Source organism: Pseudomonas gingeri, from assembly GCF_013385425.1.
GTDB lineage: Bacteria > Pseudomonadota > Gammaproteobacteria > Pseudomonadales > Pseudomonadaceae > Aquipseudomonas > Aquipseudomonas gingeri_D.
This window is the reverse complement of record NZ_JACAQA010000005.1, coordinates 564014-618706: the sequence shown is the minus strand read 5'-3', so window position 1 is coordinate 618706 and position 54693 is coordinate 564014. Positions and strand designations below refer to the sequence as shown.

General features: G+C 62.3%; 61 protein-coding genes (2 of these 61 only partly in view). 32 read left to right on the top strand and 29 right to left on the bottom strand.

Annotated features, from left to right (window positions below):
- A protein-coding gene (locus HX830_RS10685; RefSeq protein WP_103496528.1) for a sigma-54-dependent transcriptional regulator crosses the window boundary here: on the bottom strand, positions 1-990 show its 5' portion. It extends 570 nt beyond the left edge of the window; only the first 990 of its 1560 coding nucleotides appear in the window; it begins with the start codon at positions 988-990; its stop codon lies beyond the left edge, outside the window.
- A 292-nt stretch (positions 991-1282) separates the two neighbouring features.
- On the opposite strand from HX830_RS10685, the gene phhA reads away from it, so the two are divergent.
- The 3 genes from phhA (at position 1283) to HX830_RS10670 (ending at position 3723) form a co-directional block, all read left to right on the top strand.
- Positions 1283-2068 carry a phenylalanine 4-monooxygenase gene (gene phhA, locus HX830_RS10680; RefSeq protein WP_152738441.1) on the top strand — a complete coding sequence of 262 codons (786 nt, stop codon included), beginning with the start codon at positions 1283-1285 and terminating at the stop codon, positions 2066-2068.
- Positions 2069-2170: 102 nt separating this feature from the next.
- Positions 2171-2527: a 4a-hydroxytetrahydrobiopterin dehydratase gene (locus HX830_RS10675; RefSeq protein WP_100938979.1), complete on the top strand. Its 357-nt coding sequence runs from the start codon at positions 2171-2173 to the stop codon at positions 2525-2527.
- Positions 2527-3723 carry an amino acid aminotransferase gene (locus HX830_RS10670; protein WP_218171244.1) on the top strand — a complete coding sequence of 399 codons (1197 nt, stop codon included), beginning with the start codon at positions 2527-2529 and terminating at the stop codon, positions 3721-3723. The genes HX830_RS10675 and HX830_RS10670 overlap by 1 nt, the downstream gene beginning before the upstream one ends.
- 130 nt (positions 3724-3853) lie before the next feature.
- On the opposite strand, the gene HX830_RS10665 is transcribed toward HX830_RS10670, so the two are convergent.
- On the bottom strand, positions 3854-4621 hold the full coding sequence (locus HX830_RS10665) for an anti-sigma factor family protein (protein WP_177100076.1): 768 nt from the start codon (positions 4619-4621) through the stop codon (positions 3854-3856).
- Positions 4614-5126: a sigma-70 family RNA polymerase sigma factor gene (locus tag HX830_RS10660; protein WP_103496524.1), complete on the bottom strand. Its 513-nt coding sequence runs from the start codon at positions 5124-5126 to the stop codon at positions 4614-4616. Before HX830_RS10660 ends, HX830_RS10665 begins: the two co-directional genes overlap by 8 nt.
- A 147-nt stretch (positions 5127-5273) precedes the next feature.
- Here HX830_RS10660 and HX830_RS10655 point away from each other — a divergent pair, with 147 nt between their 5' ends.
- The 4 genes from HX830_RS10655 to HX830_RS10645 all read left to right on the top strand — a co-directional run bounded on the left by HX830_RS10655 (position 5274) and on the right by HX830_RS10645 (position 8236).
- Positions 5274-6245 carry a metallophosphoesterase family protein gene (locus tag HX830_RS10655; protein WP_152738432.1) on the top strand — a complete coding sequence of 324 codons (972 nt, stop codon included), beginning with the start codon at positions 5274-5276 and terminating at the stop codon, positions 6243-6245.
- 12 nt (positions 6246-6257) lie between these two features.
- On the top strand, positions 6258-6572 hold the full coding sequence (locus tag HX830_RS10650) for a cupredoxin domain-containing protein (protein ID WP_103496522.1): 315 nt from the start codon (positions 6258-6260) through the stop codon (positions 6570-6572).
- Positions 6573-6737: 165 nt separating this feature from the next.
- Positions 6738-6869, top strand: a complete 132-nt coding sequence (locus HX830_RS32080; RefSeq protein WP_256350442.1) for a hypothetical protein — start codon at positions 6738-6740, stop codon at positions 6867-6869.
- Between the two features lie 167 nt (positions 6870-7036).
- Positions 7037-8236, top strand: a complete 1200-nt coding sequence (locus HX830_RS10645; protein WP_103496521.1) for an MFS transporter — start codon at positions 7037-7039, stop codon at positions 8234-8236.
- A gap of 4 nt (positions 8237-8240) precedes the next feature.
- Here the strand turns inward: HX830_RS10645 and arfB are convergent, their stop codons facing one another.
- Both arfB and HX830_RS10635 read right to left on the bottom strand, forming a co-directional pair.
- Entirely contained in the window at positions 8241-8654 is a 414-nt protein-coding gene (gene arfB / locus HX830_RS10640; RefSeq protein WP_152738606.1) for an alternative ribosome rescue aminoacyl-tRNA hydrolase ArfB, read from the bottom strand.
- A 133-nt stretch (positions 8655-8787) separates the two neighbouring features.
- Complete coding sequence (locus HX830_RS10635; protein WP_177100074.1) at positions 8788-10200, bottom strand: amino acid permease; 1413 nt, start codon at positions 10198-10200, stop codon at positions 8788-8790.
- 667 nt (positions 10201-10867) lie between these two features.
- On the opposite strand from HX830_RS10635, the gene HX830_RS10630 reads away from it, so the two are divergent.
- Both HX830_RS10630 and HX830_RS10625 read left to right on the top strand, forming a co-directional pair.
- Positions 10868-11005, top strand: a complete 138-nt coding sequence (locus HX830_RS10630; RefSeq protein ID WP_177100072.1) for a hypothetical protein — start codon at positions 10868-10870, stop codon at positions 11003-11005.
- 58 nt (positions 11006-11063) lie between these two features.
- Entirely contained in the window at positions 11064-12029 is a 966-nt protein-coding gene (locus HX830_RS10625) for a leucyl aminopeptidase (protein ID WP_177100070.1), read from the top strand.
- A 78-nt stretch (positions 12030-12107) separates the two neighbouring features.
- On the opposite strand, the gene rluB is transcribed toward HX830_RS10625, so the two are convergent.
- From rluB to HX830_RS10600, 5 genes are all read right to left on the bottom strand, one after another.
- Positions 12108-13313, bottom strand: coding sequence for a 23S rRNA pseudouridine(2605) synthase RluB (gene rluB / locus HX830_RS10620; protein WP_103496517.1), 1206 nt, complete (start codon positions 13311-13313; stop codon positions 12108-12110).
- A 125-nt stretch (positions 13314-13438) separates the two neighbouring features.
- Entirely contained in the window at positions 13439-14482 is a 1044-nt protein-coding gene (scpB, locus tag HX830_RS10615; RefSeq protein ID WP_103496516.1) for an SMC-Scp complex subunit ScpB, read from the bottom strand.
- Positions 14483-14494: 12 nt separating this feature from the next.
- Entirely contained in the window at positions 14495-15193 is a 699-nt protein-coding gene (locus tag HX830_RS10610) for a segregation and condensation protein A (RefSeq protein ID WP_177093350.1), read from the bottom strand.
- A gap of 120 nt (positions 15194-15313) precedes the next feature.
- On the bottom strand, positions 15314-15943 hold the full coding sequence (locus HX830_RS10605; RefSeq protein WP_103496514.1) for an L-threonylcarbamoyladenylate synthase: 630 nt from the start codon (positions 15941-15943) through the stop codon (positions 15314-15316).
- Between the two features lie 13 nt (positions 15944-15956).
- The gene (locus HX830_RS10600; RefSeq protein WP_103496513.1) at positions 15957-16820 is read right to left on the bottom strand and encodes a PHP domain-containing protein; all 864 of its coding nucleotides are present in this window, start codon (positions 16818-16820) and stop codon (positions 15957-15959) included.
- A gap of 84 nt (positions 16821-16904) precedes the next feature.
- Here HX830_RS10600 and HX830_RS10595 point away from each other — a divergent pair, with 84 nt between their 5' ends.
- The 6 genes from HX830_RS10595 to HX830_RS10570 all read left to right on the top strand — a co-directional run bounded on the left by HX830_RS10595 (position 16905) and on the right by HX830_RS10570 (position 21105).
- Entirely contained in the window at positions 16905-17501 is a 597-nt protein-coding gene (locus HX830_RS10595) for a septation protein A (protein WP_177100068.1), read from the top strand.
- Position 17502: 1 nt separating this feature from the next.
- A complete protein-coding gene (locus HX830_RS10590; protein ID WP_152738403.1) occupies positions 17503-17802 on the top strand; it encodes a YciI family protein in 300 nt (99 codons plus the stop codon).
- A 109-nt stretch (positions 17803-17911) separates the two neighbouring features.
- Positions 17912-18322 (top strand): translation initiation factor 2, encoded by a 411-nt coding sequence (locus tag HX830_RS10585; protein WP_152738399.1) that lies wholly within the window; start codon positions 17912-17914, stop codon positions 18320-18322.
- Positions 18323-18354: 32 nt separating this feature from the next.
- Positions 18355-19032 (top strand): response regulator transcription factor, encoded by a 678-nt coding sequence (locus HX830_RS10580; protein WP_177100066.1) that lies wholly within the window; start codon positions 18355-18357, stop codon positions 19030-19032.
- A gap of 232 nt (positions 19033-19264) precedes the next feature.
- Positions 19265-19696: a Spy/CpxP family protein refolding chaperone gene (locus HX830_RS10575; RefSeq protein WP_103496508.1), complete on the top strand. Its 432-nt coding sequence runs from the start codon at positions 19265-19267 to the stop codon at positions 19694-19696.
- 74 nt (positions 19697-19770) lie between these two features.
- Positions 19771-21105: an ATP-binding protein gene (locus tag HX830_RS10570; protein ID WP_177100064.1), complete on the top strand. Its 1335-nt coding sequence runs from the start codon at positions 19771-19773 to the stop codon at positions 21103-21105.
- Between the two features lie 7 nt (positions 21106-21112).
- On the opposite strand, the gene HX830_RS10565 is transcribed toward HX830_RS10570, so the two are convergent.
- The 3 genes from HX830_RS10565 to HX830_RS10555 all read right to left on the bottom strand — a co-directional run bounded on the left by HX830_RS10565 (position 21113) and on the right by HX830_RS10555 (position 22203).
- The gene (locus tag HX830_RS10565; RefSeq protein ID WP_152738397.1) at positions 21113-21382 is read right to left on the bottom strand and encodes a type II toxin-antitoxin system RelE/ParE family toxin; all 270 of its coding nucleotides are present in this window, start codon (positions 21380-21382) and stop codon (positions 21113-21115) included.
- Positions 21372-21563 (bottom strand): type II toxin-antitoxin system RelB family antitoxin, encoded by a 192-nt coding sequence (gene relB, locus HX830_RS10560; protein ID WP_103496505.1) that lies wholly within the window; start codon positions 21561-21563, stop codon positions 21372-21374. Before relB ends, HX830_RS10565 begins: the two co-directional genes overlap by 11 nt.
- Positions 21564-21642: 79 nt before the next feature.
- Positions 21643-22203, bottom strand: a complete 561-nt coding sequence (locus HX830_RS10555) for a nitroreductase family protein (protein ID WP_152738395.1) — start codon at positions 22201-22203, stop codon at positions 21643-21645.
- 120 nt (positions 22204-22323) lie between these two features.
- On the opposite strand from HX830_RS10555, the gene HX830_RS10550 reads away from it, so the two are divergent.
- Entirely contained in the window at positions 22324-23778 is a 1455-nt protein-coding gene (locus tag HX830_RS10550; RefSeq protein ID WP_177100062.1) for a TrkH family potassium uptake protein, read from the top strand.
- Here the strand turns inward: HX830_RS10550 and HX830_RS10545 are convergent.
- Complete coding sequence (locus tag HX830_RS10545; protein WP_152738392.1) at positions 23735-24796, bottom strand: AraC family transcriptional regulator; 1062 nt, start codon at positions 24794-24796, stop codon at positions 23735-23737. The genes HX830_RS10550 and HX830_RS10545 overlap by 44 nt on opposite strands.
- A gap of 159 nt (positions 24797-24955) precedes the next feature.
- On the opposite strand from HX830_RS10545, the gene HX830_RS10540 reads away from it, so the two are divergent.
- Both HX830_RS10540 and HX830_RS10535 read left to right on the top strand, forming a co-directional pair.
- Positions 24956-25267, top strand: coding sequence for a DUF962 domain-containing protein (locus HX830_RS10540; RefSeq protein ID WP_103496501.1), 312 nt, complete (start codon positions 24956-24958; stop codon positions 25265-25267).
- Positions 25268-25366: 99 nt separating this feature from the next.
- The gene (locus tag HX830_RS10535) at positions 25367-25957 is read left to right on the top strand and encodes an HD domain-containing protein (protein ID WP_152738389.1); all 591 of its coding nucleotides are present in this window, start codon (positions 25367-25369) and stop codon (positions 25955-25957) included.
- A gap of 6 nt (positions 25958-25963) precedes the next feature.
- Here HX830_RS10535 and HX830_RS10530 read toward each other — a convergent pair whose 3' ends face one another.
- Positions 25964-26785, bottom strand: a complete 822-nt coding sequence (locus HX830_RS10530) for a UDP-2,3-diacylglucosamine diphosphatase (protein ID WP_177100060.1) — start codon at positions 26783-26785, stop codon at positions 25964-25966.
- A gap of 129 nt (positions 26786-26914) precedes the next feature.
- On the opposite strand from HX830_RS10530, the gene HX830_RS10525 reads away from it, so the two are divergent.
- From HX830_RS10525 to HX830_RS10515, 3 genes are all read left to right on the top strand, one after another.
- Entirely contained in the window at positions 26915-27664 is a 750-nt protein-coding gene (locus tag HX830_RS10525; RefSeq protein WP_177100058.1) for an AraC family transcriptional regulator, read from the top strand.
- Positions 27665-27751: 87 nt separating this feature from the next.
- Positions 27752-28645 (top strand): DMT family transporter, encoded by an 894-nt coding sequence (locus tag HX830_RS10520; RefSeq protein ID WP_177100056.1) that lies wholly within the window; start codon positions 27752-27754, stop codon positions 28643-28645.
- Between the two features lie 152 nt (positions 28646-28797).
- Positions 28798-29091, top strand: a complete 294-nt coding sequence (locus HX830_RS10515) for a hypothetical protein (protein WP_152738378.1) — start codon at positions 28798-28800, stop codon at positions 29089-29091.
- Between the two features lie 8 nt (positions 29092-29099).
- Here the strand turns inward: HX830_RS10515 and HX830_RS10510 are convergent, their stop codons facing one another.
- Entirely contained in the window at positions 29100-29387 is a 288-nt protein-coding gene (locus HX830_RS10510) for a SelT/SelW/SelH family protein (RefSeq protein ID WP_152738375.1), read from the bottom strand.
- A gap of 73 nt (positions 29388-29460) precedes the next feature.
- Between HX830_RS10510 and HX830_RS10505 the strand changes: the two genes are divergently transcribed.
- Positions 29461-31650 carry a patatin-like phospholipase family protein gene (locus HX830_RS10505; RefSeq protein ID WP_177100236.1) on the top strand — a complete coding sequence of 730 codons (2190 nt, stop codon included), beginning with the start codon at positions 29461-29463 and terminating at the stop codon, positions 31648-31650.
- A gap of 21 nt (positions 31651-31671) precedes the next feature.
- Here the strand turns inward: HX830_RS10505 and HX830_RS10500 are convergent, their stop codons facing one another.
- The 3 genes from HX830_RS10500 to recQ all read right to left on the bottom strand — a co-directional run bounded on the left by HX830_RS10500 (position 31672) and on the right by recQ (position 36785).
- On the bottom strand, positions 31672-33918 hold the full coding sequence (locus tag HX830_RS10500) for a FimV/HubP family polar landmark protein (RefSeq protein ID WP_177100054.1): 2247 nt from the start codon (positions 33916-33918) through the stop codon (positions 31672-31674).
- 162 nt (positions 33919-34080) lie between these two features.
- Positions 34081-34515 carry a MarR family transcriptional regulator gene (locus HX830_RS10495; protein ID WP_103496492.1) on the bottom strand — a complete coding sequence of 145 codons (435 nt, stop codon included), beginning with the start codon at positions 34513-34515 and terminating at the stop codon, positions 34081-34083.
- 140 nt (positions 34516-34655) lie between these two features.
- On the bottom strand, positions 34656-36785 hold the full coding sequence (recQ, locus tag HX830_RS10490) for a DNA helicase RecQ (RefSeq protein ID WP_152738366.1): 2130 nt from the start codon (positions 36783-36785) through the stop codon (positions 34656-34658).
- Between the two features lie 252 nt (positions 36786-37037).
- On the opposite strand from recQ, the gene HX830_RS10485 reads away from it, so the two are divergent.
- Positions 37038-37625: a UPF0149 family protein gene (locus HX830_RS10485; protein ID WP_103496490.1), complete on the top strand. Its 588-nt coding sequence runs from the start codon at positions 37038-37040 to the stop codon at positions 37623-37625.
- A gap of 19 nt (positions 37626-37644) precedes the next feature.
- Here the strand turns inward: HX830_RS10485 and HX830_RS10480 are convergent, their stop codons facing one another.
- On the bottom strand, positions 37645-38268 hold the full coding sequence (locus HX830_RS10480) for a tRNA-uridine aminocarboxypropyltransferase (RefSeq protein WP_177100052.1): 624 nt from the start codon (positions 38266-38268) through the stop codon (positions 37645-37647).
- A gap of 13 nt (positions 38269-38281) precedes the next feature.
- Entirely contained in the window at positions 38282-39175 is an 894-nt protein-coding gene (locus HX830_RS10475; RefSeq protein ID WP_040065200.1) for a LysR family transcriptional regulator, read from the bottom strand.
- Positions 39176-39341: 166 nt separating this feature from the next.
- Between HX830_RS10475 and speB the strand changes: the two genes are divergently transcribed.
- From speB to HX830_RS10445, 6 genes are all read left to right on the top strand, one after another.
- Positions 39342-40292, top strand: coding sequence for an agmatinase (gene speB, locus HX830_RS10470; RefSeq protein WP_100938937.1), 951 nt, complete (start codon positions 39342-39344; stop codon positions 40290-40292).
- Between the two features lie 9 nt (positions 40293-40301).
- Complete coding sequence (locus HX830_RS10465) at positions 40302-40712, top strand: nuclear transport factor 2 family protein (RefSeq protein WP_103496487.1); 411 nt, start codon at positions 40302-40304, stop codon at positions 40710-40712.
- Positions 40713-40766: 54 nt separating this feature from the next.
- Positions 40767-42275: a purine-cytosine permease family protein gene (locus HX830_RS10460; RefSeq protein ID WP_103496486.1), complete on the top strand. Its 1509-nt coding sequence runs from the start codon at positions 40767-40769 to the stop codon at positions 42273-42275.
- A gap of 83 nt (positions 42276-42358) precedes the next feature.
- The gene (locus tag HX830_RS10455; RefSeq protein WP_177100050.1) at positions 42359-43738 is read left to right on the top strand and encodes a sodium:solute symporter; all 1380 of its coding nucleotides are present in this window, start codon (positions 42359-42361) and stop codon (positions 43736-43738) included.
- A gap of 259 nt (positions 43739-43997) precedes the next feature.
- On the top strand, positions 43998-44312 hold the full coding sequence (locus tag HX830_RS10450) for an acyl carrier protein (protein ID WP_177100048.1): 315 nt from the start codon (positions 43998-44000) through the stop codon (positions 44310-44312).
- A complete protein-coding gene (locus HX830_RS10445; protein ID WP_152738354.1) occupies positions 44309-44560 on the top strand; it encodes an acyl carrier protein in 252 nt (83 codons plus the stop codon). Before HX830_RS10450 ends, HX830_RS10445 begins: the two co-directional genes overlap by 4 nt.
- A 57-nt stretch (positions 44561-44617) precedes the next feature.
- Here the strand turns inward: HX830_RS10445 and HX830_RS32075 are convergent, their stop codons facing one another.
- Both HX830_RS32075 and ptrR read right to left on the bottom strand, forming a co-directional pair.
- Positions 44618-44743: a PA1414 family protein gene (locus tag HX830_RS32075; RefSeq protein WP_017903325.1), complete on the bottom strand. Its 126-nt coding sequence runs from the start codon at positions 44741-44743 to the stop codon at positions 44618-44620.
- Between the two features lie 126 nt (positions 44744-44869).
- Positions 44870-45772, bottom strand: coding sequence for a putrescine utilization regulator PtrR (gene ptrR / locus HX830_RS10440; RefSeq protein ID WP_103496482.1), 903 nt, complete (start codon positions 45770-45772; stop codon positions 44870-44872).
- A 103-nt stretch (positions 45773-45875) separates the two neighbouring features.
- On the opposite strand from ptrR, the gene HX830_RS10435 reads away from it, so the two are divergent.
- Positions 45876-47054, top strand: coding sequence for an MFS transporter (locus HX830_RS10435; protein WP_177100046.1), 1179 nt, complete (start codon positions 45876-45878; stop codon positions 47052-47054).
- A 137-nt stretch (positions 47055-47191) separates the two neighbouring features.
- Here HX830_RS10435 and HX830_RS10430 read toward each other — a convergent pair whose 3' ends face one another.
- A complete protein-coding gene (locus HX830_RS10430) occupies positions 47192-48028 on the bottom strand; it encodes a CvfB family protein (RefSeq protein WP_100938929.1) in 837 nt (278 codons plus the stop codon).
- Positions 48029-48375: 347 nt separating this feature from the next.
- Between HX830_RS10430 and HX830_RS10425 the strand changes: the two genes are divergently transcribed.
- Both HX830_RS10425 and HX830_RS10420 read left to right on the top strand, forming a co-directional pair.
- Positions 48376-48564 (top strand): hypothetical protein, encoded by a 189-nt coding sequence (locus tag HX830_RS10425; RefSeq protein WP_176987101.1) that lies wholly within the window; start codon positions 48376-48378, stop codon positions 48562-48564.
- Positions 48565-48783: 219 nt separating this feature from the next.
- Positions 48784-49653 (top strand): DUF6279 family lipoprotein, encoded by an 870-nt coding sequence (locus HX830_RS10420; RefSeq protein ID WP_177100044.1) that lies wholly within the window; start codon positions 48784-48786, stop codon positions 49651-49653.
- 29 nt (positions 49654-49682) lie between these two features.
- On the opposite strand, the gene HX830_RS10415 is transcribed toward HX830_RS10420, so the two are convergent.
- From HX830_RS10415 to HX830_RS10395, 5 genes are all read right to left on the bottom strand, one after another.
- Positions 49683-50075 carry a transcriptional regulator gene (locus tag HX830_RS10415; RefSeq protein WP_177100042.1) on the bottom strand — a complete coding sequence of 131 codons (393 nt, stop codon included), beginning with the start codon at positions 50073-50075 and terminating at the stop codon, positions 49683-49685.
- A 196-nt stretch (positions 50076-50271) separates the two neighbouring features.
- The gene (locus tag HX830_RS10410; RefSeq protein WP_177100039.1) at positions 50272-51636 is read right to left on the bottom strand and encodes a hypothetical protein; all 1365 of its coding nucleotides are present in this window, start codon (positions 51634-51636) and stop codon (positions 50272-50274) included.
- Positions 51636-52883, bottom strand: coding sequence for a DUF6384 family protein (locus tag HX830_RS32475; RefSeq protein WP_177100037.1), 1248 nt, complete (start codon positions 52881-52883; stop codon positions 51636-51638). The genes HX830_RS10410 and HX830_RS32475 overlap by 1 nt, the downstream gene beginning before the upstream one ends.
- Before the next feature lies 1 nt (position 52884).
- The gene (locus HX830_RS10400) at positions 52885-54012 is read right to left on the bottom strand and encodes a merozoite surface protein 3b (RefSeq protein WP_177100035.1); all 1128 of its coding nucleotides are present in this window, start codon (positions 54010-54012) and stop codon (positions 52885-52887) included.
- 250 nt (positions 54013-54262) lie between these two features.
- On the bottom strand, positions 54263-54693 hold the final stretch of the coding sequence (locus HX830_RS10395; RefSeq protein ID WP_177100033.1) for a DEAD/DEAH box helicase. 916 nt of this gene lie beyond the right edge of the window; only the last 431 of its 1347 coding nucleotides appear in the window; the start codon falls outside the window, past its right edge; it ends in the stop codon at positions 54263-54265.

The following is a 54693-nucleotide window of genomic DNA, read 5'->3' as shown; positions in this document are numbered from 1 at the left end:
ACGGAACCCGCCATCCTGGAGAAAGCGCAATAACTTGACCTGCAGGCGCGGACTCATCTCCCCCACCCCGTCGAGGAACAAGGTGCCGCCGGCGGTCAGTTCCAGCAGCCCGAGCTTGCCCTCGGCCCGCGCGCCCTCGAACGCGCCGGGACCATAGCCGAACAGCTCGGTTTCAGCCATGGACTCCGGCAAGCCGGCGCAGTTGAGGGCCATCAACGGCGCCTGTCCCCGCGGGCTGGCCAGGTGGCAGGCCCGCGCCAGCAATTCCTTGCCGGTCCCGGTCTCGCCTTCGATCAGCAGCGGTGCATCCAGCGGTGCCATGCGCCGGGCCTCGCGAACCACCGCGGCCATGACTTTCGAGCTCTGGAAAATACTGTCAAAGCCGCGCAACTCCTGCTTGCGCACGTTGTAGATGCGCTCGCCGACCTGGTCGGCGCGATGCAAGGTCAGCACCGCGCCGGCCATCGCCTCGCTGTCATCGTGTTCAGACTGCAACGGCGCGATATCCGCCAGGAAAACGTCACCCTTGATCTTGACCCGCAGGCCATTGATCCGCGACTGGTTGGCGCGCACCAACTCCGGCAGGTCGAAATCCGGTGCATAACGCGCCAGCGGGATGCCCGGCACCTCGTCAACCCTGACCCCGAGCAACTGCGCTGCCGCGCGGTTGGCCGCGACAATCGAGCCGCCCATGTCGATGGACAGCACCGGAAACTCCAGGGCCCCGAGCAAGGCGTTGAGCTCCATATGCCGACGTTCGCTGGGCATCAGGCCGACGCGTTTGACGCCGAAAACCCCGGCGATGGTTTCGAACTTCGGCCGCAGGGCCTGGAACTGCAGGTTGATCAGATTCGGGCAGTGCAGGTAGATGGCATTGCCCTGATCACCGCCGACTTCGCCACGGGCGACGTTGATGCCGTAGTCCACCAGCAGATTGAGAATGTCGCGAAGAATGCCGATGCGGTTCTGGCAGTGCACTTTGATACGCATGGAAAGGCTCGAAAAGGGTGATAGCCGGGCCCCATGGGCCCCTGCGGAGCGGGCACTTTTTTCAGTACGCCGCAGTTAGTCGTAAAGATTATGTGACGAAAAGCCGCTTGATCGCCACGTCAAAACGCCTTACGCATCAGCAAAACGCCATTTCGTAACGATTTCTTTACGAAATCTCGGCATGCATCCTACCCCTTCGCGCTTTGCCCTGGATGCGCACGCCCCCTCAACGGGTTAACACTAAGCCCATCGCAGCACATAACAAGAACGAATCCCCCAGCAGGAGAGCGGTATGAAGCAGACGCACTACGTGGCTCGCGAGCCCGATGCGCAAGGTTTTATCGACTACCCGGCCGCCGAGCATGCCGTGTGGAACACCCTGATCACTCGCCAACTGAAAGTGATCGAAGGCCGCGCGTGCCAGGAATACCTGGACGGCATCGAAAAACTGGCCCTGCCCCACGACCGGATTCCGCAACTCGGCGAAATCAACCAGGTCCTCGGCGCCACCACCGGCTGGCAAGTCGCCCGGGTACCGGCGCTGATTCCGTTCCAGACTTTTTTCGAACTGCTGGCCAACAAGCAGTTTCCGGTGGCGACCTTCATTCGCACCGAAGAAGAGCTCGACTACCTGCAAGAGCCGGACATTTTCCACGAGATCTTTGGCCACTGCCCGCTGCTGACCAACCCCTGGTTCGCCGAATTCACCCACACCTACGGCAAGCTCGGCCTGCAAGCCAGCAAGGAGCAACGGGTGTACCTGGCGCGCCTGTACTGGATGACCATCGAATTCGGCCTGGTGGACACCCCGCAAGGTCGGCGCATTTATGGCGGCGGCATTCTCTCCTCGCCGAAGGAGACCGTGTACAGCCTGTCCAACCAGCCCGAGCATCAGCCCTTCGATCCGCTGGAAGCCATGCGCACGCCGTATCGCATCGACATCCTGCAACCGCTGTACTTTGTCCTGCCGAACCTCAAGCGCTTGTTCGACCTGGCCCACGAAGACATCATGGGCATGGTCGAGCGCGGCATGCAGCTGGGTCTGCACGCCCCGAAATTCCCGCCCAAGGCCGCCTGATCCGCGACATTGAGCGCTACGTGCGTCTTTCTCGAACCGACGTTTTCGAATAGCGTATTCGAACGGCGTCCTTGAATAAAAAAACGATTTCAGGAGTCCATCATGAACACCTTGAACCAAGCCCACTGCGAAGCCTGCCGCGCCGATGCCCCCCAGGTCAGCGACGAAGAACTGCCGCTGCTGATCAAACAGATTCCGGACTGGAACATCGAAGTGCGGGACGGCATCATGCAGCTGGAGAAGGTCTTCCTGTTCAAGAACTTCAAGTTCGCCCTGGCCTTCACCAATGCCGTCGGCGAGATTTCCGAAGCCGAAGGCCATCACCCGGGTCTGCTGACCGAGTGGGGCAAAGTCACCGTCACCTGGTGGAGCCATTCGATCAAGGGCCTGCACCGTAACGATTTCATCATGGCGGCACGCACCGACGAGGTCAGCCACGCCGCCGAGGGCCGTAAATAATGCATTTCGACGCCATCGCGCGTGTACCCGGCGACCCGATCCTCGGGTTGCTGGAGGCTTATGCCCAGGACCCCAATCCTCGCAAGTTCGACCTGGGCGTCGGCGTCTACAAGGATGCCCAGGGCCTGACCCCGATCCTGCGGTCGGTCAAGCTGGCTGAACAGCGGCTGGTGGACGAGCAGCGGACCAAGTCCTATATCGGTGGCCACGGCGACCTGCGCTTTGGCAGCCTGCTCAACGAGCTGGTGATGGGTGCGGACTCGCCGCTGATCGCCGCCCAACGTGTCGGCGCGACCCAGACCCCGGGTGGCACCGGCGCCTTGCGCCTGAGTGCCGACTTTATCGCCCACTGCCTGCCGGGTCGCGGCATCTGGCTCAGCGATCCGACCTGGCCGATCCACGAGACCATCTTCGCCGCCGCCGGTTTGAAGATCGGTCACTACCCTTACGTCGACAGCGATAACCGCCTGAACGTCGAGGGCATGCTCGCCGCCCTGGAGCAGGTGCCGCAGGGTGATGTGGTGCTATTGCACGCCTGCTGCCACAACCCGACCGGTTTCGACCTGTCCCACGACGACTGGTACAAGGTGCTGGACATCGTCCGTCGCCGCGAACTGCTGCCGCTGATCGACTTCGCCTACCAGGGCTTTGGCGATGGCGTGGAGCAGGATGCCTGGGCCGCGCGGTTGTTCGCCCGGGAATTGCCGGAAGTGCTGATCACCAGTTCCTGCTCGAAGAATTTCGGCCTGTACCGCGAGCGCACCGGCGCACTGATCGTCTGCACCGGCGATGCTGAAAAACTGCTGGATGTGCGCAGTCAACTGGCGGCGGTGGCCCGTAACCTGTGGTCGAACCCACCGGATCATGGCGCGGCGGTGGTCACCACCATTCTCGGCACCCCAGAGTTGAAGAGCCTGTGGGCCGATGAAGTGGAAGCCATGCGTTTGCGTATTGCGCAACTGCGCAGCGGCCTGGTGGAAGCCCTGCAGCCCCATGGCCTGGCCGAGCGCTTCGCGCATATTGGCGTACAGCGCGGCATGTTCTCCTACACCGGTTTGTCACCGGCCCAGGTCAAACGCCTGCGCGACGAGCACAGCGTGTATATGGTCAGCTCCGGCCGGGCCAACGTGGCGGGGATCGACGCGACGCGCCTGGATGCGCTGGCGCAAGCGATTGCCGCGGTCTGCAAGGACTGACACCGTCCTGTAGGAGCAGGGCTTGCCCGCAAAGCTTTTGGCGGCTGTGAGACCGCCTTCGCGGGCGAGCCCTGCTCCTACAGATTCCGTTGTGTCCTCAAGATCTGACCAGGCTTGATGCCCACCTGACTCACGCCCCCTTCTCGATCAACTGCCCGAACGCCTCGAGCTCGCCCTTCTCCAGGTCCGAAACCAGGATGAAGCGCAGGTGATCACGTCGCCACGACACCACGTTGTACCCCCGCAAAGACAAGCTCTCCCGAGCCCGATCAGCCTCGGCTGTCGGCAGGATAAACAGGTTGATGGTGTGCTTGGCATGCCGATACGCCAGTGCTGCGGCGGTCTGGTGTTGCAGATAATCCAGCCGGCCGCCCAACAACGGGTAACCCTGCGCCGCATAATCGAAGACCGGCGGCGCGAAATCGAGCTTGCCGGTAAACCAGGGTTTCACCGTATGCCGGTCGGACGACACCACATCGTTCAAATGCTCGGCCATCAGCGAACGCACATGACTGGACACCGCCTCATCCAGCCAGGGTTGTTCGGCGGACGGCGTCACCACATAGAGCATGACCGCCAGGCTCAACGCCAGGGTTGAAAACGCCGGCGCCCACCAGCGCCCCGATAGCGACCGCAACCCCTGCATGAAACCCGCCATGGCCGAAGATCGCTCTGGGGCAGCGCCCAACAGCCCCAGGTTCAGGGCCTCGGGCGCGCGGTAATAGGGGGCGCGATTTTTGACGTCGTCGATCAATTGACGGGCCTGCTCATACCGACGTGCGCACTCGGCACAACCCGCCAGGTGCCCGGCCACCCGCGCCGTGGTCGCCGCGTCCAGTTCATGGTCGAGGTAGCCATGGATCAATTCATCACAGGTCTTGCAGTCGAGGTCATTCATAAGGGTGCAACTTCAGCAGTTCGCGCTTGAGCATCGCGCGGGCCCGGGCCAGCCGCGACATGACGGTGCCCAAGGGGATATCGACGATTTTCGCTATGTCCTTGTAGGGCATGTCTTCCAACTCCTTCAGGACGATCACTTCGCGAAACGCCGGCGCCAACGCCAGCAGTGCCAGGCGGACCTGCTCGGCCGCCTGGGCGCGGATGATCTGTGACTCGGGTGTGCACACATCGGCCATTGCCGGGTCGTCCTGCAACCACTCCTCATCAAGGGTCACCCAACGCGATCCCATCGAGGCCTTGAGCCAGTTGTAGCTTTCGTTGCGGACAATGGTCAGGAACCAGGCCTTGGCATTGCCGTCGACAAAACGGTGCTGGAACTTGAAGGCCCTGAAGGCACTTTCCTGGACCACATCCTGCGCGGCGCTCTCACTGTCGGTGAGCCAGCGCGCGAGGTTATAGGCCGCATCCAGATGCGGCGCAAACAGCGCCTCGAATCGCTTCATAGTGGCTCCGATACCTTTGTTCCTATAACGGTGAAAGGTCCTGTTTTATTCCCGAAAGAATTTTTTATTTCCTGGAATAAAGCCCCGCGCCGCCCGGTTTTACAGATGTGAGCTCAATCACTGTAGACCGCCAGCGAGGGCGTTCCCATGGACCTGCACCCAACACCCCACGACAAACGTACCGACGGCCCGCTCGACCCCGACCGCCGGACCCTGCTCAAATGCTCGGCCTGGGCCGGCGCCGGGGTCCTCTGGGCCCTGAGCGGCGGCATCCCGCGGGCCTTTGCCCTGGACCAGAACGGCCAGACCAGCGACCCGGCCGCGCTGGCCGCGAACTTTCACTTCGTGCAAATCAGCGATTCGCATATCGGTTTCAACAAGGAGGCCAATCCCGAACCGGTGAAGACCCTGCAAGTGGCCATCGACAAGGTCATCGCCCTGCCCAAGCGGCCGGCGCTGATTCTCCACACCGGGGATATCACCCACCTCAGCAAGCCGGAGGAATTCGACACCGCCGCACAATTGCTCAAGGCCCTGCCCGCCACCGTTCACTATGTGCCAGGCGAGCACGACACCCTTGACGAAGGCGGCGGCCAGCTCTACCTGCAGCGGTACGGCAAGGGCACCAAGGGCAACGGCTGGTACAGCTTCGACGACCACGGCGTGCATTTCATCGCGCTGGTCAACGTCTTCAACTTCCAGGCCGGCCATGAAGCCAACCTCGGCGCCGAGCAGATCGCCTGGCTGGCCGATGACCTGCGGGCGGTGTCGACGAGCACACCGATCGTGGTGTTTACCCATATTCCGCTGTGGACCATTTACCAACCCTGGGGCTGGGGCACGGAGGACGGCGACCAGGCCATTGCCCTGCTGCGCAAATACGGTTCGGTGACCGTGCTCAACGGCCATATCCATCAGGTGATCCAGAAGGTCGAAGGCAATATCACCTTTCACACCGCGCGCGGCACGGCCTACCCGCAACCAGCACCAGGGGCGGCACCGTCACCGGGGCCGATGACCGTGGCCGCCGATCAGCTACGCAATTACCTGGGGATTACCGATGTCCGCGCGACACAAGGCGATCACCCATTGGCACTGATTGATTCGACACTGATTTAGGAGAACATTCGAATGAAAAGACTTTTGCACGGACTGGCGCTGATTTGCCTGACGGTCTCGATCCCGGTGTGGGCGCAAGATGTGAAGATCGATATCAAGGAATTCATGTTCGGGCCCAAGGACCTGACCGTTGCGCTCGGTACCAAGGTGACCTGGGTCAACGATGACCAGATCCCCCATACAGTGGCCGAAACCCACAAGCTGTTCCGCTCGGGCGCGCTGGACACCAATGACAGCTTTTCCTATGAGTTCAAGACTGCGGGCACCTACGAGTATTTCTGTGCCCTGCATCCACAGATGATCGGGAAAATCATCGTCACTCCCTGAACCGAGGGGGCCGGCTTGCCGGCTCCCACAGAACTGACGAATGGCTGTCGAAGCCGGGGCGAAAAAATCTTTCTGTCATTTCCCCTGCTGTATCCTGCCCAGGCTTTTTAAAAGCGCGGATCTACCCAGCGATTTAAAAAACAGACCTTGCGAGGAGCGACGACGATGCATGAGATACCCAACTTCCCCTTCCCAAGCCTGCACGAGACTGAGCAGAAAAACCCGTCACAAGCCGCTGCCCAGCAGCCGGTAAACAACGAGGCCGCAGAAAGCCTCAAGGCCGACAGCGAAGACTGAACGCTTGCTCAACCGGTCGCGTGAAAAGCCCGTTCCCTGGTGTTTTTCACGCAACCGGATACAGGCGCCCGCCAAGCTTTTTTCGATTTAACTCCCCTGCAACCCGCTTCGCACCGTTATCATAAGCCTCCTATCTTTTTTCTCCGCGGCAACGGTGGTTCTTGTCCATGTCTGATACCCAGCGCCCCCTGGCGGTCACGCTGCAAGTCGTTTCCATTGTCCTGTTTACCTTTATCGGTTACCTGAACATCGGCATTCCCCTGGCCGTGCTGCCCGGCTATGTCCACAGTGACCTGGGCTTCGGCACGGTGATCGCCGGGCTGGTGATCAGCGTCCAGTACCTGGCGACCCTGTTGAGTCGTCCCTATGCCAGCCGGATCATCGATAACCAGGGCAGCAAGCGCGCGGTAATGATCGGCCTGCTCGGCTGCGGCCTGAGCGGTGTGTTCATGCTGGTCTCGAGTGTTCTCCAGGCGATGCCGTTGCTGAGCCTGATCAGCCTGTTTATCGGCCGCCTGGTGCTGGGCAGCGCGGAAAGCCTGGTGGGCTCCGGGTCCATCGGCTGGGGGATCGGCCGGGTCGGTGCGGCGAACACCGCCAAGGTGATTTCCTGGAACGGCATCGCCAGCTACGGCGCGCTGGCCATCGGCGCACCACTGGGCGTGTGGCTGGTCGGTCAGTTGGGCCTGTGGAGCATGGGCGTGAGCATCCTGTTGCTGGCCACGCTGGGGCTGTTGCTGGCCTGGCCGAAACAGGCGGCACCGATTGTCGCCGGCGAGCGCCTGCCCTTCCTTCATGTACTGGGCCGCGTACTGCCCCACGGCACCGGCCTGGCCCTGGGCTCCATCGGTTTCGGCACCATCGCGACCTTTATCACCCTGTATTACGCCACCCAGCACTGGGCCAACGCGGTGCTCTGCCTGAGCCTGTTCGGCGCCAGCTTTATCGGTGCGCGGCTGCTGTTCGGCAACCTGATCAATCGCCTCGGTGGCTTTCGCGTGGCGATCGCCTGCCTGTCGGTGGAAACCCTCGGCCTGCTGCTGTTGTGGCTGGCACCGGATGCCCATTGGGCACTGGCGGGGGCGGCATTGAGCGGGTTCGGTTTCTCGCTGGTGTTCCCGGCACTGGGAGTGGAGGCGGTGAACCTGGTGCCGGCCTCCAGTCGCGGCGCGGCGGTGGGTGCCTACTCGTTGTTTATCGACCTGTCGCTGGGCATCACCGGGCCCTTGGCCGGGGCCATTGCCGCGGGCCTGGGCTTTGCCTCGATCTTCCTGTTCGCCGCCCTGGCGTCGTTTTCCGGGTTACTGCTGAGCCTTTATCTCTACCGGCAGGCACCGAAGCAGCGAGCGTTGCGGGAAAAAACCTGAAGGCCTAGAAATCGATCTTGCCGCGCCCGGCCTTTATCGCACCACGCTGGGACTTGCCTTCCAGGCGGCGCTTCTTCGAGCCGAGGGTCGGCTTGGTCGGGCGGCGTTTCTTCTCCACCTTGGTGGCAGTGAGGATCAGTTCGACCAGGCGTTCCAGGGCATCGCTGCGGTTCTGCTCCTGGGTCCGGTATTGCTGGGCCTTGATCACAATCACCCCTTCGCTGGTGATGCGACTGTCGCGCAGGGCCAGCAGGCGTTCCTTGTAGAACGGCGGCAGGGACGAAGCCGGAATATCGAAACGCAGGTGCACCGCGCTGGAGACCTTGTTGACGTTCTGCCCGCCCGCGCCCTGGGCACGAATGGCCGTCCATTCGATCTCGGCATCCGGCAGATGCACATTGTTGGAAATCACCAGCATTTGAAAAGCGTCCGACATCAGGGCGTTCAGGATACCTGATCTGTACCACGGCGAGCCGGTTCGCCCGTGTCCCGACCGTGCAGAAACGACAAACCCGGCGGCCGCCGGGTTTGTGCTTGCAACGGATAAAAGCCTACTTCACCGCCAGCAATGCCTGTTGGGCACTGCGCCGATTCTTGATGCCGTAGCAGACCCACATGAACGCCACCCAGACCGGAATCGCGTACACCGAGACCTGGATCCCCGGAATCATCAACATGACGCCAAGGATGAACACCACAAACGCCAGGCACACATAGTTGCCATAGGGGTACCACAGGGCCTTGAACAGCGGGCTCTGTTGGGTGCTATTCATGTGCTGGCGGAACTTGAAGTGCGAGTAGCTGATCATCGCCCAGTTGATCACCAGGGTCGCCACCACCAGGGACATCAGCAATTCCAGGGCCTGTTGCGGCATCAGGTAGTTCATCACCACCGCGATGAAGGTCACCAGCGCCGAGGCCAGGATCGAGCGCACCGGCACGCCGCGCTTGTCGATCTTGGCCAGCGCCTTCGGCGCATCACCCTGCTCGGCCATGCCCAGCAGCATGCGGCTGTTGCAGTAGGTGCCGCTGTTGTAAACCGACAGCGCCGCCGTCAGCACCACGAAGTTGAGGATATGCGCCGCCGTGTTGCTACCCAGCATCGAGAACACCTGGACGAACGGGCTGCCGCTATAGGAGTCGCCGGAAGCGTTCAGCGTGCTCAGCAGGCTGTCCCAGGGTGTCAGCGACAGCAGGATCACCAGGGCACCGATATAGAAAATCAGGATCCGGTAGATGACCTGGTTGATGGCCTTGGGAATCACGGTTTTCGGCTGGTCGGCTTCAGCGGCGGTGAAACCGAGCATTTCCAGGCCGCCGAAGGAAAACATGATGATCGCCATGGCCATCACCAGGCCGCTGACGCCATTGGGGAAGAACCCACCGTGTTCCCACAGGTTGCTCACCGAGGCCTGCGGACCGCCGTGGCCGCTGACCAGCAGGTAGCTGCCCAGGGCAATCATGCCGACGATCGCCACCACCTTGATAATCGCGAACCAGAACTCCGCCTCGCCGAAAACCTTGACGTTGGCCAGGTTGATCGCGTTGATCAGGACGAAGAAGGCTGCTGCCGAGACCCAGGTCGGGACATCGGGCCACCAGTAGTGGATGTACTTGCCGACGGCGGTCAGCTCCGACATGCCCACCAGGATGTAGAGGATCCAGCAATTCCAGCCCGACAGAAAGCCGGCGAAACCGCCCCAGTACTTGTGGGCAAAGTGGCTGAACGAACCGGCGACCGGCTCCTCGACGATCATCTCGCCCAACTGGCGCATGATCATGAAGGCGATAAAACCGCAGATGGCGTAGCCGAGGATCATCGACGGACCGGCGGACTTGAGCACCCCGGCCGAACCGAGGAACAGGCCGGTACCGATGGCGCCACCGAGGGCGATCAATTGGATATGACGATTTTTCAGGCCGCGTTTAAGCTCGCCCGAAGCAAGGGGTGTATCAGGGGTCATGCGTCACCTGTTTGTTTTTATCTGTGACGAAATCGAACCCATCACGCTTATGACGCGATGGAGTGAACAAGGCGGGTAGCCTTGAGTGCACGGGCTTTCGGAGCATCGCAAGGTCGCCGTCGAAAGCCACAAAAATGCGCGGGTACGCAGTTGAGTCACAGGTAAAACGCCGCGCATTGTACACCGCCAGACCACCACTGGCAGGCATCCGCGCATCTCACCGCCCCCAGCGCGGGAGGACAAGGGGCCTTTTCGCCATAAAGAAAAATCCTACAGAGCCCCTCGGCAACTATTCCTTACGCCAATCCGAACCTCTTATTTTCAGGCGCTTTTACTGTCCAGATCGTCAGGTTTTCCTGACAAAGTGTCACGTTTTCTTGCCAACAAAGCCGTATACGGCCCCCGTTCGAAAATTGACAGACAGACTGTTTAGCGCGGGCTTTAGCGGGTGAATCGCTGTTTTTCCAGAAGAAGTTTTTTGCTCTGCAAGGCTGCAAAAAAAATTTGAAAATATTTTTTTGCGCCTATCGAGATACTGCACTAGGTTTTCAGCCACTTGCCGAAGCCTACAGTCGGCAAGCCGGAGAATCGGTTTTTATGCATAGGAATTTTCCTAGCAAAAAGCCTTTTCGACCGTCCAGCAATAACATTCCCAAGGAGATTCACCATGCAAGTCTCGGATCAGGACGTGAGCACTGAACTGCAACTGGACGATTGGTTTGAAGCCCCGACCCACGACGCGGCCGTGGAAATGATGCAAGCCGATGCTGTCGTGCCCTTTGGCACTGCGATGTGGCCTTTCTAAGGCCTCCAGGTGGGTGCGGTTTACCGCACCTACCCTCTGCTGCCCCAGGAACGACGTCATGGACAAGACCCGCGCCCTCGAACACTTTCTCTACTACCTCGCCCGTCATCCGGCCCTGGAAGGACTCGACCAGCCGAAGGTCCTGCTCGGCCATACCCCGGATTACAGCGAAATCACCGCGGCCATCATCGAGCAGGACGCCGAGCGCCGACAGTTCGACTTCAGCGCGCTACGCCTGGACCTTGAGCCAGCCCCGAGCCTGATCGAGGCCATCAGCGACAGCGACCTGTATATCTTTTTCTACGACTCCTCGATGCTCTCCCCGCCTCGCCCGCAAGGCCCGGAGTTCCTCCACGCATTGCATGGGGTCATGGCCGAGCAATGGCGCAAATCGCTGCTGTTCAAGGATTACGGCGATTACTTCTACGACACCTTCAGTGTCAGCCCGCAACGCATTGCCGACCTCAACGACAGCCTGATCCGCCGCATGTCCCGGGCCACCACCCTGAGCTTCAAGGACCGCCACGGCTCGCACCTGCAGGCGCCGCTGAGCAGTATCCGCAAGTGGACCAATATCAATGGCGTGGGCAACCACGACCTGGCCCCGGCGGAGATCGCCACCCACAGCGACGCCATCAACGGTTGCGTGAAGTTTGTCGGGACCTTTCTCGGCACCATTCCCTTTGCCCGCAAGTACGGAGTGCTGGAGTCGCCACTGGAGCTGTGGATCGAGGACTCGACCATCCGCCGCATTGCCACCGAAGTGCCTGGGCTGGAGGCGGATTTCAACAAGTACCTGAATGCCAATCCATCCAACCGTAGGGTCGAGGAACTGGGGATCGGTACGAATGAGGGGGTCAAGGCCCTGTATGCGCGCAACTCGGGTTTCGAGGAGCGCCATTGCGGCCTGCACCTGGGGTTGGGCGGTGGCGCCAAGGGCAGCCATCACCTGGACCTGATCTTTGCCAGCGGCGTGCTGGCGCTGGATGACAAGCCGGTGTTTGACGGGCAGTTTGCGTTTTGACCTGCCCCAAAAAACAAAACCCCATGACGTTGGCTCGTCATGGGGTTTCGGGTCTCGCGGTGCGCTCAAGCGCCTGCTTTACTCAGGCTTGCGACGCCCGAACCCCGGACGCTGGCCGGAACCGGCCGGGGCGCCACGACGCTTGCCCGACGGCGCGTCCTTGTCCAGGACCAGGCTTGGACGCTTGGTCTTGGGTGCCGGCTTGGCCGGACGCTTGCTGTCCGTCGGACGATCCGCCACTGGCGTACCACGGGTCGACTCACCACGACCGGCCGCCGGACGCGGGGCACGCGGTGCGCGCTCGCCATCCTGACGAGGAGCCGGCTTGCGGGCTGGACGCTCGCCTTCAATCCGCGGCTCGCGCTCACTGCGCTCGGCAGGTGCACCGGCGGCCGGACGCAGGGTCCGCACACGCTCGCCCTTGCCCACCGGACGAGAGGATTTGCGCTGCATACGCTCCAGCTTGTCCTTGCTCTTGGCATTGAGCTGCGGCATCGCTACCGGCGTCAGGCCGACCTCGGCACTGAGGATGTCCACTTCGTACTGGCTCATTTCACGCCAGCGGCCCATCGGCAGGTCGGAGTTGAGGAACACCGGACCGAAACGCACACGCTTCAGACGGCTGACCACCAAACCCTGGGATTCCCACAGACGACGCACTTCGCGGTTACGACCTTCCATCACCACGCAGTGGTACCAGTGGTTGAAACCTTCACCGCCAGGCGCTTCCTGGATATCGGTGAACTTCGCCGGGCCGTCTTCGAGCATCACGCCGGCCTTGAGCCGGGCAATCATCTCTTCGTCCACTTCACCACGGACACGGACCGCGTACTCGCGGTCCATTTCGTAGGACGGGTGCATCAAGCGGTTGGCCAGCTCACCGTCGGTGGTGAACATCAGCAGACCGGTGGTGTTGATGTCCAGGCGGCCGATATTGATCCAGCGGCCTTCTTTCGGACGCGGCAGCTTGTCGAACACGGTCGGACGGCCTTCCGGGTCGTCACGGGTGCAGATCTCGCCGTCGGGTTTGTTGTACATGATCACGCGGCGAACCGATTCGGACGCCTCTTCGCGCTTGATCACCTTGCCATCGATGGTGATGGCGTCATGCATGTCGACGCGCTGGCCGAGGGTGGCGTCTTTGCCGTTGACCTTGATCCGGCCTTTGCTGATCCAGCCTTCCACGTCGCGGCGCGAGCCGACGCCGATACGGGCCAGGACCTTCTGCAGTTTTTCGCCTGCTGGGCCGATTTCCTGGTCGTCTTTCTGCTTGATATCACTCATCTGGGCACCTCCCGGTGTGTCGATTCAGGCCTTGGCCTGAAGAAATTGAATCTGTTGCCTGGGCGAAGGGATCGCCGCGGGGGCGCGAATCATACGCCGATGTTGGCCATTATGCACTCTCGCAATCAATCATCGAGCAAGCGGCGTTCCTGTTCGATCGCCTCGGCCAGGGCCAGGGCTTCGGCTTCTTCATCGGTCAGCTGCGGCCGGCCGGCGGCCTTGTCCAGGGCCGCGACCGCCGCGAGCAATTGTTCCCGGGCCTGCTGGGCACCGACGAGATCCGGCTCCGGTACTTCTGGCACCGCGGGCTCTTCGACTGTTTCCGGCTCTTCTTCGAGCACTTCGTCGGCCTCGACTGCTTCGACTGTCACAGCGGGCTCAACAGGTTCAGCTCTTTCAAGCCCAGATTCCTGCAGCGGCAACTCGCCCGTCGGCACCATCGCGCCGTCACGCAGCAAATCGTCAAAGTCGGTCTTGATCCCCTCCTCCATGGAGTCCAGCTCCAGCAACAGGGTATGGAAGCTGGTTTCCTCCTTCGGCGCCTCGGCACCCTCCGGATCGAGACTGGCATCGGCCAGGGCCTGCAGGCTCGCGGGCACCGGCGCATCCTCGACATCGAACAGCGGCTCGGGCTCCATCTCCCGCAGTTCGGCCAGGGGCGGCAGGTCGTCAAGGTTCTTCAGGTTGAAGTGATCGAGAAACGCCTTGGTGGTGGCGAACATTGCCGGCTTGCCCGGCACCTCGCGGTAACCGACGACCCGAATCCACTCACGCTCCAGCAAGGTCTTGACGATCTGGCTGTTGACCGCCACGCCACGCACATCCTCGATCTCACCCCGGGTGATCGGTTGACGATAGGCGATCAACGCCAGGGTCTCGAGCATCGCCCGGGAATAACGCTGCGGACGTTCTTCCCAGAGCCGCCCGACCCAGGGAGCGAATTTCTCGCGCACCTGCAGACGATAGCCGGAGGCCACCTCCCGCAGCTCGAAGGCCCGCCCTTCGCAGGACTTGGCGAGGATCGTCAGGGCTTTCTTGAAGACCGGCGGCTCGGGCCGTTCGCCCTCCTCGAACAGCTCGAACAGCCGCTCCAGGGATTGCGGCTTTCCCGAGGCCAACAGAAAGGCTTCAAGCAGCGGGGCCAGCTCGCGGGGTTCACTCAGGTTCATGGATTGTGCTCGTTATTCAGCGCGCGCCCGCACATGGATCGCCGTAAAGGGTTCATTCTGCACCAGTTCGACCAGGGATTCCTTGACCAGCTCAAGAATCGCCATAAAGGTCACCACCACCCCCAGCCGTCCTTCCTCGGCGGTAAACAGCTCGACAAAGGGCACGAAGCCGCCGCCCTTGAGGCGTTCCAGTACATCGCTCATGCGCTCGCGAGTCGACAGTTGCTCACGACTGACCTGATGGCTTTCGAACAGGTCGCCACGGCGCAGGACCTCGGCCATGGACATCAACACTTCTTCCAGGCTCACGTCCGGCAACAGCTTGCGCGCCCGGGCCTCGGGGGCATCGAGCTTGGGCACCAGCACATCGCGGCCGACCCGGGGCAAGGTGTCGAGGCCCTCGGCGGCGCTCTTGAAGCGCTCGTACTCCTGCAGGCGACGGATCAGTTCGGCCCGCGGGTCGTCCTCTTCCGCCTCGATTTCGGCCGAACGCGGCAGCAGCATCCGCGATTTGATCTCGGCCAGCATCGCCGCCATCACCAGGTACTCGGCGGCCAGCTCCAGGCGCACCGACTTCATCAACTCGACATAACCCATGTACTGGCGGGTGATTTCCGCCACCGGGATGTCGAGGATATCGATGTTCTGCTTGCGGATCAGGTAGAGCAGCAAGTCCAGCGGGCCTTCGAAGGCTTCGAGAAAGACTTCCAGGGCGTCCGGCGGGATATACAGGTCCAGCGGCATCTCGGTGACCGCCTGGCCATAGACCAGGGCGAACGGCAGTTCCTGCTGGGCATCGGCCTGGCTGTCGACGTTTTCCACGGCGGACATTCAGGCCTCGACCATGAACGGCGCGGGGTCGCCACAGCCCACGCGGATCACTTCCGGCTCGCCGTCCGCCAGGTTGATCACGGTCGAGGCCTTGATCCCGCCGAAACCGCCGTCGATCACCAGGTCGACCTGATGTTCGAGCAACTGGCGGATCTCGTAGGGATCAATCATCGGATCGGTCTCGCCGGGCATGATCAGACTGACGCTCATCAGCGGCTCGCCCAGTTCTTCGAGCAGCGCCAGGGCAATCGGATGGCTGGGGATGCGCAGGCCGATGGTGCGTTTTTTCGGATGCAGCAACAACCGCGGGACTTCCCGGGTGGCATTCAGGATAAAGGTGTAGGGCCCCGGCGTATGGGCCTTGAGCAGGCGAAACAGGCCCGTGTCGACCTTGGCGAACAGCCCCAACTGCGACAGATCGCTGCAGATCAGCGCAAAGTTGTGCTTGTCGTCCAACTGCCGCAAACGGCGCACCCGCTCGACCGCATTCTTGTCGCCGATCTGGCAACCGATGGCATAGGACGAGTCGGTGGGATAGATCACCACCCCGCCCTTGCGAATGATTTCCACCGCCTGTTTGATCAGGCGCGCCTGCGGGTTTTCCGGATGAATCTGGAAAAATTGACTCACGTTTTCTACCTGTTCAGACGACGGCAGTAAGTTGCTCATGTTTGAAGCGACACCAGAGTGGCGGCAGATCTTCAGGAACCGGGCGGTATTCACCGATCTCGGACCAGCCTCCAGGACCATGGAAATCACTGCCGGCACTGACCAGCAGCCCGAACTCACGGGCAAGGATCGCCAGACTGCCTACCTGCTCGGCGGGTTGATGCCCATTGACCACTTCGATAGCGTGGCCACCTGCTTGAATATAGTCGCCAATCAGCTTGCGGCGCTTGCTGCGGGTGAAATCGTAGTGCCAGGGATGGGCCAGACTGACCCAGGCGCCGGACTCGCGCAGGGTGCCGACGGTGTCTTCCAGGGTCGGCCAGTGCAGCTTGACGTCCCCCAGCTTGCCCGCGCCGAGCCACTTGCGAAAGGCTTCGGCACGGTCCTTGACGAAACCGGCACGCACCAGGAAATCGGCGAAATGCGGACGCGCCGGGGCATTGCCGCTATCGCCCAGTTCCTGCTGGATCGCCCGCGCGCCTTCCAGCGCGCCGGGCATGCCCTTGAGCGCCAGCTTGCGGCTGATTTCCTCGGAACGCAGCCAGCGGCCCTCGTGCAAGCGGGCGATGGCCTCGACCAGCGCCGGCGCCTCGACGTCGAAGCCATAGCCCAGCACATGGATGGTCGCGCCACCCCAGGTGCAGGACAATTCGACGCCGTTGACCAGCCGCATCCCCAGCCCATCCGCCGCCGCACGGGCTTCGGCCAGGCCTTCGAGGGTGTCGTGATCGGTCAGGGCCAGGACCCGCACGCCTCTCTCGTGCGCACGGGCGACCAGGATCGCGGGCGCGAGGGCACCGTCGGAGGCCGTGCTATGGCAGTGCAGATCGATTTCCACGGGGATTGAATAACCTCTAGGCGGCGCTTTCGCTGGCAATGATGTTTGTTATTATGCCGTCACATCCTGCTTCTGGCTGCCACTGTGAAACAATTCATCGATTTCATCCCGCTCTTCCTGTTCTTCATCGTCTACAAAATCGAACCGCGGGTCATGGAGATCGCCGGCCACAGCCTGACCGTGGGCGGTATCTACAGCGCCACGGCCATGCTGATCATCAGTTCCCTGGTGGTCTACGGTGCCCTGTTCATCACCCACCGCAAACTGGAAAAAAGCCAGTGGCTGACCCTGATCGCCTGCCTGGTCTTCGGCAGCCTGACCCTGGCCTTCCACAGCGAAACCTTCCTCAAGTGGAAAGCCCCGGTGGTCAACTGGCTGTTCGCCCTGGCCTTTGCCGGCAGCCACTTCATCGGTGACCGCCTGCTGATCAAGCGCATCATGGGCCACGCCCTGAACCTGCCAGAGCCGATCTGGACCCGCCTGAACCTGGCCTGGATCGTGTTTTTCCTGTTCTGCGGCGGCGCCAACCTGTTCGTGGCGTTCACCTTCCAGCAGTACTGGGTCGACTTCAAGGTGTTCGGCAGCCTGGGCATGACCCTGCTGTTCCTGGTCGGCCAGGGCATCTACCTGTCCCGCCACCTGCATGACACCGACCCGACCATCCCGAAAACCGAGGACTGACATGCTCTACGCGATCATTGCCACCGACGTCGAAAACTCCCTGGACAAACGCCTGGCCGTGCGCCCGGCGCATCTGGAACGGCTGCATCAGCTCCAGGCGCAAGGGCGCCTGGTCCTGGCCGGCCCGCACCCGGCCGTGGACAGCAACGACCCGGGCGCCGCCGGTTTCAGCGGCAGCCTGATCGTCGCCGAGTTCGACAGCCTGAGCGCGGCGCAAGCCTGGGCCGAGGCCGATCCGTTCGTCGCCGGCGGGGTCTACGCCCAGGTGCTGGTCAAGCCGTTCAAGCAAGTCCTGCCATAAATTTCTCCCCTCGCGATGAACCTTCAGGGTTCATCGCGGCCCAATCGCTCATTATTCTCGTTCAGCAGCCGACAACCTGCCCAATGCCGATTGGAATCAGGAGTTTGCGATGCGCCAGGGTCCGTTGTTGCTGCTAGTGGTCATCTTGTCGATAGGGGCCGCCGCCCACGCCGAAGAGAGTCAGGGGTCGAGTAATTCCACCCCCCTGTCCTTGAGCGCCGGTAGCCAGATCACCGATTTGCAGCAACGCTTGAAAGAAAGCGAGCGACAACGAGAAGAGTTGAGCAAACAATTGCAGAGTGCCGACGCCGAGCGCGAAAGTGCCCAGTTGAGCCGCCTGCGCCAGGAAAACCAGCGCCTGAAGCTGCAACTCAAGGAAGCCCAGGCCAGTGCCGGACCGCGCCTGCTGACTGATCAGCAGCAATGGTTTGTCACTGGCGGGGGAGTTGCACTCGTGGCCCTGCTCTGCGGTATCTTCGCCAGTGGCGGACGTAGACAACGTCGGCAATGGCTGAATTGAGCGGCCAATAGCGATCCGTAATCGAGAGAGTCATGAGCGACCTGTTACTGATAGACGATGACCAGGAGTTGTGTGAACTCCTGACCAGTTGGTTGAGCCAGGAAGGCTTCCAGGTACGCGCCTGCCACGATGGCCAGAGCGCGCGCAAGGCCCTGGCGGACAGCGCCCCGGCCGCCGTGGTGCTGGATGTGATGCTACCCGATGGCAGCGGCCTGGAACTGCTCAAGCAATTGCGCAGCGATCACCCGGAGTTGCCGGTCGTAATGCTTTCGGCCCGCGGCGAACCCCTGGACCGTATCCTCGGCCTGGAGCTGGGCGCCGATGACTACCTGGCCAAACCCTGCGATCCCCGGGAACTGACCGCGCGCCTGCGCGCCGTACTGCGCCGCAGCCACCCGACCGCGACTCCGAGCCAGATGGAGCTGGGTGACCTGTGCTTCAGCCCGGTGCGTGGCGTAGTCACCATCGACCAGCAGGACTTCACCCTCACCGTCTCCGAAAGCCGCCTGCTCGAAGCCCTGCTGCAGCAACCCGGCGACCCCCTGGACAAACAGGAACTGGCGCAGATCGCCCTGGGCCGCAAGTTGACCTTGTACGATCGCAGCCTGGATATGCACGTGAGCAACCTGCGCAAGAAGATCGGTCCGCACCCGGACGGCCGCCCACGCATCGTCGCCCTGCGTAGCCGCGGTTACTACTACAGCCTGTAAACCCCTGTGGGAGCTGGCTTGCCAGCGATGACTGACGCAAGAGCGATGCAGGATTCAACCTCATCGCTGGCAAGCCAGCTCCTACAAGGGTCGGCATTGCCAGTCAGGCAAGTGTCAACCCGGGGCAAAAACCTCTTTACTCAAGCTTTACCCTCCCCTGACCGCCGCTGACCTTGAACTCCTTAATCTGTACTCATCCGGACTGACCGGAATCGAGACAAGGAGAAACACCATGCGCAAGACCCTTATCGCCCTGATGTTCGCTGCTGCACTCCCTACCGTGGCCATGGCCATGCCTCAAGACGGTGGCCCGATGGACGGCCCGGCATACGGTCACGACCAGCATCACGGCAAAGGTGGCTTCCAAAAACTGGACCTGACCAAGGAGCAGCGCCAGCAGATCCGCAAACTGGTGGGTGAACAACGCCATGATCGCAAGGCAATCGCCATCAAGTATCTGGAAAAGCTCTCGCCTGCCGACAAGGCTGCCTTCAAAGGCGAACTGGATGCCGCTCACCAGAAGACCCAAGGCCAGATCCGCGCCCTGCTGACGCCTGAACAGCAGAAGACCTTCGACGAAATGCAGAAAAAGCAGGCCGAGCGCCGTGCCGAATGGACCGAATTCAAAGCCTGGAAGGCGCAGCAGGCGCAAAAAGCGCAATAATCCGCTTATGCTCCAGCCCGACGGCCAACGCCGTCGGGCTTTCTTCGTTTGTACCGTTTGGTTGAGGACTTGCTGTGCGATCACTGTTCTGGCGCATCCTGGCCAGCTTCTGGCTGGCCATTGCCCTTGTCGCGGGCCTATCGATTCTGCTCATGCACATCCTCAACCAGGACAACTGGATTCTCAGCCGTCATCCGGGGTTGAACACGCTGGCCGAAGAGTGGACGCAAACCTACGAAAGCCAGGGCGAAGAAGCCGCCCAGGCAATTCTGGAACAGCGCAAGCAGCGTTATCACATTGATGTGCAAGTGCTCAACGAAGGCGGCGATCCGCTGGTCCGCGGAACCTTTCCACGTCGGGCCGCGGCCTTTGAAGCACGCCAGAACAACGATGACCGCAAGCTGCCCTGGCGGCGCCTGACGGTCGAATACACCAGCCCGAAAAGCGGCGAAACCTACCTGCTGATCTACCGTATTCCCCACCCGGAACTGGACGCCTGGCACCGCGAAAGCCTGCTACGCCCCCTCAGTGCCTTGGGCATTGCCCTGGTGGTGCTGACCTTGTTCAGTTTGCTGGTGACCTTGTCCATCACCCGCCCCCTGAGCCGTCTGCGCGGTGCCGTGCATGACCTGGGGCAGACCACCTACCAGCAAAACAGCCTGGCGAAACTGGCGGGGCGGCGCGACGAATTCGGTGTGCTGGCCAAGGACTTCAACCTGATGGGCGCGCGCCTGCAAAGCCTGATCAGCAGCCAGCGCCAATTGCTGCGGGATGTCTCCCACGAATTGCGCTCACCACTGGCACGCCTGCGCATTGCCCTGGCCCTGGCCGAACGCGCCGGTCCCGAGGAGCGCGAACGACTCTGGCCACGCCTGACCCGCGAATGCGACCGGTTGGAAGCGCTGATCAGCGAGATTCTCACCCTGGCCCGGGTCGACTCCGACCAGGCCAGCGCCGAAGAGGTCGACCTCACCGAGCTGATCACCACCTTGCAGAAGGACGCCAACCTGGGCTGCCCGGAACAGCCGGTGCACTTCGACGGCGAACCACCGTTGAGCTTCAAGGGCTGGCCGACCATGATCGAACGGGCTGTGGATAACCTGCTGCGCAACGCCCAGCGTTTCAATCCCGAGGGCCAGGCCATCGAGCTGACCGCGCAACGTCAGGGTGAGCGCATCGAAATCAGCGTGCGCGACCATGGCCCCGGCGTGGAGCCCGACCATCTGGCACAACTGGGTGAACCCTTCTACCGGGCGCCCGGGCAAACCGCCCCGGGCCATGGCCTGGGACTGGCCATTGCCCGGCGGGCGGCGGAACGGCATGGTGGCAGCCTGGTGCTGGCGAATCACCCCGAGGGTGGGTTTATCGCAAAACTGGATCTGCCTTTGGAGCCTGGGGCACTGGTTTAAGTGGCTATCAGGGATACTCTTGCCGGGCGTGCAGCACGGTGACTATCTCGATGAAATCTGTAATGCGGTAAACCACCAGATAGTTTGGATGCACGATGATTTCACGAGTGCCAGGCACACGACCAAACCGATACAAGCAGGGGTGTCGAGGAAGAGCTGAGGTCGCTGCCTCAATGGCGTCGTTTAAATTCTCGGCCGCCACAATATTTCGATCAGCGATGTAATTCAGGATCTCACGGAGTTCGGCCCGAGCTTCGGGCCGCCACTCAACCCGCATCGTTCCGATTGCGCTTCGAAGCGATCAAGGCACGCATTTCCGCCATCACATCATCATGTGGAACGTTAGGACGAGGGTCATCCAGGGAAGCCTGCACCTTGGCACGAAACCAACGGTCATAGCTGGCTGCCTGCTCTTCAGTCTCGAATTCCGACACTATGGGGGATAGTTGGGCGCTCATAAGGGCCTCCGGTGTAGATGCAAACCAGTTTACGCCCTATGAACGCCTGCTGTCTCAGCCTGAAGCTTCAGAAAACATTTCAAGCCGACCAGGCGCTGACAAACTGCGTCAGATCGACCTTCGGTGGCTGGCGCAGTTCGTTCTGCGGCGTGCCCAGGTACAGGAAGGCGATCACTTCCTCGTCATCGCCAAGCCCCAAACCCTTGGCCACATGGCGTGAATAGGACAGCTCGCCGGTGCGCCACACCGCGCCGATCCCCTGGGCATGGGCCGCCAGCAGGATGCCGTGGGCCGCACAACCGGCGGCCAGCAACTGCTCGGACTTCGGGACCTTGAAGTGCTCCTGCAAACGCGCCACCACCACAATCACCAAGGGTGCGCGCAAAGGCATGGCATGAGCCTTGTCGATGGCCGCCGGGTTCGCATCGCCCTCTTGCAGGCGCACGGCTTCAGCCAGCAGGCTACCCAATTGCTCGCGGGCCGCGCCCTCAACGGTCAGGAAACGCCAAGGCCGCAGTTGCCCGTGATCCGGTGCGCGCATGGCGGCGGCGAAGAGGATATCGCGCTGGGCCTGGGTCGGAGCCGGGTCGAGCAGGCGCGGTGCGGATACACGGTTGAGCAAATTGTCGAGAGCCTCCATCGGCCACCTCCTCTGGAAAATGATCGGGCTATTCTAGCCAGATCCCAGGCGGCCGTGCCGGTTTACATGATCGGGGTCACAGGTAAAATGGCGCCCGTCCCCCTTTCCCGAGCCTATTTCATGGCGATGCCGACCCTGCGCATCATTGGTTTCATCATCGGCATCTTCCTGATCACCCTGGCTGTCAGCATGGTCATCCCCATGCTGGTGCTGGTGGCTTTCGAACGCACCGGCGACCTGCCGGCCTTTCTCTGGGCCAGTACGATCACCTTCCTCGCCGGCCTGGCACTGGTGATCCGCGGTCGCCCGGAACAGGTACAACTGCGCCCCCGGGATATGTATCTGCTCACCGTCTCGAGCTGGGTGGTGGTGTGCATTTTCGCCGCGCTGCCCTTCGTGCTGACCCTGCACACCAGCTACACCGACGCCTTTTTCGAAAGCATGTCGGGGATCACCGCCACCGGTTCGACCGTGCTCAGCGGCCTGGACAGCATGTCCCCGGGCATCCTGATCTGGCGCTCGCTGCTGCATTGGCTGGGTGGGATCGGCTTTATCGGCATGGCGGTGGCGATCCTGCCGCTGCTGCGCATCGGTGGCATGCGCCTGTTCCAGACCGAATCCTCGGACCGCTCGCAAAAGGTCATGCCGCGTTCGCACATGGTGGCGCGCCTGATCGTCACCGCCTACATCGGCATCACCCTCCTCGGCAGCCTGGCATTCTGGTGGGCCGGCATGAGCCTGTTCGATGCGATCAACCACGCCATGTCGGCGATTTCCACCGGCGGTTTCTCCACCTCGGACCAGTCCCTGGCCAAATGGAGCCAACCGGCAGTGCACTGGGTGGCCGTGGTGGTGATGATTCTCGGCAGCCTGCCATTCACCCTCTACGTGGCGACCCTGCGCGGTCACCGCAAGGCACTGATCAAGGACCAGCAGGTGCAGGGCTTGCTCGGCCTGCTGCTGGTGACCTGGCTGGTACTCGGCACCTGGTACTGGTGGACCACCAACCTGCACTGGCTCGATGCCCTGCGCCACGTCGCACTGAACGTGACCTCGGTGGTCACCACCACCGGCTTTGCCCTGGGCGACTACAGCCTGTGGGGCAACTTCTCGTTGATGCTGTTTTTCTACCTGGGCTTCGTTGGCGGCTGCTCGGGCTCGACGGCCGGCGGGATCAAGGTGTTCCGGTTCCAGGTCGCCTATATCCTGCTCAAGGCCAACCTCAACCAGTTGATCCATCCCCGGGCGGTGATCAAGCAGAAATACAACGGTCACCGTCTCGACGAAGAGATCGTGCGTTCGATCCTGACCTTTTCGTTCTTCTTCGCCATCACCATTTGCGCCATCGCCCTGGCTCTGTCGCTACTGGGCCTGGACTGGATGACCGCGCTTACCGGTGCCGCCAGTACCGTCTCCGGCGTGGGGCCGGGCCTGGGCGAGGTAATCGGGCCATCGGGGAATTTCTCCACCCTGCCGGACGGTGCCAAGTGGATCCTGTCCCTGGGCATGCTACTCGGCCGGCTGGAAATCATCACGGTGTTCGTTCTGTGTATCCCCGCATTCTGGCGTCATTGATCGAGGCCACCGCCCCCAACATCCGCGCCCGGTATTCGCCGGGCGTGACCTCGAACCAACGGCGGAAGGCGCGAAAAAAGTTGCTCGGGTCAGCGAAGCCCAGCAGATAGGCGATTTCCAGCAAGGTCATGCGCGGCTGCGCCAGGTATTGTTCGGCCAACTCACGACGGGTGTCGTCGAGCAGCGCCTGGAAACTGGTGCCCTCCTCCTGCAAACGGCGCTGCAGGGTGCGCTGGGACAGGTGCAGGGTCTGCGCCACCACTTCGCGCTTGGGCTCGCCCTGGGGCAGCAGGCGACACAACACCTGGCGCGCCTTGTGGGTCACCCGGCTTTCCGAGAAGCGTGCCAGATATTCGCCGGCAAACCGGTCGTGGAGCAAGGCCATGGCCTCATTGGCGGTCGGCAACGGCGCTTCCATGTCGGCCTGCTCGAAGATCAGCGCATCGTAAGGTGCGTTGAATACCAGCGGCGCATGGAACACTTCCTTGTAAGGACCGAGATCCTCCGGCTCCGTCCCCTGCAGCAACACCTTGCGCGGCTGCAAGGTGCGCCCGGTCAGCCAGCCGCACAGCGCCAGGGCGCAGGCCAGGGACGCCTCGGCGCTCTGGCGGGTGGGCGGCAGATGGTCGCCGTGCACCGTCAGGATCAATGCATAACCCTCGGGCAAGAGGCGAAAGCTCAAGTCGGCGCTTTCGGCGATGATCCGCTGATAACGCACCAGGCGCCGGAAACCCTCGGCCAGGGTCTGGCTGGACATCAGCGCGTAGCCGGCAACATGAAAGGACGCCGGGCGCACCACCCGGCCCATGTTCAAACCAATCGCCGGGTTGCCGGAAAGCTCCACCGCGCGCTGCCAGAGGCGCGTCATCGAATCCTGGGGAAAACGCGCATCGGGGTCGTCCAGGGCTGCATAATCGAGCCCCAGCTGCCGGAACAGGACGCGACAGTCCAGGCCATCCATCTCCAGCGCCTTGACAATCCCCATCGCCCAGCTTGCAGAAGTCGTTCTCTCGCTCATGGCCTTTTCTTGCATGATAAGTCGTATAGGACGACTAATGGCCTAAGGATACTAAAGTGGCGTCTATTGTCACTGGTCGCCGCTGCCAATCACTCTAGACTCAAATAAGCTCCCCGTGGAACCCTCCATGGGCGAGGTCGCCAACGCGGAGAGTACCCCGTGGAAAACATCAGAAAATTCAACAGCTTCGCAGAGTTCTACCCCTACTACCTGAGTGAACACGGCAACAGTACCTGCCGCAGGTTGCATTTCGTCGGCACCAGCCTGGTGATCTTTTTCCTGGCATTGGCCATCGGTCGCGCCTCGGGAGGGTTGCTGCTGGCGGTGCCCGTGGCCGGTTATGGCTTCGCCTGGGTCGGCCATTTTTTCTTCGAGAAGAACCGCCCGGCCACCTTTGAACACCCCTTCTACAGTTTGCTCGGCGATTTCGTCATGTTTCGCGACATGATCCTCGGCAAGGTACCGTTTTAGGCCCGGGGGGCCAGCAAAGCGTCCTGCGCAGCCACTGCCAGGACGCGGGCAAGCCCTAGACTGAGTCCGGCAGCGATAAAAACCACAAGAGGACAGCCGATGACCGGACAAGCCCGCTTTACCCATATGCAGGACGGCACCCAGGAGGATTGGGCGGTGATTGCCGCCGACTTCAGCGCCTACGCACGACAACTGCCGGCACGGATCCTGACTCACCTGAAGCTGCTGGAGGGTGATTTCGGCGGTTTCCCGGTGGATCGCCTGACCCATTCGCTGCAAACCGCCAGCCGGGCCTGGCGCGACGGACGGGACGAGGAGTACGTGATCTGCGCGCTGCTCCACGATATTGGCGACACCCTGGGTTCCTATAACCACCCGGACATCGCCGCGGCGATCCTCAAGCCCTTCGTCAGCGCAGAAAACCTGTGGATGGTGGAAAAGCACGGAATTTTCCAGGGCTACTACTTCTTCCATTACCTGGGAATGGATCGCCATCTGCGCGAGCAGTTTCGCGAGCACCCGCAGTATCTGGCGACCATCGAGTTCTGCGCCAAATACGACGCGGCGGCCTTCGACCCGGACTACGAGAGCCTGCCCCTGAGCTTTTTCGAACCGATGATGGAGCGCGTATTCGCCCAACCCCGGCAGTCGATCTACAAGGCCGCGATGGCGCAGAACCAGACGGCCTGATAGGGGCTAACCCGCCTCGGCGACTTTTTCCAGCTCCAGCTTGAGCTGCGCCTCTTTCGCCTGGGCATCCGCCAGGCGATACAGCTCGATGGTGCCATCCCAGTGTTCGATCAGGGCGGTGCAGGACTCGACCCAGTCACCGCAGTTGAGGTAGTCCACTTCGCCGACCTTGCGGATCTCGGCATGGTGGATATGCCCGCACACCACCCCATCGAGCCCGCGCTTCACGCATTCGTGGGCGATCGCCTCTTCGAAGTCGCTGATAAAGCTGACCGCGGTCTTGACCTTGTGCTTGAGGTAGGCCGACAACGACCAGTAGCCATAACCGTAGCGGGCCCGCCAATGGTTCAGCCAGCGATTGAGGGTCAGGGTGAACTCGTAGGCCGAATCGCCGAGGAACGCCAGCCAGCGGTGATACCGGGTGATCACGTCGAACTGGTCGCCATGGATCACCAGCAGCTTGCGCCCGTCGGCGGTGTGGTGCACCGCTTCGTCGACCAGCTGGATATTGCCCAGGATCAGTTTGGAGTAACGGCGCAGGAACTCATCGTGGTTGCCGGTGACATAGACCACCTCGGTGCCACGCTTGCTCATGGTCAGCAGCCGGCGGATCACGTTGGTGTGCGCTTGCGGCCAGTACATGCCGCCACGCATCTTCCAGCCGTCGATGATATCCCCCACCAGGTAGATACGGTCGGCCTGATAGCCCTTGAGAAACTGCGACAGGTGTTCGGCCTGGCAGTCGCGGGTCCCCAGGTGCACGTCGGAAATCCACAGGGTTCGCACACGCTGCTTACGGCTGGGTTTGGCAAGCTCCGCACGGGTCATGGGCATTCTCCGGATTTTTCCTGAGCTTGCACCGGGGCAGTTAATAGTCCATGACAGCTACATGGCAGTCCGATGACAACCGCCCGAACGGCAAGCGGTGTAGACTGCGACGATGCCAAGGAGACCGCGATGGGACCGATCCTGACCCTGCGCCACTACAGCCCCGACCTGATCAACCACAGCCATGCCCATGCGCAGCTGGTGTTTGGCCTGTCCGGCCGGCTCGACTTCGAGATCGAGGGGCACGGCAGCCAGGTGGTGCAGCAAAGCGTCGCGGTGATTCCCTGCGATGCCCATCACGTCTGCGCCAGCCCCAACGGCAGCCGCTGCCTGGTGCTGGATGTGCCCGACGAACGCTGGTTGCTGAACACCCTGGGCGACCATGCCGAGGCCAGCCGGCGTCTGCTCGACACCGCCGGGCCACGCACCCTCGACGCCGCCCAGGGCCAACTGGTGCAGTGGCTGGCGGCCAGTCCCGTGGACGACCCGTTGATCGCGCAACAGGGCGCCGTGCTGCTGCTTGCCAGCCTGAACAGCCCCGGCAGCCGCCCATTCGCTGGCAAGCGCCTGCCCCTGGCCGCCCTCAACGCGCACATCGATCGCCATCTGGCCCACCCGCTGCAGGTGACGGACCTGGCGCGTATTGCCGACCTGTCCAGCGCCCGCCTGCATACGCGCTTTGTCGCCGAATGCGGGCAGACGCCCATGGACTATGTGCGCAGCCGTCGCCTGCATATCGCCCTGGGACTGCTGCGCGAGTCGACCCTGCAGATTGGCGAGATCGCCAGCCGCGTCGGCTACCAGTCGCAAAGTGCCTTTGCCGCCGCCGCGCTCCGCGAGTTCGGCCGCACACCCGGCGCGTTGCGACGCGAGTCCTGAGACAAACGACAGCAGGCACGCGACAGACAGGCACACTGGCCGCCCTCTAGACTGCGGCTCTGTCTGTCAGCGTTTTCAAGGACCACCATGACTCCCCGTTCCGCCCTGGGCGCCCTGCATATCGGCGCATTGATGTTTGGCCTGACCGGCGTGTTCGGCAAACTCGCGAGCGCCGCCCCGGCGATCATCGTTTTCGGCCGTGCGGTCTTTGCCGTGCTCGCCCTCAGCCTGTTCGCCCGCCTGGCCCGCAATCATCACTGGCAACCGTTGCAGGCACAGGACTGGCGGCGCCTGCTGCTCAGCGGCCTGCTGCTGGCCGGGCACTGGGTCAGCTTCTTCATTGCAGTAAAAGTCGCCGGTGTGGCCGTGGCGACCCTGGGTTTCGCCAGCTTTCCGGCCTTCACGGTGATTCTGGAAGGCGTGATCTTTCGCGAGCGCATCCGCTTCAATGAAATCCTCCTGGTGGTACTGGTCAGTATCGGCCTGGTGCTGGTCACGCCCGACTTCAACCTCGCCAGCCAGGCCACCGGCGGTTTGCTCTGGGCCGTACTGTCCGGCCTGCTGTTCTCATTGCTGTCGCTGGCCAACCGGGCCGGCTCCGGGCGGATTCCCGCCGTACAGGCAGCGTTGTGCCAGAACCTGGTGGTCGCCGCCTGCCTGCTGCCCTGGGCCGCCCCGGATCTTGCGCAAGTACCAAAGCTGGACTGGGTCTGGATCGCTCTGCTCGGGGTGTTCTGCACAGCCGTGGCCCACAGCCTGTTCGTGGCCAGCCTCGCGGTGATCAAGGCACGTACCGCCGCGGTGGTCTTTGCCCTGGAGCCGGTGTACGGGATCACCGCGGCCTGGCTGCTGTTCGGCGAAAACCCGACCTTGCGCATGTTGATCGGCGGCGCCCTGATCATTCTCGCCATTGTGGTGTCCAGCCGCCTGGGCGCGGCGGCCGCACCGCAGGACAACCGGGAAGCCGCGTCAGTTCATTGACGAAAACCCAATCCGCCTATACTGGTGACATCCGCAACAGTTTGCTGTCGTTCACGGAGATCAGGGTTTCTCGACGACAGCTGCAGTGATTCCCCCCTGAATCGACTCGATTCGAGCGGCCCTCCCCATCAACATGTTGGAGGGTTTCATCCATGGACATCGTCAGTCTTTTGATTCAAGCCATCAGTGGCGCCGTGGGCGGTAACGTGGCCGGGTCGGTCCTGCAGAAATACAACCTGGGGCCGGTCATCAATTCCATCCTCGGCATACTCGGCGGCGGTCTCGGCGGGCAGTTGCTCGATCTCTTCACCAACGGCAGCGTAGGCAGCGGTAGCGGCGCACTGGACCTGACCTCGATCCTCGGCAGCATTGCCAGCGGTGGCGTGGGCGGTGGGGTGCTGATGGTCATCGTCGGGCTCATCAAGTCGAAGCTGAGCCCGTCGTAACGGCGCGCCTAGCGGGGCCGGTCGTTGTGCCCGAGGTCGCGCTCGGGGTCGATCCGGTCCCGTACCCGCTGCTTGAGGACTTTGGCTTCGGGAAAGCCGCCGTCCTCCTTGCGCTCCCAGATCTGCACCTCGTCGCAGGTGATCCGGAACACTCCGCCGGTCCCCGGCTCCAGGGCCACCTGGCCGAGATCATCGGCGAAGGTGCTGAGCAGTTCCTGGGCCAGCCAGGCGGCACGCAGCAGCCATTGGCACTGGGTGCAGTAGGTGATGACGATATGCGGTTTACGTGTGGTCATGATTGCACCGGGCTCATGAAGAATAGGTCGTCGCTATAATAGCGGCCTTTTTATCGCCCCTCCCGAGATCATGATGCGCCGCCTGTTGTCCTGCCTGCTCCTCTGTCTACTGCCCCTGGCGCTGCAAGCCGCCGAACCGCCGCGACCGAAGATCGGCCTGGTGCTGTCCGGCGGTGCCGCCCGTGGCCTGGCCCATATCGGCGTGCTCAAGGCCCTGGAAGAACAGGGCATCAAGATCGACGCCATCGCCGGCACCAGCATGGGCGCGGTGATCGGCGGGCTGTATGCCTCGGGCTACAAGATCGACGAGCTGGAAAAGCTCGCCCTGGGCATCGACTGGAAACAGGCGCTGTCCGACGCCCCGCCACGGGAAGACATCCCGTTTCGGCGTAAACAGGATGACCGCGATTTCCTGGTCAAACAGCAGCTCAGCTTCCGCGACGACGGCAGCCTGGGCCTGCCGCTGGGAGTGATCCAGGGCCAGAACCTGGCCTTGCTGCTGGAAAGCACGCTAGCCCATGCCAGCGGCACCCGTGACTTCGACAAGCTGCCGATCCCCTTTCGCGCGGTTGCCACCGATATCGCCAGTGGCGAAAAAGTCGTGTTCCGCCGCGGCCACCTGCCCCAGGTGGTCCGCGCCAGCATGTCGATCCCGGCGGTATTCGCCCCGGTCGAGCTGGACGGGCGCCTGCTGGTGGATGGCGGCATGACCGACAATATTCCGCTGGATGTGGTGCGCGAAATGGGCGTCGACATCGCCATTGTGGTGGATATCGGTACCCCGCTGCGCTCACGCAAACAACTGGCGACCGTGGTCGACGTCCTCAACCAGTCGATCACCCTGATGACCCGGCGCAACTCCGAAGAACAGCTGGCCACGCTGCACCGCAATGACATCCTGATCCAGCCGGCGCTGGCCAGTTACGGCAGCACCGACTTCGGCCGCGCCCAGGACATCATCGACGCCGGTTATCGCGCCACGCGCATTCTCGACGCGCGCCTGGCCGGCTTGCGTTCGCCGCCCAACCCCGACGCCGAACTGGTCGCCGCCCGTGCGCCCGAACAACGTACCCCGGTGATCAATACGATCAGGATCGAGAACGACTCCAAGGTCAGCGACGCAGTGATCCGCTATTACATCCGCCAACCCCTCGGCGAGCCGCTGGACCTCGAGCGCCTGCGCATCGACATGGGCACTCTCTACGGCCTGGACTACTTCGAGCAAGTGCAATACCGGGTCGCGCGCAAGGGCCAGGAACACACCCTGGTCATCAGCGCCCGGGGCAAACGCAGCGGCACCGACTACCTGCGCCTGGGCTTGAACCTGTCGGATGACATGCGCGGCGACAGCGCCTTCAATCTCGGCGCCAGTTATCGGGTCAACGGCATCAACAGCCTCGGCGGCGAGTGGCTGACCCGGGCCCAGATCGGCGATCAGCAGAATCTCTATAGCGAGTTCTATCAACCGCTGGACACCGGCTCGCGCTACTTTGTCGCGCCCTATGTGAACCTGCAAACGCAGAATGTGGAAGCGACCCTGGATAACGATCCGATTGCCGAATATCGCCTGGAACGGTACGGCTTCGGCTTGAACATCGGGCGCCAGATCGCCAACAACGGCGAGATCCGTCTCGGTATCGGCGAAGCCTGGGGCCAGGCCGACGTGAAGATCGGCGATCGCAGCCTGCCGCGGGTGAGTTTCAGCGAAGGTTTCTACGCGCTCAAATACTCCTTCGACTCGCTGGACAACGTCTATTTCCCGCACACGGGGGAAAACATCAACCTGACCCTGCGCGAGTTCGACCCGAGCCTGGGTTCGACCCAACGCTACCGGCAGTGGGAGTTCACCCTGGACAAGGCCCTGAGCCAGGGACCGAATACCTGGATCCTGGGGGGGCGCTACGGACGTACCCTGGACGACGCCGAAGTGGTCACTTCGAGTTTCCTGCTGGGGGGCGCACGGCAGCTATCGGGGTTCCGCCAGGATTCGATTGCCGGGCAGAACATCAGCCTGATGCGCGCGGTCTATTACCGCCGGTTGACACCCCGGGCCTACCTGCCGCTGGATTTCCCCCTGTACCTCGGCGCCTCCCTGGAACGCGGGCGGGCCTGGAACAACGACAATCAATTCGACACCGGCTACATCAATGCCGCCAGCGTGTTCCTGGGCTTCGATACGCCACTGGGGCCGTTGAACTTCAGCTATGGCCTCAATGACGACAATCAGAAGGCGCTGTACCTGAATCTGGGACAGACCTTCTGATATTCCCAGGGGCGAGCCGTATCAGCGAATACTGGCGAGCAAGGTGCGCGCCGTCTGCTTCAGGGGTTCATCGCCTTCGCGCAGCAGCTCGAGGAGCAGTTGACTGGCATGGTCCAGGTCGCCGACATTGATGCAGGTTTGCGCCTGCTCAAGCTTGCTGGCCGAAGCCTGCTCGCGCTCCAGGCTGTCGAAGTCGACTTCCAGGGGCTCGATGTCCAGGGGCTCGGAATCACTCATGAAACCATCGAGAAACGCGTCGTCCAGTGAGTCCCCGTCGTCGGGCAGGCTCAACTCCACTTCGCCCACAGGCGCGGGCACAGGCTCTGACTCAAGCTCGGAAAAATCGCTGAGGAACTGCTCGTCCGGCATCTCGAACACTTCCGGCAGCTCATTGAAGCTCTTGGTGAAGATCGGCTCGGGCTCAGGCTCCAGCTCGACAGGCAAAACCGGCTCTTCGGCGGTCTTGCTGCGGGGATGGGGCGTATTGTCGAACGGGCTGACCAGGTCCCAGTCGGCGTCCATGGACAGGTCATCGAGGTTGAGCTGGAATTCGTCCTCCAGCGGCTTGTCCGCTACAGGGGCGGTTGCAGTCGTCTCCTCAGCCGGCTCTTTCCAGTGTGCCGCCAGTACTGGCGCGACCGCTGCCACGGCGCCGGCCGCCGCCAGAACGGCGACCGGGGACGCAGCGGCTGGAGCTTGGGGTGGCGTGGCGGCAGCGCTTTGCAGTTTCGGATACTTGGCGCGCAATTCCTGCAGGGCCGACTCACTGAACCCGGCCTCCAGCAGCTTGCGCTCTTCCGTTGCGTAAGCCGCACTGTCGCCCTGCTGGGCCAGCACATCGAGCAAGCGCAGGTGCAAGTCCGTGCGCTCGGGCTCCTTGAGCATGGCCTCGCGCAGAATGCCCGCCGCTTCGCTGAAGCGACCATAGGCGATGTAGATACTCACGCCTTCAAGGGCATCAGGCACTTCGCTGGACTGACGCGAGGCCACTGCGGCCACCGGCGCCACCACCGGCTCGACCCGCGTCGACGCGGGCGTTGCCGGCTTGGTCGGCGGGGTCGGCGTTACCACTCGGCTGACCATCGGCTCCGGAACCGGAGCCACCGGAGGTACCGCCTCGGGCACCTGTTCAGCCTGCTGGCGGTTGCGGCGCAGGATAAAGGCCACGGCCAGCAGCGCGATCAGCAACAGCACCGCCCCCCACAGCAGCCAGTTCGGGCCATCGGCAGTCTCGGCGGCCGGTGTCGGCGCTACCACTGGCGCGGCCACCACGGCGGGGGCCGGCGCAACAGCCTTGGTCTTGAGTTCCGCGAGTTGTGTCTGCAGTTCAACGGCCTGTTTCTGGCTGCTGGCAATCATCTCGTCCTGCGCCTTCAACCTGACCTGCAGATCCTCGACGGTCTTCTGCAACTGCTGGTTTTCCAGGGCGGCCTTGGCCAGCTCCTCGGCGTTTTGCGCTGTCTCGGTCACGGCAGCAACCGCATTCTGCGTGGCGGCAGCCGCGGTGGCCGTAGCCGCGGCGGCCAGGGTCGGGGCAGCGGAAGACGCCGGGGCCGCAACCACTGCGACGTCCGGCAACAACAGGCTCTGGCCGACCCGCAAACGGTCACTGCCCGGATTCAGGGCACGAATGCCCTGGGACAATTCATTGACCGACGCCTGACTGCCGGCTTCGCGCAGTCGCTTGGCAATAACCCAGGGGTTATCCCCCTTGACCACGGTGTAGTGTTTGCCTTGCAGCGCAGGCGGCGGTGGGATATTCGCCACCGAAGCCGGTTGCTCAAGGGCAGCGCTGCGAGCAGGCAGGTTGTAACCGGCCGGCAGGTTGCCCGGCGGATCGAGCAGCACGGTGTATTCGCGCAGCAGGCGCCCGTTGGGTCGGTTGACCTGCACCAGGAAATTCAGAAAAGGTTCGCTGACCGGCTTGTTGGTCTGCACCTGGATAACACTGCTGTTGCCCCGCAGCACAGGGGTAAAGCGCAGGTCATTGAGGAAGAACACCCGCTCGACGCCCGCCCGGGCGAACTCCTCGGGTGTTGCCAGGCTGACCGACAGTTCGCCGTCGGCCAGGTCGCCCGGCTCGATCAAGGCGATTTCCGCGTTCAACGGCTGATTGAGCGCCGAATGCAGGGTGATATCCCCCAACCCCATGGCCGGGGCCAGCGCCGAATACAACAACCCGCCGGCCAGCACGGCCAACAGGCGAGCCCGGTTCAGGGTGGATTTTCCAATGGAGCACCGCAACGCGGACTGCAAACTCTCGAGCATGAGCATCCCTTACTGGCGTGACGGCCCGCGCACGCGGGCCGGACACCGACACAATACACAGAACCAGTAACTCTTATAGTCTGCGGCGCAAAGACTATCAAAATTCGTTGAAGGCTTTACAAACTCGCTGAGGACTCCCAAGCCCGGCGGCCTGGGAATGCCTCAAGATTTTTCCAGGTTCGCCAGGATCCGGCTATGGACCCGCATGCAGATCCTCAGTTCTTCATCGTCGACACCGACGAACAGCTCATGGCGCAACGCAGTGGCGATGGTCTCGATCTGTTCAATCAGGGGCCGTGCCGAGGGACTCAGGACGATTTTCTTCGCCCGCCGGTCTTCCAGCACGGCCTGGCGCTGGACCAGCCCCTGGGTTTCCAGGCTGTCGAGCAGACGGGCCAGGGTCGGCCCTTCAACCCCCACACTCTGGGCCAGCTCGCGCTGGGTCGGGGCCTCGGTAAAACGCGCCAGGTGCAGCAAGACCAGCCAGCGCGCCTGGGACAAGCCCAGGCCCGCCAGACGGCGATCCAGTTCCGCACGCCAGCCTCGCGACATGTGCGCCAACTGCATGCCAAAACGGTGTTCATCGGTCAACGGCATAAAACACTCAGGGTTAGACTTAAAATAGACAAAACTAATTATTAGTCAGCTAAGCATGACCCATGCCCGGAGGCAAGGCTTGCTCAGCGCTGAATCGTTACTTGTCGTGAATAAGACAGTGACCGGGGACAATACCGACCTCACATTTCAAATTCCGCCTGCAAGGCGGCCCGCACGCAGTACAGCACCCCTTCCGGCACACGGCCGGCAAACAGTTCGGCAATCGCGGTCACCGGAGGCAATTCGCCTTCGCCGTCGAGGAAGGCGTCCTGGATTTCCCCCAGCAGATCCTCCGGCAAGTCCAGCGCCTGCTCCAGCGACAGTTGCTGGCGGCCGACGGCCTCGGCCAGCAAGGTATAGACATTCTTTTCCGAACACTGCAACTGGCCGGCGATCTGCAACGGCGTCATACCGGCCCGGGCCAGGCTGATCAGTTCGTGGCGGATATCGGCCACGGTTTTCGGGGTTTCTGCCTCGCCGCCGAGGACTTCGAGGAACGCCTCGCCATAACGCTCCAGCTTGCGCGCGCCGATACCGCTGACCTTGGCCATTTCCGCCAGGGAAGTCGGCTGGCTGCGGAGCATTTCCAGCAAGGTGGAGTCGGGGAAGATGACATAGGGCGGCACGCCATGTTCCTGGGCCAGCTTGCGCCGCAGGGCACGCAGGGCTTCCCACTGTTCGCGCTCCTCGCCACGCACCAGCTGGCTGGCAGGGCTGGCGGAGACACTTTTGGCCGTGGTCTGCGGCTTGAGGTCGCGGCGCAGCTCCAGGCTCACTTCGCCCTTGAGCAGGGGCCGGCAGCTATCGCTCAGACGCAGGCCGCCGTAGCCTTCCAGGTCGATATCGGCCAGCCCGCGGGCCACCAGCTGGCGGAACAGGGTGCGCCATTCGCCTTCGGCCAGCGCCTTGCCGACACCGAACACCGTCAGGTGCTGATGACCGAAACTGCGCACCTTGTCGTTTTCCTTGCCCAACAGCACATCCACCAGGTGTCCGACGCCATACCGCTGGCCGGTACGGAAAATCGCCGACAGCGCCTGGCGCGCCGGTTCGGTGGCGTCCCAGGTCTGCACGCCATCGACGCAGTTGTCGCAATGCCCACAGGGTTGCGGCATGTCTTCATCGAAATAGGCCAGCAGGGTCTGGCGACGGCAGCGGGTTTCTTCACACAGGGCCAGCATGGCGTCGAGCTTGTGGTGCTCCAGGCGCTTGTGCCGCTCGTCACCTTCGGAGTTCTGCAGCATCTGCTTGAGCATCACCACATCCTGCAAGCCATAGGCCATCCAGGCATCCGCCGGCAGGCCGTCGCGGCCGGCCCGACCGGTTTCCTGGTAGTAGGCTTCCAGGGATTTGGGCAGATCCAGGTGGGCGACAAAGCGCACGTTGGACTTGTCGATGCCCATGCCGAAAGCAATGGTCGCCACCATGATCAGCCCTTCCTCGTTGAGGAAGCGCTTCTGGTTGGCGGCACGCACATCGCTGGCCAGCCCGGCGTGGTAAGGCAACGCCGGATAGCCTTGCTCGCAAAGCATCGCGGCCACTTCATCGACCTTCTTGCGCGAGAGGCAATAGACAATCCCGGCATCGCTGCGGCGCTGCGAAAGGAACGCCAGCAGCTGCTTGCGCGGCTGCTCCTTGGGCACGATGCGGTAGAAGATATTCGGCCGGTCGAAGCTGGAGAGGAAGCGCTCGGCATTCTGCAGATGCAGGCGATTGACGATTTCTTCGCGGGTCCGCTTGTCGGCCGTGGCGGTCAGGGCGATACGCGGCACATCCGGGAACAGCTCGGCCAACTGGCCGAGTTGCAGGTACTCGGGACGGAAGTCGTGGCCCCATTGCGATACGCAGTGGGCTTCATCGATGGCGAACAGGGCGATCTGGAGGTTCTGCAGGAACGACAGCATACGCGGCTGCACCAGGCGCTCGGGGGCCAGGTAGAGCATTTTCACTTCACCGCGACGAATCCGTGCCGCCAGGTCACGTTGCTGTTCGGCGCTCAGCGTGGAGTTCAAGGCCGCGGCAGCGACGCCCAGTTCCTCGAGGGTCGCCACCTGGTCGTCCATCAGTGCGATCAAAGGCGAGACCACCACCGTCAGGCCCTCGCGCAGCAACGCCGGAACCTGGAAGCACAGCGACTTGCCGCCGCCGGTCGGCATCAGCACCAGGGCGTCGCCACCATTGGCCACGCGCTCAATAATGGCACCCTGGCGACCACGGAAGCTGTCGTAACCGAAGATGTCCTTGAGGACGCGTTGAGCCTGTTCGAGCATAACCACTCCAAAAATCATCGAAACGCTTGTTCAAAGGCTGGCTGAAGATTCACCGTTTTCACGAAAAAAACCGTAAGCAGGCATTTCCCAGCGGCCCCGAGGGTCAGCAGCGCATCACAAAACGCGGCAGTATACCCGAGCGTCCGACGGCAATGGGCGGTGCCGGTCGGTTAAGGGAATTCAGTGCTTGCTGGCCTGAGGGCTCAAGAACGCCTAGAATTGCTTATCGTTTATTCCCAAGGTAGCCCCTCAATGTCCTTCGCTGAGCAACTCACCCGCCTGCAAGCCTTCCTCGACGCCGACGAGCTGCACGAAGAGGCGCTGGACTATGTCGCCGCCCACGGCTACCTGACCGCCTTGTCGATCTGCGCCGAGATCGTCCCCGATCGGGAATGGATCGACGCCCTGTTCGCCGAGGAGCCGCACTACAGCGACGCCGCCCAGCGCGAAGAGATCGAAGCCACGCTGATCCAGCTCAAGGCCCATATCGCTCGCCAGCTGGCGTCCGATGAAGAATTCGAGCTGCCGTGCGACCTGGACCTGGGCGACGACCCGGACGACTCCGAGCTGCGCGGCTGGTGCATCGGCTTCATGGAAGGCGTGTTCCTGCGTGAAGAGGCCTGGTTCGAAACCGCCGAAGACGAAGTCAGCGAAATGCTCCTGCCGATCATGGTCGGTTCCGGCCTGTTCGACGAACAACCCGAGTTCGCCGATATCGCCGCCGATGCCAACCTGATGGACGACATGATCGTACAGATCCCGGAAGCCCTGACCGCGCTGTACCTGCTGTGCAACGCCCCGGACGAAAAACCGGCCATCCTCAAGCCACGTCATCACTGAGTCGGCTGACGGCATGAACTCAATCGCCCGGCACTGCCGGGCGTTTTTTTTCGTGGTTGCGCAGGAAAGTCTCTTCACCCATCGCCCGAATCTGCCCTTCGATCAGTGCTTCGAACGGCCGCAGCAACGCCGCGAACGAAACCGGTGCCTCAAGGGTTTCCAGCGCCTGGACAATCGCCTCCAGCGTCGACAACGCGCCCGGCTCCGGCGCCTTGCGCAATCGGTAGCGCGACACCGCCCCCGCCCCCAGCGTCACCCGTGGCAACGCCGCCAGCAATGGATTGAGGTAGAGCATCTTGCGCGCCTTGCGCCAGGTGCCGTCGGGCAGCACCAGCAACAGCGGCAACTCGCTCGGTGCGGCCGCATAAACCTGCAAGGGCTGTGCATCCTCTGCCGGGAACAGCAATTTCGCCTGGTAACCGGGCTGTTGCAGCAACTGGGGCAGGTCCTCGAAAACCTCACCCACCCGCAACTCGGCATTGGTCAACCCCAATGCCGCCAGCCGGGCGGTGTTCAAGGCATGGTTGACCTCGCTGGGATGCTGCAACAGCAGCACGCGGGTGCGGCTGTCCAGCTGTGGGATCAGTGCGCACAGGCAGTGGCTTTCGGGACGCAGGCAGCGTTCACAACGGGCTCTGGACATTGAGTTATACCGATCAGGGCTGGTTGAGCTGGGCTTTGAGCAGGTCACGAAAGGTCTGGATCAACGGCTCGCGACTGCGGCCCCGGCGCAGGATCATGGAAAACGGCGCCTGGTAGCCGAAGGTCGCCGGCAGCAATACCCGCAGGTCACCCTTGTCGGCCCAGGGCTGGGCGTAGTGCTCCGGCAGGTAGCCGATATAGGCGCCGGACAGCACCAGGATCAATTGCGCCTCCATACTTTCCACGGTCGCCGCGCTGTGCTTGAAACCATGGCGCGCCAGCTCGGCCTGGCTCCAGTAACCGCGTCCGACCATGCGTTGCTGGGTAATCACCTGTTCCGGGATACGCCGTTCGTTGTACAGCGGATGCCGGTTGCTGCAATACAACCAGTGCTGCTCACGGTACAGCGGCTGGTAGACCAGCCCGCTCATGCGCGTGGAGAAGGCGCCGATGGCCAGGTCGAGACGATTGTCCTGCACGCCGAGCTGCAATTCGTAGGGACTCATCACCGACAGGTGCAGGTGCACGGCCGGGTGCTCCTGGCTGTAGGCGCCGATGGCCTCGGCCAGGGGCAACGCCGGCTCGCTGACCGTGGAATCGATCACCCCCAGGTTCAAGGTGCCGCGCAACTCACCCTTGAGGGCCGCGGCGTATTGCTCGAAACCTTCGAGCTCACCCAGCAGGCGCAGGGTTTCCTGATGGAAAAGCTCGCCCTTGCTGGTCAGGCTGAAGCCGCCGCGCCCGCGATGACACAGGACCAGGCCCAGGGACGCTTCCAGCTGGCTCATGTAGGTGCTGATCGCCGAGGTCGATAGATTGAGCTCCTGCTGGGCGTTGGCGAAGCCCTGGTGCCGGACCACGCTGACGAAGATGCGCAATAGTTTGAGGTCGGGTAAAGCGTTGGCCATGGGAGTTCCTGGGGAAAGTCTGCATTGCCGGAAACAATTCTGTCCGCCCAGTTTCCCATTAGTTTAGAAAAATCTGAACTAACTATTTGCCGTCAGCGATTCTTCCCGCCCGGCGCCTTTCGCAGAATCGCCCCCTGATAACCAAAATAAATGATGAGGCTTACCCGTGGACAAGATTCTTCACCAACCACTGGGCGGTAACGAAATGCCGCGCTTCGGCGGTATCGCCACCATGATGCGCCTCCCGCACCTGCAATCGGCCGCCGGCCTCGACGCCGCGTTCATCGGCATCCCGCTGGACATCGGCACCTCGCTGCGCGCCGGGACCCGTTTCGGCCCGCGGGAAATCCGCGCCGAGTCGGTGATGATCCGCCCCTACAACATGGCCACCGGTGCCGCGCCCTTCGATTCGTTGTCGGTGGCCGACATCGGTGATGTGGCGATCAACACCTTCAACCTGCTGGACGCCGTGCGCATCATCGAAGAGTCCTACGATGCCATCCTCGAACACCCGGTCATCCCACTGACCCTGGGCGGCGATCACACCATCACCCTGCCGATCCTGCGGGCCATCCACAAGAAGCACGGCAAGGTCGGCCTGGTGCACATCGACGCCCACGCCGATGTCAACGATCACATGTTCGGCGAGAAAATCGCCCACGGCACCACCTTCCGCCGCGCCGTGGAAGAAGGCCTGCTGGACTGCGACCGGGTGGTCCAGATCGGCCTGCGCGCCCAGGGCTACACCGCCGAAGACTTCAACTGGAGCCGCAAGCAGGGCTTCCGGGTGGTCCAGGCCGAAGAGTGCTGGCACAAATCCCTCGCCCCGCTGATGGCTGAAGTGCGCGAAAAAGTCGGTGGCGGCCCGGTGTACCTGAGCTTCGACATCGACGGCATCGACCCGGCCTGGGCGCCCGGTACCGGCACCCCGGAAATCGGCGGCCTGACCACCATCCAGGCGATCGAGATCGTCCGCGGTTGCCAGGGCCTGGACCTGGTCGGCTGCGACCTGGTGGAAGTCTCGCCACCCTACGACACCACCGGCAACACCTCGCTGCTCGGCGCCAACCTGCTGTACGAGATGCTCTGCGTACTGCCCGGCGTGGCCCACCGCTGAGGAGTCGCCATGAACGACCGTGACCAGGTACTCGAGGCCGCCGCCGAGCTGGTGGCCGCCTTCGCCGCCAATGATCGCGAAGCCTACTTCGGCGCCTTCAGCGCCGATGCCAGCTTCGTTTTCTACACCCTCGAACAGCCCTTGCTGTCACGCGATGCCTATCAGGCGCTGTGGGACAACTGGCGGGCGGAGGACGGCTTCGAGGTGATTTCGTGCACCTCGAGCAACGCTTTCGTCAGCCTGCAGGGCGATGTGGCGATTTTCATCCATGACGTGGCCACCGAGCTGCGCATGCAAGGGGAGCTTCTCTTTAGCCAGGAGCGCGAAACCATTGTGTTTCGCAAACAACGAGAATCAGGCCCATGGCTGGCCTGCCACGAGCATTTGTCAGCAAAACCCCAGGGAATGCCCTCCCCTTAGCCAACCCCGGTAGCCCTCGCGGAAGACGAGGGCACCGCAGTGATCGGAGCGATCATGAATAAAAACAACAATGAAAAAAGCCTTGGCAGCATTGAAACCAACGGGGTCGAACAGATCCCCGACCACGAACGCGATGCCCGACCCAGCGACCTGTTTCGCCTGATCTTCGGCGGTGCGAATACCTTTGCCACCGCCGTGCTCGGCAGTTTCCCGGTGCTCTTCGGCCTGTCCTTCCAGGCCGGTGTCTGGGCGATCGTCCTGGGCGTGGTGCTAGGCGCGCTGATCCTCGCGCCCATGGGCCTGTTCGGTCCGATCAATGGCACCAACAACGCCGTGTCCTCCGGGGCGCACTTCGGTGTGCACGGGCGGATCGTCGGCTCGTTCCTGTCGCTGTTGACCGCCATCGCGTTCTTCTCGCTCTCGGTGTGGAGCTCGGGGGATGCCCTGATCGGCGGCGCCAAGCGGCTGGTCGACATGCCGGAAACCGACCTGACCCTGGGCCTGGCCTACGGCCTGTTCGCGATCCTGGTGCTGACGGTATGCATCTACGGCTTCCGCTTCATGCTGTGGGTCAACCGCATCGCCGTATGGGCCGCAAGCCTGTTGTTCCTGCTGGGGATCTTTGCCTTTGCACCGGCCTTCGACAGTCACTTCGCCGGAACCGTGGCGATGGGTCAGGCCGGTTTCTGGGCGGCCTTTATCGGCGCCGCGCTGGTGGCCATGAGCAACCCGATTTCCTTCGGGGCGTTTCTCGGCGACTGGTCGCGTTATATCCCCCGCGAAACCTCGAAAGTCCGGATCATGCTGGCGGTGATCGCCGCGCAGATCGCCACCTTGATCCCCTTCCTGTTTGGCCTGGCCACCGCGACCATCGTGGCGATCAAGGCACCGGACTACATCACCGCGAACAACTATGTCGGCGGCCTGCTGGCCGTCTCGCCGACCTGGTTCTTCCTGCCGGTGTGCCTGATCGCGGTGATCGGTGGCATGTCCACCGGCACCACCTCGCTGTATGGCACCGGACTGGACATGTCCAGCGTGTTCCCACGACTGCTGTCGCGGGTCAAGGCGACCCTGCTGATCGGCGTGCTGTCGATTGCCTTTATCTTCATCGGACGCTTCGCGGCGAACCTGGTGCAGAGCGTGTCGACCTTCGCCGTGCTGATCATCACCTGCACCACCCCGTGGATGGTGATCATGATCATCGGCCTGCTGGTACGTCGTGGTTACTACTGCCCGGATGACCTGCAAGTCTTCACCCGCGGCGAAACCGGCGGGCGCTACTGGTTCAGCCACGGCTGGAACTGGCGCGGCCTGGGCGCCTGGATCCCCAGCGCGCTGGTGGGCCTGTGCTTCGTCAACCTGCCGGGGCAGTTCGTCGGCCCGCTGGGCAACCTGGCCGACGGCATCGACATCAGCCTGCCGATCACCCTCGGGCTGGCGTCGCTGATGTACCTGGCGCTGCTCAGCCTGTTCCCGGAGACGGCAGAGGTTTATGGACCGCAGGATGCGCGCAGCCGGGATGGCAAAACATTGAAGCCCGGGATGCGCCAGGCGGCCTGATACTGCCGTGGCGAGCCCCCTCGCCACAGCATGTGCCTTGAACTTTGCTCGACCATAAAAAAGATAATCGGAGACACGCCGTCATGGCTTTGGATTTATTGGTTGTACTCATTTATGCCGCTGGCATGCTCGTGCTCGGTTACTACGGCATGCGCAAGGCCAAGACCCACGAAGACTACCTGGTGGCCGGACGCAACCTGGGCCCGACGCTGTATATGGGCACCATGGCCGCCACGGTACTGGGCGGTGCCTCCACCGTCGGCACCGTGCGCCTGGGCTATGTCCACGGCATTTCCGGCTTCTGGCTCTGCGCGGCCCTGGGTTTCGGCATCATCGCGCTGAACCTGTTCCTCGCCAAACCGCTGCTTAAACTGAAGATCTTCACCGTGACCCAGGTCCTGGAGAAGCGCTACAACCCCATGGCCCGTCAGGCCAGCGCGGTGATCATGCTGGCCTACGCGCTGATGATCGGTGTGACCTCGATCCTCGCCATCGGCACCGTGCTGCAAGTGCTGTTCAACCTGCCGTTCTGGCTCTCGGTACTGCTGGGCGGCGGCGTGGTGGTGGTCTACTCGACCATCGGCGGCATGTGGTCGCTGACCCTGACCGATATCGTCCAGTTCGTCATCAAGACCGTGGGCCTGATGTTCATCCTGTTGCCGATCTGCCTCTACCGCGTCGGCGGCTGGGACCAACTGGTGAGCAAGCTGCCGGCGAGCAGCTTCAGCTTCACCACCATCGGCTGGGACACCATCATCACCTACTTCCTGATCTACTTCTTCGGCATCCTGATCGGCCAGGACATCTGGCAACGGGTGTTCACCGCCAAGGACGAGAAAGTCGCGAAGTATGCCGGCAGCGTCGCCGGGGTCTACTGTATCGCCTACGGCCTGGCCTGTGCCCTGATCGGCATGGCCGCCCATGTGCTGATTCCCGACCTGGCCAACGTCAACAATGCCTTTGCCGCCATCGTCAAACAGTCGCTGCCCGATGGCATTCGTGGCCTGGTGATCGCCGCGGCCCTGGCGGCCATGATGTCCACCGCCAGTGCCGGCCTGCTGGCCGCCTCCACCGTGCTGACCGAAGACCTACTGCCGAAACTGCGCGGCGGCAAGCAGTCGAGCCTGGGGATCAACCGCCTGTTCACCTGCCTGACCGGGATCGTCGTGCTGGGTATCGCCCTGGTGGTCAGCGACGTGATCAGCGCCCTGACCCTGGCCTACAACCTGCTGGTGGGCGGCATGCTGATTCCGCTGATCGGCGCAATCTTCTGGAAGCCCGCCACCACCAGCGGCGCCATTACCAGCATGGCCCTGGGCTTCATCACCGCCCTGGTGTTCATGATCAAGGACGGCCTGGACGCCAATACCCCGATCTACTACAGCCTGGCCATCGGCCTGATCAGCTTCGTCGTGGTCAGCCTGTTGTCTCCGCGCCCGGCCGGCGTCGCCAGCGCCATCTGATACCGCGGTTACTTCAGCGGGTGCGACGTCGGTTGTCGCACCCGTTTTTTTTGCCTGCCGCCTTCCCCCATTGACCGCCCTGCGCACGCTCAGGGAGATGAACGGTCAGGTCCCGCGCAAAACTTGTGCTGTACTGGCCTATAGCGACTACCTTTTTGATTAACCGGAAGGTACAAGGATCGCGGGTGTCGTAGTTTGGCCACTATCGCAATGCCCCAGGAAAGGGTCGAACAATAAGAAACCCTTCTTCGAGGCTCTTATGAACAGACTCGAGATTCATCAGCAAATCTGCCATTCCATTGAAGAACAACTGTCGCTGAAATGGTCGCAAGATCCGTCAAAGGCCACGGACAACACCTGTTCCCTTGATCTCGTCGAGTTGTTCCACAACCTTGAGTGCCTGTTCGATGTGCGGCTGGATCTGAACCGCGACCTGATAGGCATCACCACCCTTGGCGATCTCAGTCGATTTATCTATGAAAAAACCCGGCCCGCCGAACCCGCCGGATTCCCTCCCCCAGGCACACTCCCGCGGCCCTTGCCGCAAAGGCAACCGGGGAGACCGGGCGCATGAAAAGAGCCGATATTCGCAAGAGCGTGCATGATTTCGTCAGCCAACGGCTCGACGACCACCAGGCGTTCGCTGACGATCAGAGTTTGCAGGGATTAGGATTCGACACCCAGGACATTGAAGACCTGATGTTCCATCTTGAAGATGAGTTTGATCTGACGGCGTTTACCGAAGAGGAAGACCGCTTGCTCAAGGAAGCGGTCACGGTCAACGACTTGAGTCGTTTCCTGGAGAAAATCGCCAGGCACTGAACTTCGCCAACACGGCACGGCGAAGAGCGCTGAACCCTGTTGCCGGCCCGTGGGCGCTTAGCGACGCGGCTGGCGGCGACGGCGATCATCGTCGGTACGAATAGGTACCGGCTGCAGTGGCGGTTCGATCAGACCCAGGGCAACACCGAGGTCATGGAGCCAGGTTTGCAGTTTGTCTTTCATATAGCCCCCTTCAGGGTAATGCGAGCGACGGGATTCTGTAGCCGCTTCACACAGATCATAGCCCTAAGTCCTACGCAATGCTGTCCCTTGCAGCAGGATCTTTGATTTAAATCATGGCAAAACGCTTCAAGCCGACGCGCGGAGCCCTTCGGCACTGTCCGCCAGGGGCAGCAAGGCGCTTTTCTGCAGCTCGATCCAGGCCGCCAGGTTGGCGCCGACCATGCCTTTGCGCCACATCAGCCAGGTGGTGGCGCTGGCAAAAGGCTCGACCAGCCGATGCACCGACACGCTTTCCCGCCCGGGCAGGCTGGCCAGCATCGACTCGGACATCATCGCCACGCCGGAGCCGGCGGTGACACAGGCGAGCATTCCGGGATAGGACTCGATCTCGATGGCCCGGCCCATGGCCGCGTGATAGTGGCCGAACCAGGCCTCCAGGCGCAGGCGGTAGGCACAGCCGCGGCGAAAGGTGAAAACCGGCTGCCCCTGTACTTCCAGGGCACTGCGCACCGGCGGGTGATCGGCCGGTGCGATCAGCACCAGGGTTTCATCGCAGAATGCAAGGCCGTCGAGCCCCGCCAACTGCAGCGGGCCATCCACCAGGGCGGCATCCAGGCGCCCGGAGACCAGCCCTTCGAGTAATTCGCCGCTGGGCGCGGACTGCACCTGCAGGTTCACTTCGGGATAGGTGCGGTGATAACGCGCCAGCATCGACGGCAGGTAAATCGCCGCGGTGCTGTACATGGTGCCCAGCACGAAGTCCCCCGCCGGTTGCCCGCCACGCACGGCAGCCTGGGCCTCGTCATGCAGCGAAAACAGCCGGTTCGAGTAATCGAGCAGGACCTTGCCGGCCGGAGACAGTTGCAGGCGCTGACGTTCACGCAGGAACAGTTCGACCCCCAATTGCTCCTCGAGCTGCCTGATGCGCGTGGACAGGTTCGACGGCACCCGGTGCAGGCGCTCGGCGGCGCGAGTGATGGAACCCTCCTCGGCGACCGCGTGGAAGATCCGCAATTGGCTGAACTCCATGACCCTCTCCAAAACTGAACAAGTTACTCACTATTATTCATTTTTAAAGAAAGTCAATCGATCCTAGCCTGACGGTCATAGTCCTCTGCCGGGAAATGACGCCATGTCACCTCTGATTCGTTTAACCGCCTGCTTTATCGCCCTGATGATGGCCATGGGGGTGGGCCGCTTTGCCCTGACCCCGCAACTGCCGCACCTGATCAGCGAAGGCCAGATCGACCTGACCGCCGGCGGCCTGATCGCCGCCGCCAATTACCTGGGCTACCTGCTGGGCGCGGTGGACGCCATGTTCGCCCGGCGCGCGCACCATGTCCGCCTGCGCCTGCTCGCCGGCCTGTGGTTATGCGTGCTGTTGACCCTGGCCTCGTACTGGGCCCATGGGTTCTGGTCACACTGGCTGTTGCGCTTCGGCACCGGGGTGGCAAGTGCCTGGGTAGTGGTCATGATCACCAGCCTGAGCCAGCCGCTGGCCCATGCCGTCGGCCGTCCACGCCTGGGTGCCTGGGTGTTTGCCGGTCCCGGCCTGGGCATCGTGCTCACCGGCTTGCTGGCGCTGGGCTCGAACCTGCTGGGAGAGAATTCGTCGACCCTGTGGCTGGTGTACGCCGGCGTCGGCCTGCTGATGTTGCTGTTGATCCTGCCCTTCCTGCCGCTGCCGAGCGCCACACCCGTGGCCACAACCACAGCCGCACCCGTGATCGTGGACACAGAACAGCAATCCATCGGTCATCTGGGCCTGGTCTATGCCTTGTACGGCCTGGGCTACATCATTCCGGCGACCTTTCTTTCGCAGATGGCCAGTGCGCGCTTCCACGGGCAATGGCAGGCCGATCTGTTCTGGCCCGGCTTCGGCTTGGTCGCGGCCCTTGGCGTGGTGCTGGTGAGCCTGCGGCGCGCCAAACCCGACAGTACCCGTCGCTGGTTGATGGTGACGCTCTGGCTGCAGGCCGCCGGGGTCTTCGCCTGCCTGTTGTCGAGCGGCCTGGGGCTGGTGCTGGGGGTGATTCTCTGCGGTACGCCGTTCCTGGCCTGCATGCAGTTGGTCATGCAGCGCTCGCGGGAACTGGCGCCGCACGCCACCCATCGCAATGCCGGGTGGCTGACCGCCTGTTTCGCCATCGGCCAGCTCTGCGGGCCGTTGCTCGCGGCCTTGAGCAGCCACTTCAGCGGTGGCCTGCAACCGGCCTTGATCGTGGCGGGCAGCGGCCTGGTACTGGCGGGACTGGTGGTGTTGCGGCCGGTGGCGGCCGCAGCGCCCGGGGTGGCCCTGGTGCGACGCTGAGCCTTGCAGGGTTGCGACAGGCAGGACAGCTACGCAGTCCATCGCCAGCAAGCCGGCGCCTACAGAATCACGCTGAAACGCGATTATTGTGGGAGCTGGCTTGCCGGCGATGACGTCAGCCCGGGCAACATCCACACTCAGCTCAATTCGATGCGATCGGCATGGATCACAATCTGCCCTTGCTTGTAGAGCGCGCCAATGGCTTTCTTGAAGTTGCCTTTGCTGACCCCGAACAAACCGCTGATCACGGTCGGATCGCTCTTGTCGCTGACCGCCAGCACCCCGTTGTTTTCACGCAACTTGGCGAGGATCTTGCTGTTCAGGCTACCGGAAGCTTCTTCGCCAACGGGTTGCAGGCTCAGGCTGATCTTGCCGTCGGCGCGGATCTCCTTGATAAAGCCCTTTTCCTCTTTGCCGGCCCGCAGGAACTTGAACACTTCGTTCTTGTGAATCAGCCCCCAATGCTTGTTGTTGATGATCGCCTTGAAACCCATGTCGGTAGCTTCGGCCACCAGCAGGTCGACTTCCTGGCCGGGCGTGTAGCTGGCCGGAGTCTTGTCCAGGTAGCGATCCAGGCGGGCCGTGGCGGTGATGCGACGGGTATGCTTGTCGAGGTAGACATGCACCACGCAATAGTCGCCGGCGCTCAACTGGCGCTTCTCTTCGGAATACGGCAACAGCAGATCCTTGGGCAAACCCCAATCGAGGAACACACCAATACTGTTAACTTCCTTGACTTTGAGACTGGCGAATTCACCGACCTGAACTTTGGGTTTTTCCGTGGTGGCAATCAACTTGTCAGCACTGTCCAGATAAATGAAAACATTCAGCCAGTCTTCATCTTCACTGGGAATATCCTTGGGGATATAACGGTTGGGTAGAAGAATCTCGCCGTCCGCGCCGCCGTCCAGATACAAACCGAAATTAGTGTGTTTAACCACTTGCAAGCTGTTATAACGCCCGACTAAAGCCATTTCCAATACCCTCATTGCGTGGCTGGCATTCTACCCGAGTTTGACGACGCTGTTTCACAGCGCTTGCCCCCGGCTGAAAAGCCCGCTGCAAGGCTTGATTTTCAAGGGGTTGCCGACAGAAACAGGTCCGTTCGTCAGACCGACGACTGTGCTCGCCCTCGAAATTCGACCCTCGCGTGGAAAATATCGAGGCCGGGTTACGAGTCAAAACAGTAGCTTAGCCAATAATAACAAGGCCCCCACCACGTCTTGGCGAATACCCCACTACCTTTGCCCTGGATATTTATCAAGCAATTGTCAAGTCTTTCAGGTAGAATGATCGATCCAGTTAATATCTACACAGGTTAATGGCCGCCATGCGCGTAAAAGCATCGAACAGCAAAGCAAAGCCCGCTCCAGCCGTTGAGACCAGCGATTCGATCAACGAGCAAATTGCGGCTTTCCTGAAATCCGGCGGCGAGATCCAGCAAATTGCCAAAGGCGTCAGCGGCCAGACTTTCGGCCCGTCGAAACAGATCACCCTCGGCAAAAAGTAATTCCCCCGCGCAACACCCAAGCCACTCTGCGCTTTGAACCTCAAGGCGCAGGGCTGAAGCAACACTCCCGCCCCCATTGCAGATACCGCGCCGATCACCCGTGCACAAATCCCCTTGCGCCCGTATCAGCCGCCATGGTCATCGATGGAAACCATTGAGCGGTTGAACCACTGGCCGCAGAAGCGTTCCATGGAGAGATGCCCCCATCAGGATTCATCCATGTCGTACCGGCTGACCTCCCTCTTCTGGTTGCTGCTCCTGAGCCTGACCATCGGCGCCTGCTCGCGGGCAGGCCTGGCCTACCGCAACCTCGATGTGATCATTCCCTGGACCCTCGGCGACTACGTGGACATGAACCGCGGGCAGAAAGACTGGTTCCGCGAACGCCTCAAGGAGCACCTGCACTGGCATTGCACCACGCAACTGCCGGACTACCTGGACTGGCTCGAGCGCGTGCAGCAGATGGTCGAAACCCGTCAGGTCACCGATGCCAACGTGCAGGCCCGCACCGCCGAGGCCCGCCAGGCGATTGCCCAGGTCACGCGCACCGTCACGCCCTCGGCGGTCGAGTTGCTGCGGGGCCTGAGCGATCAACAGGTAAGCGAGATGAGCCAGGCTTTTGCCAAGGATCAGCGTGAACATCGAGCGGAGTACGTGACCCCGCCCGTCGACGAACAGATCCGCGACCGCGCCGAGCGCATGAGCAAGCGCCTCAAGGGCTGGCTGGGGCCATTGAGCCTGAGCCAGCAACAGCGCATCACCGCCTGGTCCACCAGCCTCGGCGAACAGAACCGGCTATGGGTGGCCAACCGGATGAACTGGCAGATGCAGTTGAGCGAGGCGGTCGAACAGCGTCAGCGCGCGGACTTCCCGCAACGGATCGAACAGTTGCTGCAAGATCAGGACAGCCTGTGGACCACCGAGTACCGCCAGGCTCACGAGCGTGCGGAGCAGGCCACCCGCAGCCTGCTGGTGGCGCTGATGGCCGAGAGCAACGCCGACCAACGGACGCGGCTACTGAAGAAGATCGACGAAATGCGCCAGGACTTCTCGCAGCTCAAATGCCTGAAAACCGCTCAGGGCGGTTGAGCAAAAGCCGTCGTCTGTTGGCCCGGGGCTCAGGCGATCTGCACCTTGGCGGCCAACTGATCGAAGGTGGCCGGGTCCAGCGCATCAACCTGCTCGTCGAGTACCTGCAAAGGGTGATCGTTGCCGGGAATGCTGCTGTCAAGCAGGCTCAACAGGGCAGAGCCACGCGGCGTAAGGATAAAGTTCTCGCCATTACCGCCCTCGTCCTCCGGGCGGCTCTCGATATAGTCGTGCTTGAGCAGCAGCCGTTCGTAATCGGCCGCCAGCGCCTTCAGGTCATCGAGATTGCCCGTCGCCTGTCCCTGCGCGGCCTGGGCCGTGGCGTGCTCCTCGGCGTAGGCCCGGGGGGCGAAGCTATGACCGGCGCTGTTCTGCACCTCATGGAGCAAACGTTCGATCAGTTCCCAGTTGTAAGTCGTCATCCTGATTAACCCTTCACGTGTGAGAGTGAGAAGCCCTGCATAAGGATAGAGTAGTGTCGGCCATGACGGTTCAGCCGGTTTGCACCCACGGATGACCATTGGGCGGAAACCGCCCGACGCCTGGCCGATCGAGCCCGGGAGAAACGACACGGGGCAGCCTGTGCTGCCCCGTCCTTGTTCCGTCAGACCTTTCGATCTAGAGACTGTCGCTGGTGGAGAACCCGCCGCCACTCCCTGAGCTGGAAGAACCGGACGAGCTAGCGGAACTGGAACCGCCCGACGAACCGCCCCCAAAGAAGCTGCCCGAACTGCTGTGCGAACCGCGGCTCCGACTGCTGCTCGAACGGGCACTGCTGCTCGGGCTGGGAGCAACCCTGATGAACTCGCGGTTATTGTCCACCTCACTCACCACCTGGGAGAGCGACAGGGCGCCCCGCATGAACCCGACGAGCAAGCCATCAAGATCCACGTTCTGATAGTCGTAGCGGGAACTGATGAGTCCCCCTGACTGCAACGTACGCTCCAGTTGCTTGGCCAGCTCATAGCTGGCCTCGGCGTCCCGGCACTGCCGCTCCAGAGAAGGCACGCGCAACCGCAACACCTCCAGCTCAGCGCGCAGATCACGTACCCTGCGCACCAGCTCGTCATCCTGCGCACCCTGGGTCTGTCCGGCCAGTTGCTCCAGGGTCAGGTCATTCATCTCGGCCAGTTGCCGGGACAACAGCTCGGAGGCCTTGGCGAAACCCTCGTCACGCTTGCTGACGTAGGGCGCCAGGCGCTGATGGAGCGCATTGGCCTGCGCCTTGCCCGCTTCCAGCGCCTGCTGCGCTTGCCGCTGACGCTCTTGCAAGACCGGCAGATCGCTGGCGGACAGGGCACGTTGATGCAGCCGCGCGCGCTCGGCCTCCTGGGCCGCCCGATTTGCCTGACGCTCCTTGCCAACTGCTTCATTGGCCCGCTGCATGGCCAGCAGCGTGCGCTCGGCGGCACTGTTCTGGGTGAAATTGCACAGTCGCGCCACCCAACGGTCCAGCCCGCGCCAGACAAACCGACCGACATAACCCTCGGTACCGAATCCGCGGTCGCGCAGATAGACATAAAGCGGGTCGGCCTGGAATGCCTGGAGCTTGAGCCGACATTCATCGCGCAGTTCCTTGTAGGACTGCTCGTCGGCCTCGCTGATCAAGGCGGCCTGCTGCTGGGCCCGGAGGTCCTGCTCGACTTGCTGATCAAGGTCCGCCACCTGGGTCTCAAGCGCCTCGGCCAAGCCCGAGATCACCTGCAACTGCCCGGCAATGCCCTCCTCCACCTGCGCCAGCTCCTGACGCAAAGCGGCCTCCGCCTGCTCGCGCTGGTCGAGCAAACGCTGAACCTCGACAGACAGCGGGGCACCGCCGGACAGCTGATAATTGGCGATATGCGGAAAGGCGTTGCCGAGCCCCTGCTGCAGGCGCAACTCCTGATCGTGGGCAGCGGACAACTCGAGCTGCAGTTGGCGCAGCTGTGCCTCCAGGTTCCGGGAGTTGTCGCGGATGGAAGCTTCTATGCGGCTCGCGTTCATTACCACTCCAGGATGTAATCAGGTTTGGTTTTGACCGGTCCTTTGACGAACGTAAAGGACAGCGAGTTGGCCGCCTTTTTCCCCATCAGGCGATCATCGACAAGGCCATCCGCCTGCTTGTCATTCTTGGCCGCCTGGTAGGTGGCCTGATTGACCCGCACGCCAAATATCGAGGCATAACGCCGCTCCCCGGTCTCGACACTGGTGATGGGCAACGGGACGACATTGCCCGAGGCGTCGAGCGCCTCGGCCAGCAGGTACCAGGACTTGCCCCCGGTCGGATCGAAATTGCGCTCAACCATCGACTTCTCGCCGGTACGGCTGACCACTTCCAGGGTCAAGGGTGTCGCCGCTATCGCCCGCAGTTGCTCAACCTCCTTCAATCCCTGTTCGGCGGCCGTCGCATCCATGACCTTGACGGCCTGATCGACCTTGGCAAACAGCGGTTGGAACTGCCCGGCATCGGCGTTGCTCAAGCCCATCTTGCGCACTTGTTCCTGCGCATCCTGCAGCTTCGTCAACCAGGGCCTGATCGTGTCCGTTTGCGCGCTCAGCGCATCCAGCTGAGTCGCCAGTGCCTTCATGTCGGCACTGTCCTTCTTCAGGCTCTTGACCGCCGAGGCGGCCAGCTTGGAGTCCTCTTTGTAACTCTGTTCCGTGACGTGCACCGGCAGCGTGATCCGTTCTGCTGCACGCGCGGTCTCCAGCACCGGCCCGGTCTGTTCAAATACCTGCCGCGCCGCCGGCAAATTCGCCACAAGCCCATCGGCCTTCAGCGTGGAGACACGCTTTTCCAACTGCTCACGCTGCCCGGCATGGCTTGCAACCAGCGCCCTAGCCTCATCCACTCGACCCTGTGCTGCGCTCAGCGACGCCTGAGCAGAAAACTCCGAGACCGACGGCGCAACCAACAGCACCCACAACCCAACTCCCAGGACACCTACCGTAGGCAGCAGCCAGCGTCCACGAGTGATATAGACCCGTGCCAGCAGCCGGGTCATCGAGCCGAAAGTTGCCGGAGCCTGATACGTCAGGCGGTTGGCGAAGAAGTTGCGAACGCCCTCTTCGACCAGGGCATCCTCCACCTCGATGCCCTTGGCCCGGTAAAACTCACGGATCTGCTCGGCCACCCGCAGGCGATGCTTGGGCAGGTCCAGCTGTTTCTGCAGTTCGGCCTGGCTGAAACGCATCTCGTCGATCAGCGCCATGGCCCCCATCTGCTCGGTGAGGGAGACAACGTTGCTCACTTCAGATCCCCTTTTGCAGGAGCGCGCTGAAGCGACGCTTGCTGTCCTCGGTGATCGACTCGATTTCCGCCGCCGCCGCCGAGGACTCCTTGCGCAGTTCCTGGATCAGACTCAGGCTGCTGGCCTGGAAGTCCACCACGGCATCGGCCAGGGCCTTGACCGAGCTGGCCTTCAGGGTCGAGCCGTAGCCGGCCTTCAACGCCGCATTCAGCTGCTCGCCGCCGACCTTGGCCTGGATCTCCAGGCTGGAGTTGATCCCCTGGTTCATCGCATTCAGGGTGTTGGTCACTTCGGCCAGCCCGCCGGACGAAGTAAAGCCCGCTGCCAGGCCGGTCAGGACGATTTCGTTGGTGGCGAAAAAGCTCACGGCACGCTGGTACAGCCGCTCTTTCACGCTGTGGTACTGGCTCAGGCGCGCAAACACCAGCTCGGCCGCGTTGTAGGCGGTCTTCAACTGATCGGCGATATCGGTGATGATCTGGTAACGTTTGTCCTCGTCCTGCAGGTCGCGCAAGGCGACATCCCGTGCCAGTTCGAGCTTGGCCCGTTCGGTCGCTTCCAGCTCGGCACCCTCCAGGGCCGCGCCGGCCTCGGTCAGGCCCTGGCGCCCGCTATCCATCTTCGCCTGGGCGATTTTCTGCACTTCGCAGGCATCTATCTCGGCCGTTTTCATCGCCAGGCGATAGTCCTGATAGGCTTCGAGAATCAGGGTTTCCAGCTGGATCTGCTCATTGGCCGACTTCGCCACATCCAGGTAGTTCTTGCGAATGCTCTCGAAGCGATCCGGGATCGAACCGCGGCGCATATTCATCCAGCCCAGTTGGATGCGCTCGGAGAATTGCAGCTTGCCGTCGGCCATCCATTCCATCATCTGCCGGGCATCGGCCTGGATCGAATCGAAGCTGGCGGCGATATCGGCATAACGGGTGCTGACGTCCATGCTCTGCAACTTGTCGCGGACCACGGCATTGAACACCGTGGACTGTTGCAGCGTGGCGGCGATGGCGGTGACGCGGGTGGCGTCATACACCGATACCTTGTCCAGCAGTGCCAGCACGGGAGCATTCTGGTCCGGGAAAGTGATGCCGATGGAGCGCAAGGCAGACATGGAGCGTTCGAGGTAGTTCATGAGCATATTCCCTATACGGAGCCTTCCAGGGCTCCATCATCCTGCCAACGTGAGCGCGAAATAATACCAGAGCGTCGTTGTTGAAGTTCCCATCTGACTGCCGTTTTTTAGCAAAGTGCCACTACCGCCCTTCACTATTTGAAGGGCAGCTGCGCAAGCATCGCCCCACAAAAACGCCAATGCCCCGACAAGTCGGGGCATTGGTGGGAGAGCAACCGCTTCACTGCGTTTTCACGCAACCGATAGCGGGTTATTCGGCAGCCGGGGCTTCCGGCTTGCGGCGCTTGAGCGGCGCCATACCGTCCTTGCTGACCAACGACAGGGCATCGGTCTTCGGCCGGTTGGCGATCTTGCGTTTGGTCGGTGCCTTGGCGGCCGACTTCTTCTTGTCGCCCTTGGCGTCGGTCTTTTTCTTCTTCACGCCGACAGCCTTGCCCGAAGCCTTGACCTTCTTCGGCCCGCCATAGGTGCCCTTGACTTCCTTGATGGTGCGGCGCTCGAAGCTCTGCTTGAGGTAGCGCTCGATGCTCGACATCAGGTTCCAGTCGCCGTGGCAGATCAGCGAGATCGCCAGGCCGTCGTTACCGGCACGCCCGGTCCGACCGATACGGTGCACGTATTCGTCGCCGCTGCGCGGCATATCGAAGTTGATCACCATGTCCAGGCCGTCCACGTCCAGGC

What these genes read in the sequence shown, in the direction of transcription:
- HX830_RS10590 (WP_152738403.1), top strand. Translation starts at nt 17,503, where the DNA reads ATGCTCTACGCGATCATTGCCACCGACGTCGAAAACTCCCTGGACAAA.
- HX830_RS10625 (WP_177100070.1), top strand. Translation starts at nt 11,064, where the DNA reads ATGGACAAGACCCGCGCCCTCGAACACTTTCTCTACTACCTCGCCCGT.
- HX830_RS10430 (WP_100938929.1), bottom strand. Translation starts at nt 48,028, where the DNA reads ATGGCTTTAGTCGGGCGTTATAACAGCTTGCAAGTGGTTAAACACACT.
- HX830_RS10630 (WP_177100072.1), top strand. Translation starts at nt 10,868, where the DNA reads ATGCAAGTCTCGGATCAGGACGTGAGCACTGAACTGCAACTGGACGAT.
- HX830_RS10565 (WP_152738397.1), bottom strand. Translation starts at nt 21,382, where the DNA reads ATGCGGGTTGAGTGGCGGCCCGAAGCTCGGGCCGAACTCCGTGAGATC.
- HX830_RS10575 (WP_103496508.1), top strand. Translation starts at nt 19,265, where the DNA reads ATGCGCAAGACCCTTATCGCCCTGATGTTCGCTGCTGCACTCCCTACC.
- HX830_RS10555 (WP_152738395.1), bottom strand. Translation starts at nt 22,203, where the DNA reads ATGGAGGCTCTCGACAATTTGCTCAACCGTGTATCCGCACCGCGCCTG.
- HX830_RS10485 (WP_103496490.1), top strand. Translation starts at nt 37,038, where the DNA reads ATGTCCTTCGCTGAGCAACTCACCCGCCTGCAAGCCTTCCTCGACGCC.
- HX830_RS10510 (WP_152738375.1), bottom strand. Translation starts at nt 29,387, where the DNA reads ATGACCACACGTAAACCGCATATCGTCATCACCTACTGCACCCAGTGC.
- HX830_RS10550 (WP_177100062.1), top strand. Translation starts at nt 22,324, where the DNA reads ATGGCGATGCCGACCCTGCGCATCATTGGTTTCATCATCGGCATCTTC.
- HX830_RS10435 (WP_177100046.1), top strand. Translation starts at nt 45,876, where the DNA reads ATGTCACCTCTGATTCGTTTAACCGCCTGCTTTATCGCCCTGATGATG.
- HX830_RS10445 (WP_152738354.1), top strand. Translation starts at nt 44,309, where the DNA reads ATGAAAAGAGCCGATATTCGCAAGAGCGTGCATGATTTCGTCAGCCAA.
- HX830_RS10585 (WP_152738399.1), top strand. Translation starts at nt 17,912, where the DNA reads ATGCGCCAGGGTCCGTTGTTGCTGCTAGTGGTCATCTTGTCGATAGGG.
- HX830_RS10515 (WP_152738378.1), top strand. Translation starts at nt 28,798, where the DNA reads ATGGACATCGTCAGTCTTTTGATTCAAGCCATCAGTGGCGCCGTGGGC.
- HX830_RS10400 (WP_177100035.1), bottom strand. Translation starts at nt 54,012, where the DNA reads ATGAACTACCTCGAACGCTCCATGTCTGCCTTGCGCTCCATCGGCATC.
- HX830_RS10410 (WP_177100039.1), bottom strand. Translation starts at nt 51,636, where the DNA reads ATGAACGCGAGCCGCATAGAAGCTTCCATCCGCGACAACTCCCGGAAC.
- HX830_RS10650 (WP_103496522.1), top strand. Translation starts at nt 6,258, where the DNA reads ATGAAAAGACTTTTGCACGGACTGGCGCTGATTTGCCTGACGGTCTCG.
- HX830_RS10480 (WP_177100052.1), bottom strand. Translation starts at nt 38,268, where the DNA reads ATGTCCAGAGCCCGTTGTGAACGCTGCCTGCGTCCCGAAAGCCACTGC.
- HX830_RS10665 (WP_177100076.1), bottom strand. Translation starts at nt 4,621, where the DNA reads ATGAATGACCTCGACTGCAAGACCTGTGATGAATTGATCCATGGCTAC.
- HX830_RS10450 (WP_177100048.1), top strand. Translation starts at nt 43,998, where the DNA reads ATGAACAGACTCGAGATTCATCAGCAAATCTGCCATTCCATTGAAGAA.
- ptrR (WP_103496482.1), bottom strand. Translation starts at nt 45,772, where the DNA reads ATGGAGTTCAGCCAATTGCGGATCTTCCACGCGGTCGCCGAGGAGGGT.
- HX830_RS10425 (WP_176987101.1), top strand. Translation starts at nt 48,376, where the DNA reads ATGGCCGCCATGCGCGTAAAAGCATCGAACAGCAAAGCAAAGCCCGCT.
- HX830_RS10670 (WP_218171244.1), top strand. Translation starts at nt 2,527, where the DNA reads ATGCATTTCGACGCCATCGCGCGTGTACCCGGCGACCCGATCCTCGGG.
- HX830_RS10655 (WP_152738432.1), top strand. Translation starts at nt 5,274, where the DNA reads ATGGACCTGCACCCAACACCCCACGACAAACGTACCGACGGCCCGCTC.
- HX830_RS10520 (WP_177100056.1), top strand. Translation starts at nt 27,752, where the DNA reads ATGACTCCCCGTTCCGCCCTGGGCGCCCTGCATATCGGCGCATTGATG.
- HX830_RS10660 (WP_103496524.1), bottom strand. Translation starts at nt 5,126, where the DNA reads ATGAAGCGATTCGAGGCGCTGTTTGCGCCGCATCTGGATGCGGCCTAT.
- phhA (WP_152738441.1), top strand. Translation starts at nt 1,283, where the DNA reads ATGAAGCAGACGCACTACGTGGCTCGCGAGCCCGATGCGCAAGGTTTT.
- HX830_RS10500 (WP_177100054.1), bottom strand. Translation starts at nt 33,918, where the DNA reads ATGCTCGAGAGTTTGCAGTCCGCGTTGCGGTGCTCCATTGGAAAATCC.
- arfB (WP_152738606.1), bottom strand. Translation starts at nt 8,654, where the DNA reads ATGCTGGTGATTTCCAACAATGTGCATCTGCCGGATGCCGAGATCGAA.
- HX830_RS10505 (WP_177100236.1), top strand. Translation starts at nt 29,461, where the DNA reads ATGCGCCGCCTGTTGTCCTGCCTGCTCCTCTGTCTACTGCCCCTGGCG.
- HX830_RS10420 (WP_177100044.1), top strand. Translation starts at nt 48,784, where the DNA reads ATGTCGTACCGGCTGACCTCCCTCTTCTGGTTGCTGCTCCTGAGCCTG.
- HX830_RS10495 (WP_103496492.1), bottom strand. Translation starts at nt 34,515, where the DNA reads ATGCCGTTGACCGATGAACACCGTTTTGGCATGCAGTTGGCGCACATG.
- HX830_RS10455 (WP_177100050.1), top strand. Translation starts at nt 42,359, where the DNA reads ATGGCTTTGGATTTATTGGTTGTACTCATTTATGCCGCTGGCATGCTC.
- HX830_RS32075 (WP_017903325.1), bottom strand. Translation starts at nt 44,743, where the DNA reads ATGAAAGACAAACTGCAAACCTGGCTCCATGACCTCGGTGTTGCCCTG.
- recQ (WP_152738366.1), bottom strand. Translation starts at nt 36,785, where the DNA reads ATGCTCGAACAGGCTCAACGCGTCCTCAAGGACATCTTCGGTTACGAC.
- HX830_RS10580 (WP_177100066.1), top strand. Translation starts at nt 18,355, where the DNA reads ATGAGCGACCTGTTACTGATAGACGATGACCAGGAGTTGTGTGAACTC.
- HX830_RS10675 (WP_100938979.1), top strand. Translation starts at nt 2,171, where the DNA reads ATGAACACCTTGAACCAAGCCCACTGCGAAGCCTGCCGCGCCGATGCC.
- scpB (WP_103496516.1), bottom strand. Translation starts at nt 14,482, where the DNA reads ATGAACCTGAGTGAACCCCGCGAGCTGGCCCCGCTGCTTGAAGCCTTT.
- HX830_RS10415 (WP_177100042.1), bottom strand. Translation starts at nt 50,075, where the DNA reads ATGACGACTTACAACTGGGAACTGATCGAACGTTTGCTCCATGAGGTG.
- rluB (WP_103496517.1), bottom strand. Translation starts at nt 13,313, where the DNA reads ATGAGTGATATCAAGCAGAAAGACGACCAGGAAATCGGCCCAGCAGGC.
- HX830_RS32080 (WP_256350442.1), top strand. Translation starts at nt 6,738, where the DNA reads ATGCATGAGATACCCAACTTCCCCTTCCCAAGCCTGCACGAGACTGAG.
- HX830_RS10535 (WP_152738389.1), top strand. Translation starts at nt 25,367, where the DNA reads ATGACCGGACAAGCCCGCTTTACCCATATGCAGGACGGCACCCAGGAG.
- HX830_RS10635 (WP_177100074.1), bottom strand. Translation starts at nt 10,200, where the DNA reads ATGACCCCTGATACACCCCTTGCTTCGGGCGAGCTTAAACGCGGCCTG.
- HX830_RS10645 (WP_103496521.1), top strand. Translation starts at nt 7,037, where the DNA reads ATGTCTGATACCCAGCGCCCCCTGGCGGTCACGCTGCAAGTCGTTTCC.
- HX830_RS10475 (WP_040065200.1), bottom strand. Translation starts at nt 39,175, where the DNA reads ATGGCCAACGCTTTACCCGACCTCAAACTATTGCGCATCTTCGTCAGC.
- HX830_RS10465 (WP_103496487.1), top strand. Translation starts at nt 40,302, where the DNA reads ATGAACGACCGTGACCAGGTACTCGAGGCCGCCGCCGAGCTGGTGGCC.
- HX830_RS10545 (WP_152738392.1), bottom strand. Translation starts at nt 24,796, where the DNA reads ATGAGCGAGAGAACGACTTCTGCAAGCTGGGCGATGGGGATTGTCAAG.
- HX830_RS10525 (WP_177100058.1), top strand. Translation starts at nt 26,915, where the DNA reads ATGGGACCGATCCTGACCCTGCGCCACTACAGCCCCGACCTGATCAAC.
- HX830_RS10530 (WP_177100060.1), bottom strand. Translation starts at nt 26,785, where the DNA reads ATGACCCGTGCGGAGCTTGCCAAACCCAGCCGTAAGCAGCGTGTGCGA.
- relB (WP_103496505.1), bottom strand. Translation starts at nt 21,563, where the DNA reads ATGAGCGCCCAACTATCCCCCATAGTGTCGGAATTCGAGACTGAAGAG.
- HX830_RS10460 (WP_103496486.1), top strand. Translation starts at nt 40,767, where the DNA reads ATGAATAAAAACAACAATGAAAAAAGCCTTGGCAGCATTGAAACCAAC.